This is a genomic window from Legionella sheltonii (assembly GCF_026191355.1).
Lineage (GTDB): Bacteria > Pseudomonadota > Gammaproteobacteria > Legionellales > Legionellaceae > Legionella > Legionella sheltonii.
Genome location: NZ_JAPHOQ010000014.1, coordinates 1 through 57,479 on the forward strand (window position 1 = coordinate 1; position 57,479 = coordinate 57,479).

A 57,479-nucleotide genomic window follows, 5' to 3' on the forward strand; every position below is an offset into this window, starting at 1 on the left:
AATGAAACTGATTCAAAGACGTGCTTACGGGTTTAGAAATTTTGAAAATTACAGGTTAAGGGTTAAAGTTTTGTGTTCTTGATTAGTGCCCCCGGAAATGGGGAAGAGCCTAAAGATAGAGGTGGAGAGGAGGAGTATAGGAATATGAGAATCAATAAAAAGATGGAAAAACTCGAGGGGATTGTAAGTGAACTATCCTCTTCATGTTTAGAAGAGGAAATTCAGTCATTTTATAAGGCGATGCATGAACATAGGCTATTCGGTCTAGAGCAATTTATTATACAAAATATCAAAACAGCCGATAAACCGTTCTTAACACTCCGGTAAATTAACTGCTAAGCCACCCATAGATGTTTCTTTATAAATACTTTGCATGTCCATCCCCGTTTGCTTCATTGTTTTAATCACTTTATCTAAAGAAATTTGATGTTGACCATCACCAATTAGTGCCATTCGTGTTGCATTAACTGCCTTTACTGCACCCATGGCGTTACGTTCTATGCATGGTATTTGTACTAAACCCAAAACAGGATCACAGGTCATTCCTAAATGGTGTTCCATTGCGATTTCTGCTGCGTTTTCAACTTGAGCTACAGTGCCACCAAGAACTGCTGTAAGGCCAGCTGCAGCCATAGACGAGGCAACGCCTACTTCACCTTGGCATCCTACTTCAGCTCCAGAAATAGAAGCACCTTTTTTGTAAAGTATGCCTATCGCAGCCGCAGTGAGAAAATAAGTGTATATGTCCTCATTACTCATTCTATCATGTGCGTGTTGGCAATATTTGAGCACAGCAGGAATAATACCTGCAGCCCCATTAGTGGGTGCTGTAACGATACGTCCACCCGCTGCATTCTCTTCATTGACTGCCATGGCATAAAGATTGAGCCAGTTCATGATATCTGATTGCTCGAAAATGCTTTTTACCCCTTTTTCATTCATGAGCTTTTTATATAAATCAGGGGCACGTCTTTTTAAGTTAAGTCCGCCAGGTAAAATGCCATCATGCTTGCAACCATTACCAATACAATCATCCATAACCTTGGCAATTGCCAAAATTCCATTATGAATTTCTTCTGTACTGCGCCATGTTTTTTCATTAATAAGCATTAATTCCGCAATACTTAAATTATTATTCTGACATAATTCCAAAAGTTGGGCTGCAGTTGAAAATGGATAGGGAGGTGGGTTCGTATCTTCAGTGGTTTTGGAAAAATCTTCTTCAGTAGTAATAAAACCACCGCCAATTGAGTAATAAACTTGAGCAATTAATAAATTATCTTGGTTATCAAAAGCGGAAAAACGCATTCCATTAGAATGTTTTGGCAAGAGTTCTTTTTGTAAAAAAAGAAAATCCGTAGATTCATTAAAGTTAATATTTTTTTTGCCTGCTAAATTGAGAGTATGGGAGCTGAGAATCTCATGCATACGCGGAACCATCGATTCAGGAGCCACAGTCTCAGGTGCTTTGTTCTCTAATCCATTTAAAATGGCTTTATCTGTTCCATGACCTTTGCCTGTTAAAGCAAGTGAACCATAAAGTTCGGTCTTAACACGTTGTACCTGATTCATGAGCTGCATCTCTTCCAGTAATTTTAAAAAAGCATTAGCAGCAAGCATAGGACCAACAGTATGGGAGCTTGAAGGACCAATTCCAATGGAAAATAAATCAAATACACTGATGTTCATGGGGGTTAATCTCTAGTTACAATTAGTGCAAAGTGTAGAGGGATCTGAGTTATTTGTCTATTTTAATTATAGTGAACCTATTGACTTTCGGTGCGTCCCGTCTTCGCTGTTACATAGTGCTGCCAGGGATATGCATTTAAGGATAGTCATGAATCCAATGAACTTTGTAATATAATTACAATTAATCGCATTTAAATACTGGTAATTTCACGTGAATTTAGGCAGAATTATGATGCATTTTAGAATGCAATATCTTCCATAACAAATGGAGAAGATATGCACAACAGAAAGACTAAAAGGGGATTCTTTATGAAGATGAAATTGGTCACTGCGGCCATTATGGGGCTGGCAATGTCTACTGCAATGGCTGCTACTGATGCTACATCGCTTGTTACGGATAAAGATAAATTATCTTATAGTATTGGTGCTGATTTAGGAAAAAACTTCAAAAATCAAGGTATTGATATTAATCCGGACGCATTAGCTAAAGGAATGCAAGATGGAATGTCTGGTGCCCAATTGATTTTGACCGAACAACAAATGAAAGATGTTCTGAATAAATTTCAGAAAGATTTGATGGCAAAGCGCAGCGCCGAGTTCAATAAAAAAGCTGAAGAGAACAAAGCTAAAGGTGAAGCGTTCTTATCAACAAACAAATCAAAATCCGGTGTCGTTGTATTGCCAAGTGGTTTGCAATATAAAATTATTGAAGCGGGTACAGGAGCTAAGCCAGGCAAATCTGATACAGTAACAGTTGAATATACTGGTACTTTAATTGATGGTACTGTATTTGATAGCACTGAAAAAGCAGGTAAGCCAGCGACATTCCAAGTATCACAAGTAATACCTGGTTGGACCGAAGCATTACAATTAATGCCTGCTGGTTCTACTTGGGAAATTTTCGTACCTTCAGAGTTAGCTTATGGCCCACGTAGTGTTGGTGGTCCTATCGGTCCAAATGAAACTTTAATTTTCAAAATTCATTTGATCTCCGTTAAAAAAGCTGCCTAATCAATGAGAAGGGAATTTCCCTCCCTATCGTACCTCACTTCTGAAAGACGGAGTGAGGTTTTCTTTCAAGATCAATTTTTCCGCCTTTGAGAGCTCCGCAAAATGAATAAACGACTATTTATTGTTTTCATTTTAGGTTTTTCTTCTGGCTTGCCTATGGCGTTAATCAGCAGTACCTTACAGGCATGGTTTGCATACAGCGGGATGTCCGTTTTTGCTACCGGAACTTTAAGTTTAATTAGTTTGCCCTATGCTTACCGTATTTTCTGGGGACCTATTTTAGACCGATACTCTCTCTTTAGTATGGGTAAAAGACGAAGTTGGATTTTAAGTATGCAATTTTTATTGCTTCTTGGATTTAACTTAATGGCGTGGTTTACTCCAGAGCAATATCCTAAATTAATGGCTTTTTTGGCTTTGATTTTAGCGTGCTTTTCTGCCACCCAAGATGTAGCTATTGATGCGCATAGAGCAGAATATTTACCAGTCAGCGAACATGCTTTGGGAGCTTCTTTAGCAGTATTAGGCTATCGGATCGCGTTATTGTTGTCAGGTGGTTTGGCTTTAGTTATGGCACAAAAATTCGGTTGGGCTTATACCTACCGTTTTATGGGGCTCATAATGATTGCGGGCATGCTTGCGGTTTTCTTTAGTGAGGAACCCAGTGTTGACATCAAAGAGAAGAGTAATTTTGCCTTATCTTTTCTCGCTCCTGTCAAGGAATTGATATTTCGTCCAGGAGTTATCCCACTATTACTGTTTATTTTTTGTTATAAGTTAGGTGAAGCGTTTACAACGACTACCAGTGGTATTGTTATGCCTTTTTTAATTCAAGGGCTTGGTTTTTCTTTAGAGACCATAGGCTACATTAATAAAATGCTAGGAGTCGGTTCCATTTTACTTGGCGGCTTGTGTGCAGGATTTTTATTGATGCGCTATTCGCTGTATCGCTCGTTACTGATCTTTGGATTATTGCAAGCATTAACCAATGTCCTATTTGTTGCTTTAGCCATGATAGGAAAAAATATTACATTATTGGCAATTGCAGTATTTTTTGATAATTTTGCAGCGGGAATGGGGTCTACAGCGCTTGTTGCTTTATTCATGCGTTTAGTTGACAAACAGTATACTGGAACTCAATTTTCGATGCTTGTTGCTCTTTCTACATTACCTCGTATTCTCTCAGGACCTGTTGCAGCAACGATTCAAATAGCCATAGGCTGGGTAGGTTTGTATCAACTCTCCATTTTATTTGCGCTACTCTTCATTCCTTTTTTAATTATGATTAAAGAGCAAACAAAAGAAAATCGACAAAACGTAAATGCCTTAGAGAAAGAGGGTGAATTGAATCCCATTAGGTAAATGGTCACTCTGCATCAAAGAATGGTGGTACATCTTAAATGAAATCCTTTTGAAAAATACTCACATAGTTCATCTATGCTCCCTTTTTCAAAAAAATTCGTTCAACCTGTACTGAAATTCGATCCTTCTTCAAAGTTTTGATATACATGTTACATATATTTTTTATTTAGTTTGATAATAATGCCACTGACTCCCACTAAGAGTATTCCAATGATAATCAAGGTAATCGGCCACCCTATGGTGTGGGGGAAGTGTTGGCTTGAAAAATACAAAATAAAGCACAGGGTGGCCAAACTTGCGATGAAGAGTAAAACGCGGCTGCTTTCTATAATTGCCATATATATTAATCCACAAGCTAAACCTAAGTAGAGGATTTCATAAGGTTTATCTTTAACGACATCGAATGTTACAGAGAGTAGTACGACCGAGGATATGAAAAAGAGTAATCCAGCAATACTTTGGTATTTTGAATGATTTATAAATGAACTGACTGCTAGTAATGAACTACTGAGTACAAACCATTGTAAACGTTCTGATATCCCCAGTAATTCAAATGTTGCGAGGAAAAAAGAATAGAGGAAAACCAACGTGATAAAAGCAAGTACGGTCAGTCTTGTGCTGATAAATGTAATGCCATATTGTAAAAAGAGTATAAAACTTACAAAGAGTACCCCCCATGTCGGCATCAGCATCGAAGTATATTGTGATACAAGAGTGAGCAAGCCACCAGCTTCAAGAACTGCGGCAACAAGAAACAAAGGAGCGCTCATTTTGGATGATTTGTCTTGATGGTAAAGACCCAGAATAAAAGTTAAAAATCCAAAACCTAGATTTAAAAAAATTCGATTACTCTCTGTTGTACAGGAAAAAAGGATACTTCCAAATACAACCGTAGCGATTGCAAGAATGAATGTCTTATCCCATATAATTGCAAGATGTTGATGGGTGAAGTAGATAATGACTATGATGAATAACCACCCTATTGGCAGAAGCGTAGGATACTCTTGCAATAAGATGACAAGTCCCGTTGGTTCAAGGAATAAGGCGATCAGCAAGAATGGCGTCGCAGCTTTTTGATAATTGGGGTGTTTGAAGCATAAAAATGCCAAAATATAGGACGAGAAGCCAAAACCTAAAGTTAAGGTCACACGTTCGTAGATATTGAATTCTTCCCATTTCATCACAATCAGTGCGCAAATCCCTGCAAAGATTAGGATGCCACCTAGATAACTGTACAGCTTATTTAGCCAGCTGGTTTGATCTGTTGGGCTTGTAGATTGATTCGGTTTCAATGCGATAGCTATTTCTTTAATTTCAATTTGATATTGCTTGGCAAGATCAACGATTTGTTGTAACGCTTGCTCTTTATTCATGGTTTAATCCAGCCAATAAATTGGACATTACTCGAAGTAAAATACCGTCCTAAACTAGGGTTGGATAATTTAAAGCACGTAGCGTCTTTTTTAAGACATATATAATTGTTTTTATAGTTATTACCAATTAGCAGATCAGACAACAATCCAGTATTTAAATTATTATTGTCAGTATACAAAATATAGCCATCAGGAGACTCCAGTGATGTATCCAGTGTAAATTGTTGGGCTGATTGCACCGCTTCTTCTTTGAAACTTGAGTTATCTTTAAAATTAGGGAAATCTAAAGGGAGTTCACGTACTTTTTGTGTTTTTGCATCAAAGAAGTAGAGTTTTTTTATTCCCCAATAATTATTTTGAGTTTTTGAGTATTGAGCCACCAATTTATCATTTTTAACGATTAGATTCACTTGCACCGGAAAGGAACCTGATGAGGAGTCCAAGACAGAAAATAGCAGACCATAATGTGGTGGATCAGTTTTTAAAAAAGAAAGATTTGAAATAACAAATACAAGCATAAGTAGAATGGGTAATGAAAGTCCTGCTATCAAAGTCAGATGACTCTTAATCCACTTAGTCGACATCTTAATTCCTTAAGTTGCGTAAAGCACATGTCATTCTTCTTTATAGTATAGGCTGGTTTTATTTTTTAGTTTAAAAAGATAGTAATATGTAGTTTTGAAGGTTAATTTGGAATTTAGAAGTCTTTAATTATTTTTAAAAATCACGTTGCTTATGGATTTTAAGAAGGGAGGTGAGGTCTAGAAAATAAATAACTTAAAATGGTACCTAGGGTGGGACTCGAACCCACACGGTGTCACCACCACCGGATTTTGAATCCGGCGCGTCTACCAATTCCGCCACCCAGGCATTTGAGCGGCCATTATAACAAAGAAATAAATTCTCACAATGGGTTTTAGTATATTATTATTTAAAAAATAGCTAATTATAAAAGTGGGTGTTATGAGGCAATATCATTTTATTTTTTTTAGTTTTTTTCTTGCGCAATTTGTTGGGGTTGGTTATGCGACGAATTGTCCTGATCCGCAAACGACTTCATTAAAATGGGGCGTGCCCCCAGCTCCGTGGACTGTCAATCCTTATTCACCTAATCCTCCACAAGGAGATGTGAATACCTATTTTGTTCGGGCGAATATTTTAGTTGCTGGTTATGGACAAGGAGTGGTTTGTACTTATAGGAATTCTTTGGGTGAATACTCCATTTGGTGGCAGGCCTTAACTAAAATCCCATCGCGTCAGGATTACAGTTGGATTGAGACATTAAATGGTTTTGTTTGTACTCAGGGATTGGAGCAATGTCAATTCTATACAGCATGATTTAAATTATGGCTATGGTGAGCGGATTATCCATAGAGTTGGTTAATTTATGTACTAAAATAACTATATGTTATGTTTAGTCATCTAAGGAGTCATGATTATGGATTTCAGTACACTTACAAGCCAAAGCCCCAAAGTGATGGCAGTAATGGAAGCGATTAAAAACGATCCTAACTTTTTTAGTGAATTAAAAGATGATCCACAACAAGCATTAAGTAAAATTGGTGTGGAACTCAATGAAGAGGAAATGGGTATCGTTCAAAAACTGGGTGACTTACGAGAGCTCGAAGCAGAGGCTGAAGGCTTTTTTGCCAAGATTAAAGGACTTTTTGGGTTTAAAGAAGGCAATTAAGTTTAAAGCAAATTATGCGTGTAACTTATTTGTGGATATTAGTTTTGTATGTCCATACTCAGGGGTATAAACCCTTGTGTCGTTTTAATAAATATGGTCTATATTATTAATGTCATAGACGAAAATGGAGTTTTCAAATGAAAAATACTAATAGGGCATCCAGATGGGTAAACCAGCTTATTGCTGTTCTTTTTTTAGTGAGTAGTCCGTTAGCGGTATATGCGGCATGTTGTTCAGGGCATGGCGGGGTTGCCTCCTGTAATAAAACGACTGGGTTTCAAATGTGTAAGGATGGTACGGCGTCACCAACGTGTAAGTGTAAGAAAGAAAAGCCTACAACAACGACTAAGCAAAAAACTACCAAAACAACAACTGCTACTCCTCCGACTACTACAAATACTACGACAACTACAACCAAACCTAAAACTCACTGGTGGAGTGGAAAATCGACTACTACTAAACCTACAACCAGTACAACAAGTACTACAACCAACGGTACAAGTAATAAAGGTTGTTGTTCGAAACATGGTGGGGTAGGTCAATGCAATAAATCTACTGGTTATCTAACTTGTAAAGATGGCTCCCAATCACCTAGCTGTGCTTGTCATTAAGGTCACCATGAACTTACTGATAATTTCTACTCAAATATAGCCAAGCGGTTACGCTTGGCTGCACTGTACAGGTTTAGTGAAAGAATTAAATACGATCTTCTGTTATATCTATCATCATTTGTAATGATTTTTTTGCATTATCAATAACCCATTGCTGATCATGTTCCGGTAATCTATATCTGCTTCCAGTGAACTCATTGACCACATCTCCAGCTTTAACCTCATTGTAAGACATGTTTTTTCCCTGTCTTAGTAAATCGACAAGCGCGACTAGATGCGGAGGATCATTGCGTGACATGGTAGCGCAGCCACAGCCTATACCTTTTTCATTTTCCTTTTTAGGTGCTTCAGCCAAATTGACTACTTCTATATTTAAGCTTTTACAATGTTGTTTGAGGTTTTCTACCATATGATTCTCAGTACCAATAGCATAACGCTTTGTCTTGGCGCGATCATGAACCACATAATCCCAGATGAAGGCGGTAGAGCCTGAGTGTTGTGCTACTTTGATCACTGAATTGCGGCATTCAGGATGAACAATCGTAGCAAAGCCTTGATGATGCCAATAATCACACATTTCCGGTTGATAATGCGTATGTACGGCACATTGGCTGGCAAATAGAATGAGTTGAGCGTCATCAAATTGCTTCAGTGTTTTTGCATCTTGCTCAGCAAGTGAATATTGAGCTCCGGCAGATCCGCCTGGCCAATAAGCACGATTTTTTATGCCTAACCAATAGGCGACATTCTCGCCCATATGTTGATCGGGAATAAAGAGAATTTTTTTATTTTGCTTTAATGCCCATTGAAATATTTTTTTTACGTTGGAGCTAGTACATACTGCGCCACCTTGGGCTCCAGTAAGTGCTTTGACTCGGCCTGAAGTATTCATATAGCAAACAGGTAAAATATTCTCGGCACCATAACGTTCATTTAAATCAAGAAAAGCAGGTTCAACCATGAAGTCTTTAGCCAGCATCTCCATAGTGCAACCGGATTTAGGATTAGTAATGTAAACTTGTTGGTCCTTATTCGCTAAAATACTAATTGATTCAGCCATGAAATGCACCGCAGATTCAATAATAACGGATTTTTCAGGATGCTCGGCTGCCATTAAGGCTAATTGATAGGAATCACCAATAAGCCCACCAAATTGCTCGACTAAGCGGACAATATCACCGCCCATATAATAATGGGCCAAGAGTAATAGTCGTTCTCCAAAATGATCCTGTGCTTTTCTGAGATAAGGAGTCATCCATGCTAAAACGGTGGTCAGCTTACGATCTGGCAATGCTTGGTATTCTTGGGCATATGGGATAAAGTCTTCCTGATACCAGTCTATGGGGTAGTCACTTTGACAAATGCTCATATCGTTCCGGATATGCATTAATGTTGTTTCAGGTGTGTAAAGGGTGGGATTCTTAAACATCTATTTTTGCCTCAAATCATTTTAATGTGTCGTTTGGAATATTTAGCCTGGGTGCAATAGAACCTCTTCATCCCTCGCTACGCCCAGGATGAAGGTAGCTGTACCCAACCTACATTAAATCTATTATTCAGGTGAAGTATCCATTAACCCGAGTTTGGCAATACTTTCTTGTGCCTCAGCTTTTTTATTAGGATAATCTTCACGGAAGTGACCACCACGTGATTCTCGCCTTGCTAGAGCAGCTCTTACAATTAATTCGGCATTAAGAATAATGTTTCTCAGCTCAATGAAATCTCGGGTGATGCAATGCCTCCAATAATACTCTTCAATTATTTTTTTTCGTTTCATTATTAATTGTAGTAGATCTTCAAGCCCTGCTTCAGTCCGGACTATCCCAGCATAAGAGGTCATTTCTCCTCTTAATCCCCGCCACTGTGCATTAATCTGGCTGGCACGTCGTGCATTGACTTCACTAGGAGCACTCCAGTTCGGAATATGTTCGGTATATTTCCAAGGGGCAGAAATATCTTTTAAAGTACATCGGGCGGCATTGGAACCCATAACTAAAGCTTCAAGTAACGAGTTACTCGCCAGACGATTGGCACCATGTAAACCAGTAAAGGCAACTTCACCTATGGCATAGAGACGTTTTAAATCAGTGCGACCATCAATATCGGTAAGTATTCCTCCGCACTGATAATGTGCTGCGGGCACAACAGGAATCATATCTTGGCTCATATCAATGCCAATGGATAAAAGAGTTGTATAAATTTGAGGGAAGCGTTTTTTCAAAAAGTCTTTGGATTGATGGGTAATATCGAGATAAACATATCCCATTTGACTGCGCTCAATTTCACTAAAAATGGCACGTGCAACCACATCACGTGTTGCTAACTCCATTTGTTCTGGGGCATACTGTTTCATGAACCGTTCGCCAGTCTCAGCATTTTTAAGTAATGCCCCTTCGCCACGCACCGCTTCCGAAATGAGAAAATTATTCAACGAATGATGATGCAATAGGGTAGGGTGAAACTGGTAAAATTCCATGTTACCCACGCGAGCTCCGGCACGATAAGCCATGGCCACTCCATCTCCTGTGGCGACCATAGGGTTAGTGGTGTATCTGTATGTTTTACCTGCGCCTCCTGTGGCCAGTATCACGCAATTTGCCAAAAAAGTATGAATCCGGTTTGCGGAACAATCTAAAACATAAGCCCCTAAAACTTCCCCTTGAATATCCGTGCGATGGGGATGGTAATGAGTAATGAGGTTTACAGCAACATGATGTTCAAAAAGACAAATTTGTTCACTTTGCAAAGCAAGTTGATTCATTATTTGTGTGATGGATAGACCGGTTTGATCGCCACAATTAAAGATACGCCGGTGAGAGTGTCCACCTTCTTGTGCTAAATTAAAATTGCCTTTGCTGTCTTGTTTAAAATGAACGTTGTATTCGCTCAGTTGTTTTATTGCGTCTGGACCTTGCCGAATAATGAATTCAACAGCTGGCGGATAGCACAGACCATCACCTGCAACCAGAGTATCTGAAATATGTGATTCCAGCGAATCTTCTGCTGAAAAAACAGCAGCGATTCCGCCTTGAGCGTACCGACTATTGCATTCAATAGCCTCTGCCTTGCTAATTAATGCAATCTTTAGACGTGGCTGCAGACTAATGAGCTGCAAACAATATTGCAAACCCGCTAGTCCCGTACCAATAACAAGCACATCAAACTCAAAAGTTTGTCCTTGTTGTGTGAGTGTATCACTCATAAAAAGGCCTTTACTAACTGAGTTGCCAGCCCCGTGTAGTTTTCTGGTGTCAGTTTAAGCAGTTGCGCTTTCGCTTCTTCGGGTATAGAGAGCTCCTTAATAAATGACTTGAGGCTTTGCTCATCTATTCCATGTCCTCGGGTTAATGCTTTTAACTGTTCATATGCATTGGGGACATTATATCGGCGCATGACCGTTTGCACCGCTTCTGCAAGTACTTCCCAGTTTGCTTTTAAATCTTCTTGTAAAGCACGTTTATTGATTTGTAATTTATCATTACCTTTAGTCAAAGAGAGGTAGGCGATTAAGCTGTAAGAAAATCCCATCCCTATATTGCGTAAAACAGTAGAGTCAGATAAATCGCGTTGCAGTCTTGATTGTGTGAGTTTATTAGCAAAATGAATGAATAGAGCGTTGGCTACCCCCAGATTTCCTTCTGCATTTTCAAAATCAATAGGATTTACCTTATGAGGCATGGTGGATGACCCCACTTCTTCAGCTACAGTTTTTTGTTTAAAGTAGCCCAGAGAAATATAACTCCAGATGTCCTGAGTATAATCCAGTAGAATGTTATTAATACGGATCATAATTTGTGATACTTCTGCCAAACCATCATGTGGCTCAATTTGTGTGGTGTAGGCATTAAAAGATAGCCCTAGAGAGGTGACAAAGTTAGAACAGTGTTTACGCCAGTCTACCTCTGGATAGGCCACAACATGGGCATTATAATTGCCAACCGCACCGTTAAATTTACCTGGGATCAAGACTTCACAGAGTTGTTGCTGTGGTCTTTTGAGCCGAGCAACAAAATTGACTAGCTCTTTACCCATTGTTGTAGGCGTTGCGGGCTGTCCATGGGTTCTGGATAACATAGATACATCAGCATGTTGTTTTCCTAGGAGAGTAATGCTGCCCATGATTTCAGCAAGTGTAGGTTGAATGACCTGTGCAATGGCTTGTTTTACCATTAACGCATAAGCTAAATTGTTGATGTCCTCTGACGTACAAGCAAAATGTATAAAAGGAGTAATTGCTTTCAAGCTGTCATTTTGCTGGAATTTATCTTTTAGATAATATTCTATTGCTTTAACATCATGATTTGTTTGCTTTTCAAATTCTTTAATTTTGATCGCCTCAGTTTCATCAAAATTGGCAATCAGATCATTGAGGAAATCTTTAGCCTTTTGATTTAATTGAGGGACCTCCGTAATAGAATTATTCGCGGCTAACGATTCAAGCCAGCGAATTTCTACAGTGAGGCGATAATAAATTAAGGCGAATTCACTAAAATAAGGACTCAAAGCCCGTGTTTTATTGATATAACGTCCATCGATTGGAGAGATCGCATTTAAAGCAGTAAGAGTCATAAGTAGCTAGCCCTAATGATAAAGCACATATAATATTAGATGCGCGACCAGATGTGAATTAAAGTAAGGAATTTTATCTCAAATTTGATATCTTTTTAATATGTTTGTGTATAATGATCTCATATTTAAAAATAAGTCACATCATTTTATGAAAACCATAATCGAATCTTATCAAGCAGGTCTGTTTCACAAAAAATATTGGTTACAAAATATTATCTCAGGAATTATTGTAGGAGTTGTCGCTTTACCTCTTGCGATGGCATTTGCTATTGCTTCGGGTGTGAGGCCGGAACAAGGGATCTATACCGCAATTATCGCTGGGATAATTGTTTCAGTGATGGGTGGAAGTCGTTTACAAATCGCAGGTCCTACAGGCGCATTTATTGTAGTCCTTTCAGGTATTACTGCAAAATACGGGGTTTCTGGTTTGCAAATTTCCACCTTGATCGCGGGGTTCATGTTATTAATTTTTGGCCTGGCTCGTTTAGGCGGCATTATTAAATTTATACCTGCCCCTGTAATTATTGGTTTTACAGCAGGAATCGGTGTCGTGATTTGGGTTGGACAATGGCATTACTTTTTGGGTCTTCCCTCAGGAGGTAGCGGCCATTTTCACGAAAAATTATGGTACTTATTGCATGCCCTTCCCCAACTCAATGTACCTACAACTATTTTGGGCTTTTTCTCGTTATTCTTAGTCATTTTTTCAAACAGAATTCCTGGATTAAAACGTGTCCCAGGCCCACTTGTTGCTTTATTAACCGTTTCCATATTACAGTCTGTCTATCATTTTTCTGGGGTGGCTACCATAGGTTCCTTATTTGGAGGAATACCTCAAGGTTTACCCGAATTTAAACTCCCTGATCTGACAATAGATAGAGTGCTCGAATTGATAGGACCTGCGTTTACTATTGCCATGCTGGGTGCCATAGAGTCTCTTTTATCTGCAGTAGTCGCTGATGGGATGGCGGGCACAAAACATAATTCCAATCAAGAGCTCATTGGTCAAGGAATCGCGAATATTTTTGCACCCTTATTTGGAGGGTTTGCAGCAACAGGGGCGATTGCACGTACTGCAACAAACATTCGCAATGGGGGAAATAGCCCGTTAGCAGGGATAATTCATGCACTCACATTGGTACTCATTATTCTTTTCTTGGCTCCATTGGCAGTAAATATACCTCTTACCGTATTGGCCGCAATTTTATTTGTCGTCGCTTGGAATATGAGTGAAGTAAAACATTTTGTTAAATTAATACAACGTGCCCCCAAAGCTGATGTGGTGATTTTATTAGTCACTTTTTTCCTTACCGTGTTTGTTGATTTGGTGGTTGCAGTAAATATAGGGGTAATTATTGCTGTGTTGCATTTTATACGGCGTATGGCTTCTAGTGTTGAAGTACAGCAAATGTCTCAGGAAGAATTGGCGCATGAATTGGCACGACAAAATATGGACAATTTGCCTGATGGTGTGTTGGTTTATGCCGTCGAAGGCCCTTTTTTCTTCGCTGCCGCTGAAGCATTTCAACATGCTTTAGCAGTAACTCATTCTGATCCCAAGACTTTAATCCTTAGAATGCGTTGGGTTCCCTTTATGGATGTAACCGGTTTGCAAACTTTGGAAGAAGTGATTGAAGATTTACATAAACGAAAAGTGAGAGTGATTTTAAGTGGAGCGAATTCACGGGTAGAGGAAAAACTACGCAAAGGGGGGATCATTGAACTTCTGGGCGCCGCGAATTTCCATAAGGATTTTTCTCAGGCTTTGGCTGCAAGTAACGCATAATCTAGCGAATCCTAGACAGACCCAAGTATAGGTACTCATATCCTGGATCAAGAAAACTATCCGATGAATTTAAGATATGAGTACGAATATTGTCTGACAATAAAGTTTCAATTCCCATAGCCGTACATTTTCAGTAAAATGACAACTTATCATTTTATGGGCTCGGGGTAACTATGACGGTCAAAACACATATTATTGATTTAGCACATCTTGGCATGCACGACCTGGAGCAGGTTGGTGGAAAAAATGCCTCTCTTGGAGAGATGATCAGTCATTTATCCTCAGCAGGAGTTGCTGTTCCTGGTGGTTTTGCGACGACCGCAGACTCATTTCGGGAGTTTTTGTCTCAGGATAATTTAGATAAAAAAATCTACGCAAAATTAGCAATCCTGGATGCAGATAATGTGCAGCAATTAGCTGTGGTAGGGAAAGAGATTAGACAAATGATTGTCAACACGCCATTTACCCCTGAGTTTGAACGTTCAGTGCGAGTTGCTTACGAACAGCTGGCGAAAACGATTGGCCATGATAATTTTAGTGTGGCAGTTCGTTCATCAGCAACAGCAGAAGACTTGCCTGATGCCTCCTTTGCCGGTCAGCAAGAAACTTTTTTAAATGTAAAAGGGATTGATGAGGTTCTACTCTCAATAAAGCATGTTTTTGCATCATTATTCAATGACAGAGCCATTACTTATCGTACACATCATCAGTTTGAACATCATGAGGTCGCTTTATCTGCAGGTATTCAACAGATGATTCGTAGTGATTTGGCTGTAAGTGGCGTGATGTTTACTATGGATACTGAGTCAGGTTTTGATCAGGTAGTATTTATTACTTCATCCTATGGCTTGGGTGAGATGGTTGTTCAGGGAGCCGTAAACCCTGATGAATATTACGTACATAAACCTGGAATAAAAGCAGGTAAACCCGCAGTAATTCGCAGAAATCTAGGTAGTAAAGCGATAAAGATGGTTTATTGTGATGATCCCAGCAAGAAAGAACGTGTTAAAACGGTCGATGTTGATGCGAAAGAGCGATTATTATTTTCTTTAACCCCAGATGAAGTGGAGCGTTTAGCTCATCAAGCCATGATTATTGAGGAGCATTATGGCCGGCCGATGGATATAGAGTGGGCGAAAGATGGCTTGAATGGTCAACTGTACATATTACAAGCTCGTCCTGAAACAGTAAAAAGTCGTGACAATAAACAAATATTGGAACGATATACTCTTAAAAAGAAGGGTGAAGTACTCGCCGAAGGTCGCAGTATCGGACAACGTATAGGCCAAGGTAAAGCACGAATTATTAAAGACGTCAGTGAAATGGACCGAGTCCAACCCGGTGATGTATTGATTTCAGATATGACTGACCCTGATTGGGAACCCGTTATGAAGCGTGCCTCTGCTATTGTGACTAACCGTGGTGGTCGAACATGTCACGCGGCTATTATTGCTCGTGAATTGGGTATTCCTGCTGTGGTCGGATGTGGGGATGCGACAAAAACTATACGTGATGGTAATGAAGTGACTGTTAGCTGCGCTGAAGGCGATAACGGTTATGTTTACGCAGGTATATTGCCTTATGAGCAAGAGCGCCTTGATGTAGAAACCATGCCTGAGTTACCGATGAAAGTCATGTTGAATGTTGGGAATCCTGAAAGAGCCTTTACATTCCAGTCCATTCCCAACGCAGGAGTGGGCTTAGCTCGTTTAGAGTTTTTAATTTCCAATACAATTGGTATTCATCCACGTGCGTTGCTGGATTTTGATAACCTAAAAGATAAAGAATTAAAACAATTTATTATTGAAAAAACAGCGGCTTATGCTTCTCCAGTTGAATATTATATCGAACGATTAAAAGAGGGAATTGCGACAATTGCTGCTGCGTTTTATCCTAAGCCTGTCATTGTGCGATTATCAGATTTCAAATCCAATGAATATGCTAATCTTATTGGCGGTAATTTATATGAGCCACATGAAGAAAATCCGATGTTGGGTTTTAGAGGCGCATCACGTTATGTTTCTGAATCTTTTGCCGAATGCTTTGCCTTGGAGTGTAAAGCAGTACGACGAGTTCGAGAAGAAATGGGCTTAACCAATGTAGAAGTGATGATCCCTTTCGTAAGGACTGTTTCTGAAGCCAGTAATGTGATTCAGGTTTTAAAACAACATGGGCTTGAGCGCGGCAAACATGGACTGCGTGTAATCATGATGTGTGAAGTACCCTCCAATGCATTGTTAGCAGAAAAGTTTTTAGAATATTTTGATGGTTTTTCTATAGGTTCTAATGACTTAACTCAGTTAACCTTAGGTTTAGATAGAGATTCAGGATTGATTGCTGCTCAATTTGATGAGCGTAATGATGCAGTAAAAGCTTTGTTACATATGGCCATTTCTGCATGTAAAAAGGCGAATAAATATATAGGTATTTGTGGCCAAGGACCTTCAGATCACCAGGATTTTGCACAATGGTTAATGAAAGAGGGTATCGAGAGTGTGTCACTTAACCCGGACTCTGTTTTGGAAACCTGTTTATTTTTGGCAAAACAATAATTTATATGAGACTGATGTAACTGTGCAGGCAATATTGTCAGTGTAGTCTGGGTGAACACTAGGAGCGGGCCGAACCCCAGGGTTCACTCCATGTCACTAGGTTATGAGTACATTTACGAAGAGAGTATTTTAGCAAAGTATGGAACTGTAATGCAGCGTTTAAAATGGTGGCTTTTTATTGCAGGAATATGCCCTGCGATGGCTTTTGCCTCGGCTGATCCCGATCATGTTGATCCGGTTGCGTTTGTATTGCTTGGTGTAACTACGATTTTTTTCTTTGCAATTATTGGCCGTTATACAGCAAGACGCTTAAATCAGCCTAGTGTTCTTGGTGAGTTAGTCATCGGAATTCTTGTCGGTAATTTATTTTATTATTATGGATTTCCATTGGCTATTTTATTAAGAGAAGGTTCTTCAATTTTTGATATAGTCAGAGAAATACTCAAAGGAGTTCCGTTAAATCAAGCAGTTACATCAATTATCCCTAACACCAATTATGCACAACAAATTGTTGGCGCTTTAAGCGGACCGCACGGATCCGATTTTCTGAAAATAGCTTATATTGTGGATATTTTTTCACGATATGGGGTTATTTTTCTTCTCTTTATGGTGGGTTTGGAAGGCTCAATAGCAGAAATGAAACAAACAGGCCGTGATTCATTTTTTGTTGCTTTGATTGGGGTGATCGCACCTATGCTCCTAGGGTTTGGTGTCGCTTACCTATTAATGCCTGATGGTTCCTATCAATCTGATTTATTTATCGCTGCTACTCTGAGTGCGACCAGTATAGGTATTACAGCCCGAGTACTGACTGAAATGAAAAAATTACGTACTCGGGAAGCAAAAATCATTTTGGGTGCAGCGATGTTAGATGATGTATTGGGCCTGATCATTTTAGCGGTGGTTAGTTCCTTAGTAATTAGTGGTGTAGTCGATATAATGGTGGTATTACGCATTATGGTGAGTGCCGCATTATTTTTTGCAGGAACTTTGTTCTTAGGCCCAATTGTTTTACGTAAGGCTATTCATTTTTTTCGTTTTCTTGAACCTTGGGAAGCAAAATTATTTATTTCCTTTCTGTTTATTATGATTCTCTCTTGGTTAGCCTCAGTGCTCCAACTTGCCACAATTATTGGTGCGTTTACGGCGGGAATAATTCTTCATGATGACTATTTCGATGGTATCCCTCTGAGCCAACAAGAAAATCGCAGTATTTATCATTTATTATCTCCTTTGGAATCCATATTGGCGCCTATGTTTTTTATCGTAATTGGTATCCAGGTTAAATTGGAAAGTTTTTACCATTGGAATGTTATCATTTTGGCAACTGGTTTAATCGTCGCAGCGGTAGCAGGTAAATTAATCAGTGGCTATGGGGCGCGCCCTTCAGATGATCGTTTGCTCATTGGCATGGGTATGTTACCACGCGGTGAAGTAGGTTTAGTGTTTGCTTCGATTGGTCGAACTCTAGGTGTTATTTCCGATGATTTGTTTTCTGCAATCGTTTTAATGGTTATGATTACCACGTTTATTGCTCCTCTGTTACTCAAAGCACGTTATGCGGCGAAAGATAGGAAAGTAGCACATGAATAACCCCTCTTTAGATATAAAAGCCGATGTATCCCGTGCATTACATGAGGATGTAGGTGATGGTGATGTTACTGCGATTTTGTTGCCTGCTCAGCTTCAGGTTGAGGCTGAAATTATTTCACGGGAGCCTATGGTCGTATGTGGTCAAGCTTGGGTCAAAGAGGTATTTAATCAACTTGATGACCAAGTTAAACTGGAGTGGCATGTTGTTGAAGGAGAATGGTTAGCAGCACCATCTACTCTATGTACTCTATATGGCTCAGGAAGAAGTATTTTAACAGGCGAACGTACTGCATTAAATTTTTTACAAACTCTTTCAGCCACAGCGACGCAAACCTATCGATATGCCCAAAAGCTTCAGGGCACACCGACTCGATTACTGGACACGCGTAAAACGATTCCAGGTTTAAGATCGGCCCAAAAATATGCGGTAACTTGTGGGGGTGGTTTTAATCACCGTATGGGGCTTTACGATGCTGTTTTAATTAAAGAGAATCATATTGCAGCATGTGGCTCCGTAGCTAAAGCGGTTGCTTTGGCAAGACAAAGTCATAAAGAAATGTTAGTTGAGGTAGAAGTGGAAACTCTAGATGAGTTGCGCGAAGCCATTTGTGCTCATCCAGATCGAATTATGTTGGATAATTTTAGTCAGGGTATGCTTGAAAAAGCAGTGAAAATGAATCAACCAAAACATTGCACATTAGAAGTGTCCGGAGGGGTTACTCTGGAAAATATTGCTGCAATAGGGCGGTTAGGTGTTGATTTCATTTCCGTTGGTGCGATTACCAAGTCGATTCAAGCTATAGACTTAAGTTTACTTATTAGGAAGATTTTATGATGCCAATGATTGTTTTTACGGGAGGAGGTACCGCAGGACATGTTGCGCCTAATATGGCATTGATACGTGAATTAAGTCATAAAGGTTGGGAAATTGCCTATATTGGTTCAGCGAATGGTATTGAAAAGCAGATGATAGAACCGCTTAAAATCCCATTTTATGGGATCAGCAGCGGTAAATTACGTCGGTATTTGAGTGTAAAAAACTTATTGGATCCTTTTAAAATTATACTGGGTATCGTGCAATCATTTTTCTTGCTTAATAAGATGAAACCCGATGTGGTTTTTTCCAAGGGAGGGTTTGTCGCATTTCCAGTAGTAGTGGGGGCTTGGTTAAATCGGATTCCTGTTGTTGCTCATGAATCGGATATGAGTCCTGGACTTGCTAATCGACTTTGTTTTCCTTTTGTTAATAAAATTTGCCTGACTTTTGAGGCGGGGAAAAAGCACTTTAAAAAGCAAAATAAAATTGAAGTCACGGGTACGCCTATCCGTGAGCAGTTGTTTGAAGGTAATAGTGACCGCGGTCTTGAGCTCTGTGGATTTAATTCTAAAAAACCTTGTCTTTTAGTGATCGGGGGTAGTTTGGGAGCAGGCTCTATCAATCGCAGTATTCGTGATGCATTAGAGCAATTAACCAAGGAATATCAAATTATTCATATTTGTGGGAAAGGGAAATTAGAACCTTCTTTAATTGATCATGCAGGGTACAAACAATTTGAATACGTTCATGACGAATTAGCGGATTTGTTTGCTGCAGCGTCAATCATTATTTCTCGAGCTGGGGCTAATTCCCTTTATGAAATTTTGGCTCTAGGTAAGCCCCATATTCTAATTCCTTTACCGGCTGAGGTCAGTCGAGGAGATCAAATCCAAAATGCACGATATTTCCAAGGATTGGGAATTAGCCTCGTCATTGAAGATCGCGCTTTAAATACAGACACTTTGCTGCAAAGTTTGCATGAACTGGAGAAAAATAAAAGGGATGTTCATAATAAAATCAATGCACTAAATATTAAGTCGGCTACGGACCAAATTGTAGCTATAATTGAGGAGCAAATTCATGTTCAATCCGCAAGCACTGTATGATTTTGTATGTGGTCAATGGGAAAAGGAAATTATTCCCAGCTTATGCGAATACATAAAAATTCCGAATAAATCACCTCATTTTGATCCAAAATGGCAGGAACATGGATTAATGGAGCAGGCGGTTAGTCATATTGCTAATTGGTGTAAAGCCCATGCACCTAAAGGAATGATGCTGGAAATTATGAGATTGGAAGGGCGTACACCTTTAATTTTTATCGAAGTTCCTGGTCAGATTGACGAAACGGTTTTGTTGTACGGCCACCTCGATAAACAACCTGAAATGTCAGGATGGAACGAGGATTTGCATCCATGGAAACCGGTATTAAAAGATGGGCGCTTATATGGCCGGGGAGCTGCAGATGATGGCTATTCTGCATATGCTTCGTTAACTGCGATTTCTGCTTTACAACAACAAGGTTTAGCTATTCCACGTTGCGTTTTAATTATTGAAGCGTGTGAAGAGAGTGGTAGTTACGATCTGCCTTATTACATTGAATTGCTCAATGCACGGATTGGCAAACCCAACTTGGTTATTTGTCTTGATTCTGGAGCAGGTAATTACGAACAATTATGGATGACTACTTCATTGCGCGGTAATTTGGTAGGTGAACTATCCATTGAACTAATTCGTGAAGGAGTTCATTCCGGTGCGGCAAGTGGTATTGTTGCAGACAGTTTTCGGGTAGCTCGACAATTGATTAGTCGAATAGAAGATGAAGTTTCAGGAGAAGTGAAATTACCTGAATTATATTGTGATATTCCTGAAGAAAGAACGCAACAAGCCGAGAAATGTGCTCAGGTTCTAGGAGATTCGGTTTATGCTGAATTTCCATTATATGCTGGGGTTGAACCAGTCACAAAGGACAGAAAACAATTAATTTTAAATCGAACCTGGAAACCGGCATTAACAGTGACTGGAGCTAACGGATTTCCTGCCATAGCGGACGCAGGAAATGTTTTACGCCCTCAAACGTCATTCAAACTGTCTATGCGTTTGCCACCCCTAGTTGATCCTAAAGTTGCTGCAACCGTAATGCATGATGCCTTAACAACAAATCCTCCTTATCATGCCAAAGTACGTTTTAAGATAGGTGATGGATCACAAGGATGGAATGCACCCAAACTTGCCTCATGGTTAGAAAAAGCTGCTGATGAAGCATCAATGGCTTATTATGGTAAACCAGCTGCTTACTTTGGAGAGGGAGGAACCATACCTTTTATGGGAATGTTAGGAAAGAAATTTCCGGAGGCACAATTTATGATTACCGGAGTGTTAGGACCTCAATCTAATGCGCATGGTCCTAATGAATTTTTGCACTTGGACATGGTGAAAAAATTAACTGCATGTGTTGCTTACGTACTATATAAGACCACAGCCGTTTGACTTCATTTCGCTCCTCCCTTCTCGTCATTCCGAGCCACGATGTCATCCCTCGCTACGCCCGGTATGACGAGGCTTTGAGATGGCAGAAGGGGAAGGATGCATTTGTTAAGAATCGGGACAAATTTTTTGTTACTCATTGAACTTTAAGCAAAAAATTAAAAAAAACACTCGACAGTGCGCCAAAATCTTGGGATACTTCTGCCGGCTCTGGAACGAGCCACTTAGTCCAACAATTAGGAGAAAATTATGAGAGCAAAATTTATTGCTACTGCATTGTCATTATCTGTAATCACTCTTTCTGCTCATGCAGTCATCCCTAAAGAGTCTTCCGTGAAAAAAAAGCCCCCTATAGTCATTCATAAGATTGATCTTAACACCGCAGATTTATCAACACTTACCGGTTCTGTAAAGGGTATAGGCAAAAAACGCGCTGAAGCAATTATTGCCTATCGGAAAAGTCATCATGGATTTAAATCATTGGAAGAACTTGCCGATGTGAAGGGCTTGGGGCAGCGATTTATGACTACAAATCGAGATAAATTAAATCAAGTATTTGTTATTAATAAAATAGAATAAATCATAAACAAGTTATTTTAGGTCGCTGTTGTAAGTGTTATGTCCGACCTATAAAAAATCAAACTATATCCCGGGTTTCGCGGCGTTGCACTTAGACTAATGAGGTTATCAAACTTCAATCAGCTTGGGTGAGGGCAGCCGTAACTCGGGGCTCGTGTTAAAAATTCAAGCGGGTACGGCTAAAAAATAACTAAGCATCGAGCAAAGTAGAGTGTTCTAGGATTCATAAACAGTATTAGAAGCTATTTTTTGCATTCGCGTTTTCCGTTCAAAAACACAAAATCATCTGCATGTATAAAAATTCACTCTTTAATTTAAAATTGTTGTATAAGAACTGTCGATTTTTATCCAAATTTAGGATAAAGTAGCGCACAAAAAAAAGAACAGGATATTGCGGCTTATGTTCAGAAAATTAAGGGGTGTGTTTTCCAATGATTTATCGATCGATTTGGGAACAGCCAATACATTGATTTATGTAAGAGATAAAGGGATTGTTTTAAATGAACCCTCCGTAGTTGCTTTGCGTAATGAATCAGGACAAAAACGAGTTGCAGCTGTTGGTCTTGAAGCGAAGCGAATGCTGGGAAGGACTCCAGGCAACATTAATGCGATTAGACCAATGAAAGATGGTGTGATTGCTGACTTTTTTGTTACTGAGAAAATGTTGCAGCACTTTATACATAAAGTACATGAAAATAAATTCTTAAGACCAAGCCCACGTGTTCTGGTTTGTGTTCCTTGTGGCTCTACGCAAGTTGAACGTCGTGCAATTCGTGAATCCGCAATGGGTGCTGGAGCTCGTGAAGTATTTCTTATTGAAGAACCTATGGCGGCTGCTTTAGGATCTGGAATGCCCGTAGAAGAGGCCAGTGGTTCTATGGTTGTGGATATAGGTGGTGGTACCACTGAAGTAGCTATTATTTCTTTAAGTGGAATTGTGTATCACCAGTCTGTTCGCATAGGTGGCGATAAGTTTGATGATGCTATTGTATCTTATGTTCGTCGTAACTACGGAACACTTATTGGTGAAACTACCGCAGAACGTATTAAACATGAAATTGGCTCAGCGTTCCCAAGTCGTGATTTATTTGAGATAGAGGTTCGTGGAAGAAATCTCGCTGAAGGAGTTCCTCGTAGTTTCATTCTAACCAGTGCAGAAATTTTAGAAGCACTGCAAGAGCCTTTATCTGGCATTGTTGGTGCTGTGAGAGCAGCGTTAGAATTGGCTCCACCTGAATTAGCAGCTGATATTGCTGAACGTGGTATGGTTCTAACTGGAGGCGGAGCTCTGTTGAAAAACATAGATACTCTGCTGATGGAAGAAACTGGCTTACCTGTATTAATTGCTGAAGATCCGCTAACCTGTGTAGCACGTGGTGGTGGTAAAGCTTTAGAAACCATGGACTTGCGTGGCGGTGATTTCCTCTCAACAGAATAATACATATAACAGATTATTTAGCAGGGGCGGGTACAGCTCCATAGGATTTGTACTCGCTCTTGTCTTTTCTGTTTTCTTAATGTTCTCTGATTATCATTATCGTTATTTAGATAGTGTGCGAAGCGGTTTTTCCTTTATTGTTGCCCCCTTACAATATGCAGTAGATTATCCTGTACGCGTAATTGGCTGGGTACAGTCACTTGTCAGTGCGAAAAAAGCATTAATTGCCGAAAATATGCAATTGCGATACCAACAAACTATGTTGGAAGCAGAGTTACAAAAATTAACGGTAATCCAAAAAGAAAATTCGCAACTAAAAGAATTACTCCTTACCTCGTCACAGGCGGATATGCGTGCAATGGCGGCACAAATTCTTGCTGTGGATACCAGCAATTCACGTCAAGTAGTTGTTTTAAATAAAGGAAAGCGTGATGGAGCATATGTAGGGCAACCTGTTTTGGATGCAAAAGGTGTTATGGGGCAAATTGTTGATGTTGGTCCTATAACCAGTACAGTCTTACTTATTTCTGACTCTAAAAGTGCAGTGCCTGTGCGAAACAATCGTACTGGGGAGCGGGCCATTCTTGTTGGAACAAATGATATAGAGAAATTATCCCTAATTAATTTACCAAAAACGTCGTCAATTCATCCTGGCGATGTATTAGTCACCTCCGGTTTGGACAGACATTATCCAGAAGGTTATCCTGTAGGTTTCGTGGAAGAAGTGAACAGTATTCCTGGCGAAGATTTTGTGAAAGTGAAAGTCAAATCCGTCGCGCTGCTCAATCGTAACCGACTTGTATTACTGATCTGGCCTGATGCGGAACAAGAGCTATTGAATGAACAAATTAATGAGCGATTAAATGCCAAGGAGACCATGTGATGAGAAATCTTCGCATACGGTTGTGCTTGGCATTTATTATAGCTCTTCTTTTATCCATATTACCTATGCCGGAATTAATTTCTGCTTTTCGACCTCCTTGGGTTTTGTTGCTTGTACTTTATATAGAATATTTTTTGCCAGGTAATTTTAGACTGACTACATTATTGTTTGTTGGATTGTTATTAGACGTGTTACTTGCCACAGTAATTGGGGAACATTCATTTGCTTTACTTTTAGTCACCTGGATTGCTTCCAGCAAATCGCGGCGGTTTCAGTTTTTTTCAATGATGCAACAAATTTTTTTAATTGGATTCTTTTGTCTTTTATATCAATCTATTATTTCTTTAATCACCGCGCTACTTGGTTTCAATTACAGCTTATTTACACCCGTAGCGAGTGCTTTGGTGGGTATGTTTCTCTGGCCGTGGATTCGCTTACTTGGAGAAGATACTTTGCTGAAGCGATTGGTTTATCGCTGAATCCTCATTCCCGGGCTTAGTGAGGGATTTCGATGCTGTAGCACTGTATTCCGATGGCGCTCACCGCCGCACTCGTGATGAGGGTTGGGTTATTTGAAATGGTGCTGTATTGTTCGGTATTCACCAGGTTGTAAATCCTCTAATTTCCAATTACCAATTTGATGTCGTACTAATCTTAAAGTGGGAAACCCAATTGCTGCGGTCATTTTGCGAACCTGATGATTTTTACCTTCTTTTAAAATGATTTCTAGCCAGCAGGTAGGAATATTCTGTCTGAAGCGAATTGGCGGATTACGAGGCCATAACCGCGGTTCGTCTATAAATTTTACTTCAGCAGGTAAAAATGTAATCTCTTTAAGGACCAAGCCTTTTTTAAGTGGTTCCAAATCTGCTTTAGAGGGTATGCCTTCTACTTGAACCCAATAATATTTTCTTTTTTCAAATTTAGGATGAGTTAATTGGTGTTGCAATGAGCCATCGTTTGTTAATAATAACAATCCTTCACTATTTTTATCTAATCGGCCTGCTGCGTAAAAATGGGGCTTATGAATAAAAGCAGCTAATGTATGTTCTGGATTATCTCCAGAAAATTGGCTGACGATACCATAGGGCTTGTTGAACAATATTATTTCAGGCATTAGATATTATCAAAAAGGTAGAGTGGCCTTATAGTAGGTGTTTTCAATATGGCGAGCAATTCCTTTACCCAATTCATTGTTTTCATAGGTTAATTCTTGTACAATATCCAGCATTGTAAAAATTATGTCTGGGTGTATATCGTAGATGAAATACTCGATACTTGTTTCGCTTTTCTTTTGTCAATTTGCTTATGCGATGAATCATATTGTTATGGTTGGGGATGAGAAAGTAGAAATTAAGCATTTAGTAGGCAAAGGAAAAACTTATATCCATTTGCATCATAACGAACAAACGGCTTTAAAAGCAGCCCAAACTGTGATTCAAAAGGAAGGGGGGAGCCTTATTGCTTTGGTCCATTCTGGAGGTCGTAATATCGTATTTCATTTAAATAACCAACGTTATGAGTTTGATCCCAATCGTATTTTTACAGATAACGGGATTAAGAAAACTTTATCGCAGTTTGGCCAATATAATCCCCAGGCGCATCAGGAAGTAAATAAACTGGCAACTAAAATCAAACAATTGTTGCCAAAAGGCAAAGTAGTTGCTGTTCATAACAATTCAACTTATTCACTTAAGGATTATCTGCCAGGGAAGACATTAGAAAATGATGCGCAGGCAATTCATATGACTCCTGAAAATTACTTTCGTAATTTTTATTTAGTCACCAAAATCAATGATTTTCTTCGTTTAAAAAGCAAAGGGTATAATGGAGTTTTACAAAAACCTGCCGCAACAGATGATGGATCTTTGTCTATATATTTATCAAAAAATGATTATATCAACGTTGAAGCAGGATATGATCAGCTGATCGAGCAAATTAAAATGTTGCATCATGCATAAGCTGGCAGAATTAAATAGCTAGCATTTCTTTTTCATCTTTCAATGTCGCTCAGTCAGAAAAGCTATAGGTAGCTAAGCTAAGTTTACATTTTTCATCATAAATTTTAAATCCGACATCAGATTGGCGCGTAAAATGCTAGGTATTTAATTCAGTCTGCTTAGTAAGCATCCAAGTGAAGTAATTTAATAGAAATGATACTTGGGATTCCAAGTTATCACATGCTATCATTGCCTTTTCTCTAATTTTACGGAGTTGTCAATGACATACGATAAAATCAAAGTGCCTTCACAAGGTGAGGCTATTACTGTTGCTGCGGATCTGTCACTTCGTGTACCTAATAATCCCATTATTCCTTTTATCGAGGGAGATGGTATTGGTGTTGATGTAACACCCCCTATGATTCGAGTCGTTGATGCGGCGGTTGCAAAAGCATACGGCGATAAGAGAAAAATTGCTTGGATGGAAGTTTATGCCGGTGAAAAAGCAACTAAAGTTTACGGTTCCGATCAATGGTTACCTAAAGAAACCTTAGATGCAATGAAAAAATATGTTGTTTCAATTAAAGGCCCATTGACGACTCCAGTTGGTGGTGGAATTCGTTCACTTAACGTGGCAATTCGCCAAGAAATGGACCTCTATACGTGTTTACGACCAATTCGTTATTTCACGGGTGTTCCAAGTCCGCTTAAAGAACCAGAAAAAACAGATATGGTTATTTTTAGGGAAAATTCAGAAGACATTTATGCTGGTATTGAATGGCAAGCGGATACTCCTGAAGCAAAGAAAGTGATTGAATTCTTAATGAAGGATATGGGCGTTAAAAAAATCCGTTTTCCTGAGCACTGCGGTATAGGAATTAAACCCGTTTCTAAGGCTGGGACTACACGGTTAGTAAGAGCCGCAATCCAATATGCGATTGATAATGACCGCCATACGGTAACTTTAGTTCATAAAGGCAATATTATGAAATTTACCGAGGGTGCATTTAAAGATTGGGGTTATCAAGTGGCACGTGATGTTTTTGGTGCTAAAGAATATGAAGGCGGTCCCTGGTTGGAAATCAAGAATCCTAAAACAGGTAAGCAAATCATCATTAATGATGTAATTGCTGATGCGTTCCTGCAACAAATTCTTTTAAGACCAGAAGATTACAGCGTAATAGCGACACTTAATTTGAACGGTGATTATATTTCTGACGCTTTGGCTGCTCAAGTAGGGGGTATAGGTATTGCTCCGGGAGCAAATATCAGTGATGAAGTTGCTGTATTTGAAGCAACTCATGGAACAGCACCCAAATATGCAGGAAAGAATAAAGTAAATCCAGGTTCAATTATTCTTTCTGCTGAAATGATGCTCCGTCATATGGGATGGAATGAAGCTGCTGATTTAATTATCAAAGGCATGCAAGGTGCCATAGCAGCCAAAACTGTAACTTATGACTTTGAGCGTGGTATGATCGGTGCTACTTTAGTTAGTAGTTCTGGTTTTGGAGATGAGATAATTAAGCATATGTAAATTGAATGGATATCCAATAGCCGAGGTGAATTGCAGAGTAATTTAAGGGAGGACGAAGAGGGGCTCCTAAGATTCACTTTGCTTTACCTAGGCTACAATGTATATCTTTTTCAGTTTATAGCATTAATGAATGCTATCTAACCAATATGTTTTTGATTATTCCAAAGACTAATTTTTTCGTTAAAAATAACTGATTTTACTGGCCAAAAGTGCATAGTGAGTCTATAAAAATAATATAGAGGTTGTATATTATGACTGGGCAAAATCTAGAGGAAATTGTAAGGCATAAAGTCGCTGAGCCGGAACAGAGCACAGAGATTAGAGTGCCTAGAAAGTACAAAGTGGTGTTGCTCAATGATGATTATACACCTATGGATTTTGTAGTTGATGTACTGAAGCATTTTTTTCATCTTAATGAAGAAATTGCAGTTCAGGTGATGTTACAGGTTCATATCCAAGGAAAAGGCGTGTGTGGGGTATTTACACGAGATATAGCAGAAACAAAAGTAGCTCTGGTAAATGAGTACGCCAGAATGAATCAGCACCCATTGCTATCGAGCATGGAACCCGAGTAAATTGCTGTGGGCTGAAGAGGAGCAACGACAATGTTAAATAAAGAACTTGAATTCACCTTGAATTTAGCTTTCAAGGAAGCAAAAGAGAAACGTCATGAATTTATGACCGTTGAGCATTTGTTGTTGTCATTGCTTGATAACCCAGCGGCAGGAAGTGTATTGCAAGCATGTGATGCAAATATTGAAGCCCTACGCCGTGATTTAATTGAATTCATTGATGAAACTACTCCTAGGATCCCTGAGGATGAATTAGATAGGGAAACTCAGCCTACTTTAGGTTTTCAACGTGTATTGCAACGCGCAGTATTTCATGTTCAATCTGCAGGAAAAACTGAGGTAACAGGGGCTAACGTTTTAGCAGCAATTTTTAGTGAACAAGAAAGTCAGGCAGTTTATTTTTTACGCCGTGAGAATATCACACGACTTGATGTGATTAACTATATTTCTCATGGTGTTTCTAAGTATCAAAACAATGATATGCATGAGAACATGAACTCTATGGAAGATGATATGAGTTCATCAGAAGGCAATGAATCACCTTTAGAAAGTTATTGTACAAACCTGAATAGACGTGCGAAGCAAGGAAAAATTGACCCTTTGATCGGACGTCATGAAGAAATACAACGTACCATTCAGGTATTGTGTCGTCGCAGAAAAAATAATCCTTTGCTCGTTGGTGAAGCAGGGGTGGGTAAAACCGCAATTGCGGAGGGATTGGCACGTCGTATCGTGGATGGTGAAATACCTGATGCGATCCGTGATTGTATTGTCTATTCACTTGATCTGGGTGCGTTACTTGCAGGTACTAAGTATCGTGGGGATTTTGAAAAGCGATTAAAAGCAGTGTTAAAGCAATTAGGACAACAGGAAGGGGCTGTTCTATTTATTGATGAAATTCATACTATAATTGGTGCTGGTGCAGCATCAGGTGGTGTCATGGATGCATCAAACCTTATTAAACCCTTACTGGCAAATGGCGAGCTAAAATGCATTGGTTCAACAACTTATCAGGAATACCGAGGTATCTTTGAAAAAGACAGAGCCTTAGCAAGACGTTTCCAAAAAATAGATATTCCTGAGCCTACAGTAGACGAAACTTTTGAAATATTGAAAGGATTAAAAGGGCGCTTGGAAGAGCATCATGGTGTGAAATTCACTATTCCTGCCTTGAAAGCTGCTGCTGAACTGTCTGCAAAATACATTAATGACCGATTTTTGCCTGATAAAGCGATTGATGTTGTTGATGAGGCTGGTGCTTATCAAAATTTATTAACAGCAAGCAAACGTAAAAAAATAATTAGTGTTACCGAAATTGAAAGTGTTGTTGCAAAAATTGCACGTATTCCTATTAAGAAAGTTTCTGCTCGTGATAAAGATACTTTGCGTAATTTGGAACGTGATTTGAAGCTTCTCGTATATGGACAAGATCAAGCAATTACTGCATTAGCCTCTGCGATTAAATTAGGTCGTTCAGGCCTGAGAGATCCACAAAAACCAGTAGGTTGTTTCTTATTCGCTGGACCAACAGGTGTTGGGAAAACAGAGGTAACGCGACAATTGGCTAATGTTTTAGGCATCGAATTACTTCGTTTTGATATGTCTGAATACATGGAAAAACATACTGTTTCACGTTTAATTGGTGCTCCTCCAGGATATGTTGGTTATGATCAAGGGGGGTTGTTGACAGAAGCCGTGACTAAAAATCCTCATGCGGTACTGTTGCTTGATGAAATCGAAAAGGCCCATCCAGATGTATTTAACTTGCTGTTACAAATTATGGACCATGGCACTTTAACCGATACTAATGGTCGTCAAGCCGATTTTAGGCATATCATTTTGGTAATGACCTCAAATGCTGGCGCCGGAGAATTAGTACGAAATTCTATCGGTTTTTCACAACAAGACAACAGCAATGATGGCCTAGAAGTGATTAAAAAACAATTTAGTCCTGAATTCAGAAACAGACTTGATGCCATCATTAATTTTGCTCCATTGGATGCAATCACGATTGGTCTTGTAGTTGATAAATTTATTATGGAGTTGGATGAACAGTTAAGTCATAAAGGGGTTACCTTTAACGTCGATAAAATGGCTCGTGAATGGCTTATTGAACATGGCTATGACAAAGTCATGGGCGCTCGTCCAATGGCCAGATTGATTCAAGAAAATGTTAAAAAACCTCTGGCTGATGAGCTTTTATTCGGTAAGTTGATGCACGGTGGTCATGTAACCTTAAAAGTTAAAGATGGTAAATTACATTTTGATAGTCATGATCATAGAGAGGGCGTTTTTTAAATGACGTTGACTGTAACAATAATAACCAAAAATGAAGAGAGGAATATCAGAAGGTGTCTCGAATCCGTTCGATTTGCTGATGAAATAATTGTCCTGGATTCGGGAAGCACCGATAAAACAGTAGCCATTGCCAAAGAATATACGGAACATGTTTTCTCTACTGACTGGCCTGGTTATGGTGCTCAAAAACAGAGAGCCTTATCAAAAGCTCGGAGTGACTGGGTATTGAATCTTGATGCTGATGAATCAGTCAGCGAGGAATTGCAACGAGAAATCATGAAATCTATGGCGTCTAATTCAGCAGATGCTTTTAGAATAGCAATTCAAATGCATTTTTATAATAAACCCCTAAAGTATTCTTCTAGCCCTAAGCGTCATATTCGTCTTTTTAAACGAGCGAATGCACATTTTAGTGATGATATTGTCCATGAAAAAATAGTACTTCCAGAGGGTGCACGAATAGGTAAAATTAAAAGCCCCATTAAGCACCACTCCTTTAAAGACGTCAGTCATGTTTTATATAAGATGAATAAATATTCATCTTATAGTGCAAAAACATATATTCAAAAGAAAAGAACCCCCAGTTTTATAAAAACGATGGCCAGCACTTCATGGATGTTCCTCCGGTGTTATATCTTGCAATGTGGTTTTTTGGATGGCAGAATAGGTTTTTTATTTGCAGTATTTAATGCACAAGGAACATTTTATCGTGGCATTAAGCAATTGTATCAAGATATTGATATGGAACAGTTGCCTTCTTTGGCAAAAAGTACAGAGGAATTAATTTGATACGAAGCTTCCTAGAAGGAAAAGTTAATTTAATTGCACCAACCTTTCTTGTTTTCTTGGTCTTTTTTATTCCTATAAGCACCAGCATTAAATCAATTTTATTGATATTAAGCTTGCTTGCTTTGCTATTAACACCTTATTACAGACAATTTTTACCTTACGCATTTAATACATTATGGGCACGTTCCGCACTTGTTTTGTTTTTGTTTGTCCTTATTGCTTGTTTCTGGTCTCAAGCTCCATTTTCCTTACAATATAATGTTATTGATAAATATTCTAAACTCATTTTCTTACCCATTCTTGCAGTGGGGTTTGTTAAACCAAAGACAAGGCTATGGGTTTTGAATTCATATATATTGGTGATGTTACTCACCAGCATTCTTTCATGCCTTAAGGAGATACAACTTTTTGCGATCAACACAGAAGATCCGGGATATATTTTTTACAATCATATCGTTACGGGTTTTATGATTGCTTTAGGAGTTTATTTTGCCCTAATTTTAGTATTGCAGAATAATAAAAGCGGTTGGATGCGGTTTTTCTACTTACCTATGATTGTAGTGGGAAGTTATCAAATATTATTTATTAATACTGGAAGAACAGGCTATGTTACATATGGAATTTTAATGTCACTGGTTATCTTACAAAAATTTACACCCAAAAAAGCACTATTAGGGATGGTGATATTTCTTGGGGCAATTTGTTTGGTTTATGTTCTAAGTCCCGTAATGCAAGATAGAACTCTTTCAATGATTAATGAAATCAAGCTCTTGCAAAACAATCAGGCGAACACCTCCTTAGGTTTTAGAATTCAGTTTCATCAATATGCCCAATCTTTATTTGAAAAGCATCCAATTTTAGGAGTGGGCACTGGAGGATTTCAGTATAACTTTGTTAAAGACCAACCGATTCCTGCTTGGGGGCATAAGCTTAATGAGCCCCATAGTCAATATTGGCTGACTCTTTCCGAACTTGGTTTGGTAGGGATGGTTCTTTTCCTGATTTTTATAGGCACATTGTTTACGACTATGTTGCAGTTAAATGAAATGAAACCATTTCTTTTAGGTCTGCTGGTTTCTTTTTGTATCTTATCTTTTTCAGACACTGTATTTTGCTATTCAACAATAGGCTACCTATTAATACTTTTCAGCGCTTTGAGTTTTGGCGAATTAATTGAAAAAAATGAAAAAGGTGCAGTTCACACCATGTTACCATTCGAGATCGCTCCTTGTACTCGGGATGACGTGGGTTCGTTGTCCTAATCTTGGCTACACATCAAAGCTATGTTCCTAAATATCTTCTAACTGTACCGGCCAAAGATGATAAAAATGATGTACTGGACCATTTCCAAGGCCAACACTTTTCTCTTTTGCTGCGTTTATGGCATGGAATAAATAATTCTTTGCAATGCGACATGATGCAATTAAATCTATGTTTTGAGCAAGACAGGCCGTTATTGCAGCGGAAAGGGTACAGCCAGTTCCATGAGTGTTTTTGGAATGAATCCTTGGGCTTCTAAACCAATGAACGTCTCCATTTGCTCCTATTAATAAATCATTCGACTCCTGAGATGACAGATGTCCCCCTTTGAGTAAAACATATTTAGGACCAAAATCGAGTAATTTTTTTCCAACATTCAACATTTCTTCTTCATTGTTTGCGTGCAGCCCTGTAAATGTAGCTGCTTCCGGAAGATTCGGTGTAATTAACGTAGCAAGTGGCATCAGTTGATTTATTAATGAACTTACGGCTTCAGGTAATAATAAGGGATCACCACTTTTAGCAACAGTTACAGGATCAATAACAATAGGAATATCTATTGCTCTTTTTTTAAGGAATGAAGAGACCAACTCGATGATTTCGCTGTTAAAGAGCATACCAATTTTTATGCTGTCGGGTTTAATGTCATCAAATAGAGCATGAAGTTGATCGTCTATGGCTTGTAATGGAATACTGTAGCAGCGTCTAACACCATGAGTGTTTTGTACTGGTAATGCAGTAAGAACAGTCATCCCATAACATCCAAATGCCGAAAAGGTTTTTAGATCTGCTTGAATTCCTGCGCCACCAGAACCATCAAATCCTGCTATAGATAAAGCTTTATAGTGCATCTTGCGATACTCTCTCAATTGTTTGTGACATTAATGACCAGTCAGGATGAAATAAATTATCGATAAATACCTGTTTGAATGCGGCAGGCCCTTTTACTTGTTCATGAGCCAATTGTCCGCATAAACTAAAATATGCAGTTGCTTGCAGTGCTGCTTGAAAATAATCGGAATGACAGGCAATGAATGCGCTAAGAACGGCAGTCATCGTACAACCCATTCCAGTAATCAGTGGCATAAAGCTAGAACCAAATTGCAGTATTTTGTGATCCACTCCATTGGTTATAAAGTCTTCGGGGCCGCTAATCACAACTGTTTTTTGTGACTGCGCCAGCACTTGAGCACTTTGGATTGCGCCAGTCACAGGATCAGCGCTTTCAACCCCTTTTGTCGCCCCATTTGAACCCGCTAATGAGATGATTTCACTGGCATTTCCTCTAACGACTTGAGCAAAAGGAAGTAATCTCATTGCCGAAGAAGTACGGAGCTTACTTGCACCAGCACCCACAGGATCTAGAATTAATGGTTTACCTATAGCGTGTGCAACTTGAGCTGCAAATAAGGCTCGCTCCATAAAGGCATCATCTAGAGTACCTATGTTGACATATACAGCTTGACTAAGATTGGCTAATTCTTCAATTTCGGCTTCAGACTCAGACATAAGAGGAGCAGCGCCTAAAGCCAAAAGACTATTCGCCATAAAATCCATGGTGACGTAATTGGTTAGGCAAAGTATTAATGGTTTTTGCTTCTTTAATAAAGTGATAGTAGATTGTATCTGATCGAGCATGTAAGTTCCTGATGGCTATACTTCACGGAATAATAGAAGCCGCGAAGTATATATCGGAAGCTTACCAAGCTGCAATTTTCTCTTCTGGCCTCAATGAGCATTCTTCTGATATAGAGCCGTCATTACATACAACAAGCCCTGTTATGCTATAAGTAGTTACAGGACCGCCTTTCCATAAGCAGCAACCCCGAAAGAGTTGTAAATCCATTACAGCATGTGGTGTGCAATAACATGTAGAGTAAAAACCATTTTTACAAACAAGCCGTCCAGCTGAAGAGTCACAATAACTAATTCCGCCCATATTACTGCAACAGCCATCTATATAAAATTTAGTTCCTTGGGCCGCATTTGCGGGTGAGATCAGAATACATAATATACTTGCATAGAAAAAAGCTTTAAGTGAGTGCATCTTGATTTCTCGAGTTATTTTTCTTTTTATCACTTTAGAATAACATAGGGCCTGTTTACATTTCTACTATCTTGTCCAACCTGGGTCTGAAATGACTTGAAAATAATTGGGGTAAAGTCCAAATAGGTAGCTGACTGCTAAACCGGCGAGAAGACCAAACAAATGGGATTCCCAAGAGATGCCTTTTTCTTTGGGGAAAATACCAAAAAAAATACCAGCAAAATAGTAGATACTGATGATTCCCAAGATTATGGTCGTTAAAGTACCCTTTTGATAGATATTACTCACTAAAAAACCCCAATAACCGGTAATAAGGCCACTGGCCCCTACATGTAAGCCAGGTTTGGCAAAGCACCAAATAGCAATCCCACTTAAAATGGTAATCATTACCGTAACCACTAGAAAATAGTTAAGTCCGTTGATCAAAATGAAATTGCTTAAAACCACTAAAGGAATTGAATTAAAAAAAATGTGATTGAAATTTGCATGCAGGAGTGGGGCAAATAGGATACCAGGCACGCCGCGGATATGTCTTGGGATGATACCTAGAAATAATATTTTTCTATAGACTAGGCTTACCAAAAAGAAAAGCCAGGGTATTAACAAAATAATTTCCAATATAGGGATGTTATTTTTTGTTTGGCTTATAATGAAATCCAGACTATTGTTTAATTCTTCAAGCATTTTTACGTATCCGTTTACGCCCATGTACCGAAAGGCAGTATTTGGCATGGCGCGAAAAGAAGCATCAGAAGCCCCACATATGGATGTATGTTAGGTTTCCTCAGTATCGTTTACGCGCAACCAGGGTTCAAATCCAACCTTTCACCAAAATTCAAGAATCCCTCCTGGGCAGATACTTTTTACTCGTTAATTTGAGTGATTTCGCAAGTTAAATTACCTTGTGCCAAGAGTATCTCGATTGAGTCGCCAATAGTTACTTGCTGACTGGAAAACAAAACCTTATTTTCTTTCGTTGCAATTGCATATCCTCTATCCAGTGTAGCCAAGGGGCTGACTGCATGCAAGGTAGACAGTTGAGTTCTTAATTGATATTTAAGTTGATTTATTTTATTTTGCATGTGTTGGATTAACTGCAAAGTAATTTTTTGTAACAGCATCTGGGTTTGTTTGATTTGTGTTTTGGGGTTTTTAGCATTCAGATGATTGATGCACAGTTGCAATTGATGTGTTTTTCGTTTGATAAGATACACCATATGAGCAATTAATTGCCGCTCCAGATAATCGGAAGTTTGCCAGTAACTCGCAATTGCTTTTTGTGGTGATGATATCTTGTCGATTAAATGCTGGAGTTTAATTTGGTATTTTTGCAAAAAACGATGCGTTGCTTCATGCATTCGTGAGATAGAGTGATTTAATAATTTAACCAATTCATTACAATCAGGGGTTACCGCTGTAGCGGCAGCGGTAGGTGTTTCTGCCCTGTAATCCGATACAAAGTCAGCAATTGTAAAATCTGTTTCATGCCCTATCCCAGATACGACAGGGATTGAGCTCCTTGCAATATGGCGCGCTAATTGCTCGTCATTAAACGCCCAAAGATCTTCAATACTTCCTCCCCCACGAGCAAGAAGAAGTACATCACATCGATGTTCCTTATTCGCCAGTTCTAATGCATTAATCAATTGTTGTGCCGCACCAGCACCTTGCACTTCACTGGGATAGATTATGACCTTAGCTAAGGGGAATCGGCGAGCAAGAGTGGATAGTATATCGCGAATTGCAGCCCCAGTTGTTGAAGTGATTACTCCGATGATACGAGGCATGACCGGAATGGGTCTCTTTTTTGTGGTGTCAAATAAACCTTCTAAGGCGAGTTTATTTTTTAACGCTTCAAAACGTTGATAGAGTGCACCAAGACCTGCTTCGGTAATTTGTTCCACGATCAATTGATAATCGCCACGTGCTTCATAAAGGCTCAATCTTCCACTGGCAACTATATGCTGGCCATCGGTAAGTTTATGCGCACTGACATGGCGGTTTTTAAAGTAAACACAACGGATTTGGGCGTTGCTGTCTTTTAAGGTAAAATAAAAATGTCCTGAGGAGGGTTTACTCAAATTAGAAACTTCTCCTTCAACGTCAACTATTCCCAGTTCATTTTCAAGATAGCTTTTAACTTGTCGGTTGAGCTGAGTTACTGTAAGAATTTTGTTTTGTTTTTCCATGATAAGTTAAAATTATCCCATAAAAAATGACAAAGAAATAGAAAACAATCCTTTTGGTTTAAATTTTAAACATAACAAAAGTATTCCATCTTTAAGATGCAGAGTAACAAAATTCATTGTAGACTTACAGCACAAAGAGTGAACTTCATGCATAAGCCATCTTGGCAAACCTTCTAAGAATAGGCTATGATCTTTTCTCTAAAAAATAAGAATAAAAATAAAATGAACTCTTTCTTCAAAAATAGAAAATTAGGTATTTTCTGCTCATTTTTGTTTTTCCTCATCACCATGAGTATGACGGGTTGTGTTGACTTATCAGGCGGCAGGGCTTCTGAGAAAAAACCAATACCAAAGATCGCTCAATCTGTGGTCCATCAACCTACATCTCCGAAATCAACGAAACAAGTGAAAACAGTAAAGGCGAGTAAAACCCAATCCTATCGGGGTGAAGTACATACGATGTTAGGTGGCCTTGGACTTTTTAGTACGGGTATGCGAACACTCAGTGGTACTGTTGTTGAGGAATGTAATATACCAGCACCCAGTAATATGTGGTACAACGCTGGTAATGTAACGCGTTCTATTGTTTCTTATTATCAAAAACATAAGATGCATCGACCTATTATTCTAGTAGGGCATTCTTTGGGTGCTAATGAGCAAATTAAAGTAGCACGTAATCTTGATAAAGCAGGCATTCCAGTGGATTTACTCGTTACTGTAGATGCAGTGTCTCAAACAATTGTACCTCCAAATGTGAAGCATGCGATGAATTTTTACAAACCTGGTTTTGTTCCCATGTTTAGTGGTTTAAAACTCAGGGCAGTAAATCCAGAAAAAACCCGTATTGACAATATCAATGTCGCTACGATAAAAGGAATTCAAGTGAATCATTTCACGATTGATAAAGATCCTGTGGTTCAAGCAATGATAATGGATGAAGTGAAAAAGGTGTTGAGTAATGCAAATAAAGCAAAAGGGTAAAAAAGATTGTCCTCGTGTCTGCGTTATTGGAGCAGGTCCAAGTGGACTTGCTGCAATTAAAAATTTGCAAGAACAGGGAATAACTGATATCACCGTCTTCGAAAAAAATAATCAGATCGGTGGTAACTGGATCTATGATGAAGATAATAATCATTCCAGTGTTTATGAAACCACACATATTATCAGTTCTAAGCGGTGGTCGGAGTTTGAAGATTTTCCTATGCCGGCGCACTTTCCTGATTATCCAGCACATGCCTTGGTTTTAGATTATTTCAAAAGTTATGCTGAACATTTTGATTTGATTAAGTACATCCGTTTTAATACCAATGTTGTAAAGGTACAACATACCGATCATCATCAATGGAACGTTCTTTTTGAAAACGATCAAGGTACTCATGAAGAGTGTTTCGATTATTTGTTGGTTGCTAATGGCCATCATTGGGACCCTTTCATGCCAGAATATCCAGGTACATTTTCTGGACAATTACTCCATTCGCATCAATATAAAAAAGCCTCAGTATTTAAAGATCAACGTGTTTTGGTAGTTGGAGGGGGAAATTCTGCTTGTGATATAGCCGTAGAGATAGCGCGTATTTCACCTAAAACCTGTATTAGTATGCGTAGAGGCTATAATATTTTTCCTAAATTTGTATTTGGTAAGCCGACTGATGATGCTGTGGCTAAAATCAGATGGATGCCTTCATGGTTAAGACAGAAAGTTTTGAGCTTTTTTATTCGTATTCTTCAAGGTCGATATGCCAAGTATAAATTAATGAAGCCTGATTGTGGTCCTTTAGAAATTCACCCAACCATTAATTCAGAATTGCTCTATTTTATTAGGCATGGAGAAATTTTTCCTCGCCCCGGAATTACTCATTTTGAAGGAAATCGAGTTTATTTTACTCATGGCAATTATGAAGAGTTTGATACAGTAATTTTTGCCACAGGGTACAAAATCAGTTTCCCATTTCTTGATAAAGAAATTGCAGACTTTAGTAACTCAACCAAAATACCCCTTTATAGAAAAATGATGCATCCAGACTATGATAATTTATATTTTATTGGTTTGTGTCAGCCTCAAGGGTGTATTTGGCCTCTTGCGGATTACCAATCAAAAATAGTTGCACGTATTATTATGGGTACTTTAAATCGACCTGATAAATTGCACGAAAAAATTATTCAAGAAATGGATAAACCCCATTATCGATTTAAATCGCATATACGACATGCCGTAGAAGTGGATTATCATAAATTCCGCCAAGAGTTATTGGATATGCTGGAAGCTTAAGTGGGGTTTTTGTAGCCTGGCTGTAGTGCACGCTCTGCTATCCCGAGCATAGCGAGGCATGTCCATGTTTGTAGCACAGCACGCAGGTTGGGCTTTGGTCCATCAAAACAGCCATCATACGACTTGATGTGTTGGGCCAAGGTCCAACACAACTGTTCAAACCTATTTGTCAATAGAGGCTAATAAAACCAAGTTACTTTTCACCACCATGGATATTGGCGCCCATGCGCTGCACCCAGGTTACATTTTAGGGCCGAGACTCTTGCCGCTTAATGAGAGCACACATTAGTTTTTCAATATTAGTAACATGTGGCTTTTCTTGAAGTATCATTGCCTGAGTCCGTTCTTCACAATATCCTTTTACTTCTTTATCTGGAAAAATATAGAACTTTTTTTGCTCCACTTCATGAACGATGTGTTCTGCTATATCAACTGCAGATCGAGAATGCGATAAAAGTGACTTTAATGCTTCATGAAAAGAGGAGTTTGTATTGGTTGTATGAGATAAAAGTGCTGTATCTGTAAAAGATGGAAAAACCACTGAGACATCCACTGGCTTGTTCAGACGTACTAAATCAAAATACAAAGACTCAGATAAAGCAAGTACCGCATGTTTTGACATCGCATAAGAAGCTGTTTGTGATCCAGTACACAAAGCATATAAACTCGCTACGTTAATGATATGTGAATGAACCGTTTGACGAAATAAGAAAGGAGTAAATGCCTGAATGATATGAATCATCCCATATAGATTAACCTCCATAACCTTTTGGATATGTTCAGGACATAAGTCCCAAAGAGGTGCTAATTGTCCTATAATACCCGCGTTATTATAGATCCAATCAACACGTTCCAACTGCTCCTCAATCTGCTTTACCAACTGCGCTACTTCATTCTGTTGAGTCACATCACAAGGAATTTCCAGAATTTTTTCTGGGAATTGGGATAATAGTCGCTCAGCCTCTTGTTTGAGTTTAATGCCGTCTTTATCCACCATAACTACAGTGTTGCCTCGTTGTAAATTGACTTCGCTTAACGCTAAGCCAATTCCATTTGCAGCTCCGGTGATTACAGCTACTTTCATTTTCTTTCCTTTTGCTATAATGTTTTATAAATAATACAAACATAAGGATGCTATTTTGAAAAACGGTGACGAAATACCAGAACCTTATGAGTATCCTGATGAGCCTAATGAGTATCCATCAGAACCAGAGCCCTATGAGCCAGATACTCCTGGAACTCCTGAGCCCGAGCCTTCACAGCCTTCTGAGCCAAATTGGGAGTAGCTTTTGTATCCTGCCCCATCTACCGAAAGGCTGTATTTGACTCAATTCCAACCTTTCACCAAGATTCAGGGCATATACTCCCTGAGCGTAAACATTGTGTAGCCTGGGTGCAGCGATAGCGAAAACCAGGATACGGTGCTTACGCCTCTAGCGATTGCCATTTAGTTAAGTGAAGCTCCCTTCTCCCCGTGGGGAGAAGGTGCCCATTAGGGCGGATGAAGGTAATTGATTCGGTTAATGGACCCTCAGCCCGACCCCTTTCCCACAAGGGGGAGAAGGGATATTTCCTCGTCTTCATCCAGACATAGCGCCCTATACTCAATTACTTCCCCTTTATAAGCTGATCTAAGGCTTTCCCTATGTCTTTAGCCCTCATTAAACTTTCTCCAATAAGAAATGTATTAATTCCGTGAGACTGCATCAAATTGATATCTGTATGTGTATTAATGCCACTTTCAGTAATCGTTATTCTGTCTTGAGGAATGTATTGTTTTAACTGGATGCTGAGTTGAATGTCTGTCTTAAACGTATGAAGGCTACGATTATTAATGCCTATTAAAGGCGTAGGCAAACGCAGTGCGCGTTCCAGTTCTTCTTTGCTATGACTTTCTACCAGTACTGCCATTTGCAGTTCATGCGCTAATTGGCAAAAATCAGCGAGTTGGGCATCATCAAGTAAGGCAACAATCAGTAAGATACAATCGGCGCCTAATGCAAGGCTTTCATAAATTTGATAGGGATCGATGATAAAGTCTTTACGGAGTATCGGTAATTTGCAATGATTTTTTGCTTGAGCTAAATAATCGGGGTGACCCTGAAAAAAATCAACGTCAGTAAGAACAGAAAGGCAACGTGCACCATGTTGTGCATAGATTGTTGCAATTTCTTCGACATTAAAATCTTCTCTGATTAACCCTTTGCTAGGGGAGGCGCGTTTAATTTCTGCAATAATTGCCGGGGCTTGATCTACGGTCAGCGCAGCAACGAAATCACGTCGATCCATAATGGGTTGTTGTCCTAATGAATTTAACGGCTTGTTTTTTTGAGCCAGAGCAACTTCTTCCTGCTTACGTTCAGCAATACGTTGTAATACACTATTCATAATGCGATTCTTTATTTAAAGTTTGAGTTAGTTGACTAAGTTGAGTAAAACATTGATTGGCTTTGCCGCTATCTATTGCGATCTTAGCTTGCTCTAATGCCTCTGCAAAAGACGTATTTTCGTCAGCACAGTAAATCGCTGCAGCGGAATTTAATAAAACCATATCACGTGCTGCTCCTTGTTTTCCAGAAAATACATCTTGAATAAATTCTAAACTTTGACGTGGTGAATCAACAATCACCTCATCTAAAGAATGGCGCTCTATGCCATAGTTTTCTGGACTAATTATCCAATGATTAAAAGTTCCTTCCCGATATTCAATTACATCTGTAGGTGCTGCAATACTGATTTCATCTAATCCATCTTGAGAGCTGACTACTAAAGCGCGTTCACTTCCCAAATGAGCAAGAACTGCAGCTAAAGGTTTTTGCCATGCTGTTGAAAATACACCTACGACTTGTTTCTTTACACGAGCTGGGTTAATTAAGGGGCCTAGTAAATTGAACAAAGTTCGAATACCCAAGTGTTGTCGTGCAGTTCGTGCGTATTGCATGGCAGGGTGGTAGTGGGGTGCAAATAAAAATGCCAAACCGCATTGTTGGATACAAGTTTGTACTTGATTATCGGTAAGAGTCAAACTGAAACCTGCCTGTTCTAATAGGTCGGCACTACCACTACGACTCGAAACAGAGCGATTTCCATGTTTTGCGACGGGAAAACCTGCTGCTGCCACTACAAAGCTGCAGGCCGTAGATACATTAAATGTATTTTTCCCATCACCACCTGTGCCAACTATATCAATCAGATTCGAACCGAGGTCTATAGGATGAGCCAATTGCTGCATGACCTCCGCTGCAGCGATTAATTCCTCTGTAGTTTCACCCTTCATCCGCATGAGCGCCAAAAAAGTTGCGATTTGTGCATCATTATATTCACCTGACATACACGCATGAATGACTGTATGCATTTGTTCTGGGCTTAAGTTTTTTTTAGCGATCAGGTGTTCAAACAGGAGATTGGGTTTCATATTGTAAAAAATTCTCTAATAATTGCAGGCCATACTGGCTTAATATTGCTTCTGGATGGAATTGTAGACCAAAAACAGGGTATTGACGATGTGAAATCGCCATAATTGTATCATTAGCCCAGGCATCGATAGAGAGGCATTCTGGGAGACTGCCTTTTTCTACTGCTAATGAATGATAGCGGGTTGCTTTGAAGTGATTTGGAATATTTTTAAAAATTCCACTCTGGTTATGTTCTATGGTTGATGTTCTTCCATGCATTATTTCTGGTGCAGGTATTATTTGACCCCCAAAAACTTGAGCAATACTTTGGTGTCCAAGGCAAATACCTAATACAGGGATAGTTTGATAAAATGTGCGAATAGCTTCCATTGAAATCCCTGCATCATTTGGCGCTTTGGGACCTGGTGAGATAACCAAATGGTCCGGTGCAAGCTCCTTTATTTGGCTTATATTTATTTGATCATGCGTATAAACTAACACTTCCTGGTCAAGACATTGAAAATATTGTACCAGGTTGTAGGTAAATGAGTCATAATTGTCGATAATGAGCAGCATATTAAATCAAAATGTTAGTCAATTATGTAGACCGCTGAAGTGGCAGCGGAATTCGGTTTTGTTTGGTCATCCCGGGTATATGAAGGGATGACGGGTTCCAAGTTACAATGTAAATTCTTCGCCTAAATATACAGCTCTGACTTGTTGATTGGCCAGTATAATCTCCGGGTTTCCTTCACACAAGATTTTTCCTTGGCTGACAATATAGGCTCGCTCGCATATATCTAGGGTTTCTCTTACATTGTGATCAGTGATTAAAACGCCTATGCCTTTATTACACAAATGTTGAATGATTTTTTTAATATCAAGAACGGAAATAGGATCGACTCCGGCAAAAGGTTCATCAAGAAGGATGAAGGAAGGTTCTATAGCAAGAGCTCTTGCAATTTCAACACGTCGTCTTTCTCCTCCAGATAAAGCCATACCTAGGCTTTTTTCTAAATGCGTAATGTGAAATTCTTGAAGTAATAAATCCAGCTTTTCTTCCCGAGCTTGTTCGTTTAAATCCGCTCTAAGCTCCAAAATAGCCATGATATTCTCCGCAACGGTAAGTTTACGGAAAACAGACGCTTCTTGAGGAAGATAACTGATACCTAAACGTGCTCTTTGATGCATGGCACTTGCAGTGATGTCTTTATCAGATAAGAAAATTTGTCCTTCATCGCATGATTGCAAGCCAACGATCATATAAAAACAGGTTGTTTTTCCGGCGCCATTAGGACCGAGTAAGCCAACACACTCACCTTGTTTAATATGGATGCTAATGCCATTAACCACAGTTCGCGATTTAAAAGATTTTTTTAGATTGCGCGCTTCAAGGATGTTCATGATGGTTTCTTTTCTGGATGATAAATAATAGTTATTCTTTTGTTTTTGTTACCCTGAGACAAAACGTGTTGTTTTTCAGTATCATAACTTATTTTTGCAGCAGAAAAAGAGTTTTCTCCTTGTTCTACTCGAGCATTTCCTATTAACTCAATTAAATGACGTAAGGGATAATATCGAATAGTATCTGCATAGGCATGCACCGGTGGCTTCTTGGGATCTGTTGTGGTCCAATAATGGGCTTGTTTTCCGCTAATTCCGCTAGCTATAGCCACAACGAGTTGATTTTTTTCATTTCCTAGGGTCACTGCTTTGGCTGCATGCAGATTTGTTGTTCCTTGTACTAATTCAACATTGCCAGTATAAATCCCTTTATGCTCTTGTTGACTGAGATCCGCTGTATCAGCCATGACATGCATTATTTTCTCTTTATCCTCTGTCAGAGCATGGACGATAGAAGACAGAAGCATTAAAAGAAGGATTAGACTGTAGTTAACCGTTCGCTGGAACATAACTGCCTCTTGCCTGGTGAAGTAATTCTACTCTTTTTTCATCAAGATAAGCATTCATTCCAGTCGATTGAATGATGTTCCCTGGTTGTTCATAGGTCACGAGCACATCGGAACTGGCCTTCTTTTCTTTAGGGAAATAAGTTACTTCTTCTGTTTTTAGAGTACTTTCTTGTGAATTATTTCCTTTTTGCTGACGTACTATAACATTACCTGTAAAAGTAATTCGTTTGCCACCTTCAAATGATTTAGCTTTTTTTGAACTAATATCCCAAGGGGCTTGATCTTCCTGACTTACTATAATATGTGGTGTTTGAAATAAATAAATATTGCCATTTTGAATATGCTGCATGAGGGGGGCTGTGAGTATGTTGGCCAGCATGCCTTGTTGATTAAACTGACGCACTGTAACATTAGAAATAGTCGTATCTACCGAATTCGCTAAAGTATCTCTATCCAGACGAATCATTGTCGTTGAGCGGCCGCCATAATACCATCCTGAGCAGGCTAGGAGAATCAAAGTAAAAAAAAGCCACATGAGTTGTTTTGCTGCATTCATTTTTTTAGATAACCTGCTATAGCCAAGTCCATTTTATTCTGTGCTTTGAGAATAAGGTCGCATAATTCGCGCACTGCCCCACGGCCTCCCGTTAGCGTTGTCTGCCACATGGCAATTTCTTTAATTTGATGTACTGCATTAGCAACTGCGACACTAAAACCGACTTGTTGCATAATTGGTGCATCAGGAAGATCATCGCCAATATAAGCAAAATGTTCATCTTGAAGATTTAACTTCTCTTTTAGTTGCTTGTATGTCTCTTGTTTATCGAACTGATCTTTATAATAGTGCACAATACCTAGTTGCTGCATTCTATGATCTACAACTGCATTGCGCGATCCCGTAATAACCGCTACTTCGATTCCAGCAGTCATGAGTAATTTTAAGCCCACTCCATCATGAATGTGGAATGTTTTTAGTTCATTAAAGTGGTTATCGATATATAAGAGACCATCAGTAAGAACGCCATCCAAATCACAAATAAGGCATTTAATGTTTTTGGCTCGTTCAATTAATTTATTCATTTAAAAAACACCTGCTTTTAATAAATCATGGAGATGAAGAACGGCTGTTGGTCGCTTTTCGTCATCAATGACAATTAGTGAAGTAATACAGTGTTTTTGCATAATTGCCAAAGCTTCTGCAGCAAGCATTCCCTTAGGAATTGTCCGTGCATTACGAGTCATGACCTCTTTAATTGGCGTAGTATTGATATCATATTGACGAGTTAAAGTCCTCCGAACGTCTCCATCGGTGTAGACTCCAACTAGATAGCCTTTATTATCAATAATACACGTCATACCCAATTTTTTATCGGTTACTTCAATTAAGGCTTCACTTACCGTTGCATTTTCATGAACAAGTGGGAGTTGGTCTCCATGATGGCAGAGTTCATCAATACGCAATAAAAGTCGTTTGCCTAGAGAACCTCCGGGGTGTGATAATGCAAAATCTTCTTCACTAAATCCTCTGGCCTGTAGAAGAGCAATCGCCAATGCATCACCCATAACTAAAGCAACAGTAGTGCTGGTTGTAGGCGCAAGGCCAAGTGGGCATGCCTCCTGCTTAATACTGACATCTAAATTCACATCCGCTGCTTTTGCCAAGGTAGATTCAGAATTCCCGGTCAAAGTAATTAATGGAACTTCCATGCGCTTTAATAAAGGAAGCAGGGTGACCAGTTCTAATGTATTGCCTGAATGAGAAATGGCGATCACGGTATCTTGTCGAGTAATCATGCCGAGATCTCCATGGCTTGCTTCGCCAGGGTGCATGAAAAAAGAAGGGCTTCCGGTACTGGATAACGTGGCAGCGATTTTATTCGCGATATGACCTGATTTTCCCATACCAGTTACTACAATCCGTCCCTTGCAAGCAAGCAATAGTTCGCACGCTTTTTCAAATCGGTTATCAATTCTTTGGGATAATTCAAAGACAGCTTGTGCTTCGGTCTCAATAACAGCAAGTCCAAGTGTACAAAAATTCATAGGTCATTCGATGTTTTTTGTTTATTTTTCATTCTAACAAAAAAACATTTGAATAAATAGGATTAGATACTTCATTTTTTTTCGATAGGGTATGTATATCCAAGATATTTTAAAATGCTATTTTTAGCTTAGCATTTTTATGTATCTTGGGTATACTTCTACTTTTGGCTATAACCGGAAAAGTGAGAATGCCTGAAAATTGGGTCGAAATCAAAAATCTTAGCTTCACACGCGAGAGTCGTTGCATTTTCAATGGAATTGATATGGTGGTCAAGCGAGGTAAGATTACTGCAATCATGGGGCCTAGTGGTTCTGGAAAAACCACTTTATTACAGTTAATTGGAGCCCAGCTAAAACCTGATAGTGGTTTGATTCATGTCAATGGTCAAAATGTGCACCAATTGTCTCGTAAGGCTTTGTATGACGCAAGGCGTAACATGGGCTTACTTTTTCAAAGTTCTGCTTTATTCACTGATCTTTCTGTATTTGATAATGTAGCCTTCCCATTGCGTGAGCATACATTATTAAATGAATCCATGTTACGAGACATCGTATTGATGAAATTAGAAGCGGTGGGACTGCGGGGTGCTTCAAATCTGATGCCTGATCAATTGTCAGGAGGAATGGCCCGACGAGTTGCTTTAGCGCGTACTATTGCTCTGGATCCCGAACTGATGATGTATGATGAGCCGTTTACTGGCCAGGATCCGATTTCTCTTGGTGTTTTAGTCCGTTTGATCAAACGGTTAAATGAATTACTGCATACTACAACAATTATCGTGTCGCATGATGTTGAAGAAACCTGTTCTATAGCAGATTATATTTATCTTATTTCTGGTGGAAAAATCATAGGACAAGGCACTCCCGAGGAACTTATACAATCATCAGAGCCTCAAATTAAACAATTCATGCATGGTGAAGCGGATGGAGTGGTTCCTTTTCACTATCCTGCCAGATCCTATTTAGAGGAGCTATTAGATGCTTGAGTTCATCACGCGTATCGGTAATCGTAGTTCACGGATTATGCAAGACCTGGGAACTTCCGGCTTATTTCTGTTTTTAATGTTGTTCAGACGACCTGGTATTGCAAGACTCTGGCCCTTGCTACGCTATCAAATTTATTTCGTGGGCGTTTTGTCGTGTTTGATTATTGTTGTTTCTGCATTATTTATTGGGATGGTTGTCGGTTTACAAGGTTATAATACGTTGCAAAAATTTGGTGCTTCAAGCCAATTAGGGCAATTATTGGCCTTAAGTATCTCAAGAGAGCTTGGACCGGTAATTAGTGCTTTGTTGTTTGCAGGGCGTGCCGGTTCCGCTTTAACTGCTGAGATTGGTTTGATGAAAGCAACAGAACAATTATCCAGTATGGATATGATGGGTGTTGACCCTTTGGGTAGGGTTATTTATCCTCGTTTTATTGCAGGCTTTATTACCTTGCCGCTTTTAGCCGTAATTTTTTCAGCTGTAGCGATTTTTGGTGGTTATTTTATTGGGGTGCACTGGTTAGGTGTCGATGCAGGAAGTTTTTGGTCCAACATGCAAGCAGCTGTGGATTTCCGTATTGATGTACTCAGTGGTATCATTAAAAGTTTAGTTTTTGCTTTTGTTGTAACCTGGATTTCTGTATTCCAGGGTTTTGAATGTGTTCCTACTGCAGAAGGTATTAGTCAGGCGACGACTAAAACAGTTGTTTATTCATCGCTTGCTGTATTAGGGCTTGATTTTTTGTTGACCGCAATGATGATTGGAGATTGGTAAATGAGTAAGCAACGTTATGTAGATTTTAGTGTTGGGCTATTTATGTTGCTTGGTATATTGGCTTTATTGGTCATGACAATGAAGGTGAGCAATCTTTCTAGTTTTATGGCTCATGACAGTTATGATGTAACAGCTGATTTTACCGATATTGGTGGTTTAAAAGTACGTGCGCCTGTAACTGTAGCAGGAGTTAAAATTGGAGAGGTAACTCATATTGAGTTACAACCCGGGGAACTCAATGCCAAGGTCACTATGCGCTTACGTAGCGATAAAAAAATCCCTTACGACGATGCTTCGGCACGAATTTTGACCGAGGGTTTGCTTGGTTCCAATTATATTAGTATCGTTCCTGGTTTTGAGGATGAGGACAATAAAGATCATCCTTATTTGCAAAATGGAGATGTGATTGGAAAAACACAAGAAGCGATTATTCTTGAAAATTTAATTGGTCAACTACTCTTTAACATTAAAAAATAAGGTCAGAGACATGAGAATAATAAAAATAATTTTATTAGTTGTCAGCGTCATTTTATCCCCTGTAATGCATGCGTCGCAAAACTCTCCCATACCTATGCTGGAGCAAACTGCGAATAACATCATCGCTACACTTAAAGAAAATAAGTCTAGTTTGAAAAATAATCCTGATGTCATTTATAAGGCGGTAGAAACGAACTTGCTCCCTATTGTTGATGTAACGGGGATGTCACGCTCGGTTTTGGGAAGACAAGCATGGAGTAAGGCAACAGATACGCAAAGAACGCAATTTTCAAAAGCGTTCACGCGTCTCGTAATTCGTACGTATTCTAGTCCTTTAGCACAGTATAGCGATGAAAGCGTACAATTTTTGCCTTTAAGAGGGTCATTGAACTCTCGTTTTTTGCGGGTTAATAGCATTATTGTACGTGCTGAAGGTCAAAATATACCTTTGTCTTATAGCCTTGTTGCAAAAAATGGTCAGTGGAAGATTTATGATATTAGCGTTGAAGGGGTAAGCTTACTGCAAAGTTTCCGATCACAGTTTGCAGCAGCATTACAAAACTCCAGTATTGATGAAGTCATCAAGCTAATGGAAAAAAAGCAACTTAAAAGGGCGTCATAATTGTGAGTACTGTGTATTTTAAACCCGGCGTCGATCTTTCATTTAAGTCTGTTGTTGCAGTGCGAGCAAAGATCTATCACGCTTTGATGGAAGATAAAAGTGGCAAATTTGGCTTAGATTTAAGTGATGTGAAGCATTGTGATAGTGCTGGTTTAGCTTTACTTATCGAGGCCAGGAAATTATGTAAAAAAAATAATAAGGTATTTGAAATTATTGGAATTCCTGCTGAAACTCAATCCTTAGCTGAATTTTGTGGTGTGAAAGGTATTTTGGAGGCCGTATAAATTTTGATGATTCAGTAGTAATACTCAATTTTTTGGAAAATGGTTACTTTTTGAGAATTATAAATTGTAGCCTGGGTGATGCTTAGCGTAACCCGGGTTTTCTTTTTTTATTTTGGACGATAAAGCATTGCAGAAAGCATATGCCGTCCTCGACAAATTTGTTACCAAAAGTTGTATTTATTTCTATTTGTGGGCTAATTTTAATGATAAGTAATGAAGAAATTGAACAAAAATTTAAAGCCATTGATGATGTTTCCTACATCAAAGTGGAGGGGGATGGTTATCAATATCAGATAACTGTAGTAAGTGACGTCTTTTTAAATAAATCCAAAGTAGCAAGACAGCAGTGGGTCTATGCCCAGCTGAAAGAGTTAATTACTTCTGGCAAGCTGCACGCGATTAGCATGAAGACGTGGACCAAAGAAGAATGGGGGAAGCAACATGGATAAATTATTAATTAACGGTGGTAAGGCACTGAATGGTGAAGTTGTCATTTCAGGAGCAAAAAATGCAGCTTTACCTATTATGGCGGCAAGCTTGCTTGCTCGAGATCATGTGACCATTTCCAATGTTCCTCATCTCAAAGACATAACGACAATGATGGAGTTATTAGGTCAACTAGGGGCTCATTTAATCGTTGATGAAAAGATGAATGTGCAGGTTGATGCCAGCCAAGTCAATGAATTTGTTGCCCCCTATGATTTAGTCAAAACAATGCGCGCTTCAATTTTAGTATTGGGCCCCTTGCTCGCTCGATTTGGTAAAGCGGATGTCTCTTTACCGGGAGGATGCGCTATTGGGACAAGACCTGTTGATTTGCATTTAAAAGCCTTAAAAACTATGGGCGCTGATATCACAGTAAAAAATGGTTATATTAATGCCCGTTGTAGACGTGGTCGTTTGCAAGGGAAGCGTTTAATGTTTGATACCGTTACGGTGACTGGTACTGAAAACGTACTCATGGCCGCTACCTTGGCTGAAGGGACCACCATAATCAAGAATGCGGCACGTGAGCCTGAAGTGGTTGATCTTGCTAATTTTCTAATTCAAATGGGTGCAAAAATTTCTGGGGCCGGAACTTCAATCATTGAAGTTGAAGGAGTGGAATCTCTTTCAGGAGGCACTTATTCAGTAATGTCTGATCGGATTGAAGCGGGTACTTATTTGGCAGCTGGTGCTCTAACCCGAGGTCATGTGACTGTAAAACGCGTACGCCCTGACACCTTATTATCGCAATTGTGTAAGTTTGAAGAGGCCGGCGCTGAGTTAACCATAGGGGAGGATTGGGTAAGTCTTAATATGCACAATCAACGTCCCCAGGCAGTAAATATTTCTACTGCACCTTATCCTGCGTTTGCAACAGACATGCAGGCTCAATTTATGGCGATGAATTCCGTAGCGGCTGGTACTTCAACGATTGTTGAAACGATATTTGAAAATCGTTTTATGCATGTACAAGAACTACAACGCATGGGAGCACAGATTCAACTCAATGGAAACACCGCAATAATTAATGGGGTTGAAAAATTAACCGGCGCACCTGTGATGGCAACGGATCTACGTGCTTCAGCCAGTTTGATTTTGGCTGGATTAGTTGCGGAAGGGGAAACCTCGGTTGAGCGTATTTATCATGTGGATAGAGGTTATGAGCGTATCGAAGAAAAATTATCTTTATTAGGTGCTGACATCAAGCGAGTTTCTGACCGGTGATTACTAAAGAAGAACTATCGCTATACCTGCATCAATTCTTAGAGTGTGGCCGATATAATGATTATGCTCCAAACGGAATGCAGGTTGAAGGCAAAGAACATATTAAACGAATTTGTACTGCGGTGACGGCTTCTGAAGATGCAATTTCTGAGGCAATTGCGTGGAGTGCGGATGCATTGTTGGTTCACCATGGCTACTTTTGGCGTGGTGAAGCGTCAATGATTATTGGAATGAAACGCCAACGAATTTATAAATTATTGTGCAATGAATTAAATTTATTTGCATACCATCTTCCTTTAGATTGTCATCCTGAGCTTGGAAATAATGCGTGTTTGGCTAAATTATTTGAAGTGGATCTAGTGCATACGCATCGTGCAGGAAATACGGATAATCTACTATGGTCTGGAAAGTTAAATCAAACTATGAAACCGACAGAATTTACTGAGTATTTGGCAAAAAAATTACAACGCGATCCTTTATTGATCTGTGGTGGAGAAAAGCCAATTACTCACATTGCCTGGTGTAGTGGGGGAGCACAAGATTTTATTGAGGATGCCTATCGTTTAGGTGTTGATGCGTATATTAGTGGAGAAATATCGGAGCGGACGTATTATCAAGCAAAGGAATTAGGCATTCATTACTATTCTTGTGGGCATCATGCAACAGAACGTTACGGGATTCAGGCCTTAGGGAATCATCTCTCCTCACAATTTGAGTTAGAACATCTATTCATTGATAGTGATAATCCTGTTTAAATACTAATAATACTGAAAAAATAGTCTGGCGGCAGACAGCCTACCAATAATTTCTAGATAAATGTCCAGTGAGGTTTTAAATCACCCAATGCCTTGGGCACATGCTCACGGATCTGAACGCTCGCTCGACTGCGATTGAGATCTATGCTTGCTTATTGTGTGTGACAATCTCATAATGAGTATTGGAAAGAATAGGAAATAAGCCTTCATGCCCATAATTTTATCAGCTTAACTAGTTATTAAAAAAAAGCATTATTGAAAAACGAGTGAAATGAAATGTGCTACATTTAATAAATCAATAGTGATTTACCCTCATGCAGCTCTTGTACCAGTAGGCTTCATAAGCTAACATGATTTAATAATCGCTAAAGGATTGTTTTAATGATCAATTTTCGTTACGTTATGTTTTTAGTTTTTTTATTTTGCTCCTTTTCGAGCCATTCAAATACCAATGGAAAGCATAATAAAGCTTTTCGAAATTTTTGGCATCCAACTTTTCTTGGAGAGCGTCTGGATTATTGTACTGTAGATGGCAAAGAGTGCGGCAAAATTGTAGCAGATCGTTATTGCCAAATGCTGGGCTATGATTATTCCAGTGATAATGAAATCGCCTACAATATAGGGCTAACACATTACCTATCAACTGGCGAGAGTTGTAAAGGTTGGCGGTGTAATGGGTTTATGACCATCGCTTGCGTTACGAACTTATCACATACCCCTCCCAAACCTTATCATTATCGAGAGAAACAGTTTGCTGTTCCTCGTTTTAATGATTATCGTGTGGATTGGTGTTATGACCAAAAACAAGGCTGTGGTTCGCGAGCGGCTGATTCTTTTTGCAGTCGTATGGGGTTCCTACAAGCCAAATATTTTGTGAAAGAAACCCAAGTAAGCGCTACTAAAACAATTGGAAGTCAAGAGTTGTGTTTTGGTAACCAGTGTAATGCGTTTAAATTGATTGTGTGCTACCGATAGTTAACTATTGAAAATCTTTTCTCGCTTTATGGGAGAAAGAATGATGGTGCAAGTATAAAAAACTTAAGGATAAGTTTATGAGTATTAATGACAAGGTTTTTATCATCGATAATAATGCAAGTCGTAGTGACAAGGTACGTACGATACTTGATTTTATTGGTGAATCGACTGAAGTCAGTAAATATGGCACGTGGCAAATTGCCGATATAAATCCTGATGTGATTCTTTTGGGTGCAAGTGAATCGATTCAGGAGACTTTAAATGAACTGGATTTATTGGTAAATAAATTTGTCAAAGTACCGGTTATTGTGGTGGGGCAAAAATTAAATAATACTCAATGCCTATTGCGTAATGTAGTTGCTTGTCAGCCTTTCCCCTTTACCTATGCGCAAATCATGGAATCTTTGCACCAATGCCAAATCGCGAAAGAGGCAGTCAATTCCATTATTATCAGCAATCAAAAAAATCCTTTATTACGCAGTCTAGTGGGAAATAGTACTGGGATTCGCACTGTTCGCAGACTTATAGAGCAAGTATCTGATACTGAAGCCAGTGTTTTAATTCTTGGAGAATCTGGAACAGGTAAAGAAGTAGTTGCTCGTAATATTCACAGTCTATCATCAAGAGCCAGTAAGCCATTTATTCCTATTAACTGTGGGGCTATTCCTGCAGAATTACTCGAAAGCGAATTATTTGGCCATGAAAAAGGGGCATTTACCGGTGCAATTACTTCGCGACAAGGTCGATTTGAATTAGCAAATGGAGGTACTCTTTTTCTGGATGAGATAGGTGATATGCCCTTACCTATGCAAGTAAAATTATTGCGAATATTACAGGAACGTTGTTTCGAGCGAGTAGGTTCCAATAAAAGTATCGATGTAAATGTTAGAATTATTGCAGCAACTCATAGAAACTTAGAGGAAGCCATTAAAGAGGGGAAATTCAGAGAGGATTTATTTTATAGACTTAATGTATTCCCCATAGAAATGCCTCCATTAAGAGAACGCGCAGAGGATATCCCACTGTTATTTAATGAGTTGATTTCACGTATTGAGAATGAAAACCGGCCTAGTGTACGTTTAATGCCAGATGCTATGGTTGCATTAAGTGAGTACAGTTGGCCGGGTAATATTAGGGAATTGGCCAATTTAGTAGAGCGTTTAACTATTTTGTATCCCAAAGGAATCTTAAGTAAAGAAGATTTACCCCAAAAAGTACGAGGTGAATATAAAGCTCCCTATACAGAATCTGACACGTCGAATTCTGAACGAGAAGCTTTATTAGAGGGGATGAGTCAAGAGCAGACCGCCGTTACAGAGGGCATCGATTTAAAAGAGCACTTGGTAAAAACTGAGCTAGCTCTGATTAGTCAAGCTTTAAATGAGGCCGATTGGGTAGTCGCTCATGCTGCAAGTTATTTGAATATGCGACGTACTACTTTAGTTGAAAAAATGCGTAAATATGGACTTACTCGTCCTGAGCGGGTATGAATTTAAGCAATAGTATTCTCTACAGACGTCTCTCATACCGAAGGAAGTGAGGGATCCCCCTGTTGAGGACTATGTCCTAATGGGGAGAAGCCTCATGATACTTGGGATGACGGCAATAAATTGGGTGGGGGCTGCGCTGCACTCAGACTTCAATACGAATCAGTGTAAACCATTATTGTTTGGTGTCATCAGGTTTTGATTCTTCAACAGGAGTAGGTTCTACAACAGGCGCATCAGCTTTTTGGGGTTTTGTTTCTTTAACGGGCTCTGCTTGTGATTGTTCTGCCTTTTCTGCTTCTTGCGCTCTATTTTCTTTATAATTCTGAACGATTTCACCTACGCTCTTTTTGATGTCAGTATATAATTTGCCTGTCATTGAAGCTAACTCTTTAAGATCAGGTAGTTTTGATTTAAAGTCACTCATAGCTCACTCCATTATGTAATCTAAATTAATTATATACCATTATCTCGAATTCGGTAGTTTATTTAGCATATTGAATATTAAAGCTTTTTATGGGCTATTTACAATTCTACTGTCTTGGGCCCAAAAGATGTGATTTTATGCGATCAGATACTCACATACTTTATGTATGCTGCGTTTGCTGCTCTAAAATCATGTCTTTTGGGCTCAATCTAGGAAATTATAGAACTTTGTACTCATCATGAGATTCAACTGCTCATTTTGATTTGCTGTTTCCTTAGCCCCAGGGATGCATCAATCGCATTGCTGGCTTAAGTAATTTGTTAGCCAGGGACGCTTTGGGAGGAACAATGAGTTTGAATGCTTTGTAATTATTAATCCTTTCTAGGAGATAATCATCGCTAGTGCATAACTTATCTACAAGTTTGAGATCAAAGGCATCTTTGGCTAACCAATGTTCTCCTGTAGAAACTTCATCTATATTTAATTGTTCGCGATTAGCTGCTACATAATTTCTAAAAGCAGCATGTATCTTCTCCAGGTCATCCTGAGCTTTTTTCCTGCCCTTTTCAGTATTCTCACCAAACAGGGTTAGCGTTCGTTTGTATTCGCCGGCAGTTAACAACTCCACATCAATCTCGTGTTTTTTAAGCCAACGATGGAAGTTAGGTATTTGCGCTACTACACCAATAGATCCAATGATTGCAAAAGGGGCTGCAATGATTTTATCGGCAACACAGGCCATCAAATAACCGCCACTGGCAGCCATTTTATCGATGCTCACAGTTAAAGGAATCTTTTTATCGCGAATGCGTTGCAGTTGTGACGCTGCTAAACCATAGGTGTTGACTATACCACCAGGGCTGTCCAGGCGAACCAAAACTTCATCTTCAGGTTTGGCAGTACAAAGAACTGCAGTGATTTCCTCTCTGAGTTGTTCTACCTGGGAGGCTTTTATGTCACCATGAAAATCAATCACATAAAGGGTTGGCTTTTTGTCTTTATTTTTTTTCTTCTTAGGAGGCTTTTCTCCCAAAACTTTTTTATTCATTGTGGATATGATATGATCATAATGATCATTTAATGAGATTACTTCCAGTTTAGGCTTCGGCTTGCGACTCATAGAAAAAAAACCGGCAAATACAATCAGACAGGCAATAACTACAGTGACTGATTTCAAAAGGAATAGACCGTATTGAGTTAAAAATTCCATTGTTGACCTTTAAAAAAATAAAAACAAATTATGGCGATCAATAGGGTAGTTAGCAAGGGGCTATTAAGTAGATTTAATAAGTTGTGAAGAAGGGGCTACTTGAGAAAGCGACTTCAGAAAATTTTGATCAAGTAGTCGATGAATTAAAAGTAAAACCTGAATAAGAAAAAATACTTGCTGTATGCCAAGGATTGGTCACTTGGTTTTTCAGGCTCGATACCTCCTCAGTGAAAGCGTTTAGAGAAATGGTTGTGGGGAAAAGAGATCTGGAGCTTGAAAAGTCTTTGAAAATGAACATATAAAATAAAACTTGTTTTGTTTTCTAGTTCGAGTACTATTTCTTCATACAGTGTGGCCTGGGGGAAGCGCGGCGGAACATGGGGATTATAACTTTTTCCCTGCACCTCCCTAGCTACATGAATATCCAGAAACTCAACCTACAGTATATCATTGACCTATGCTTGATGTGATTAACCTTGATTTTGATTATCAGGATCAGCCTTTATTAAATAATGTAGCTTTTCATTTGCCTGTAGGAGGTTTGCTTCATTTGCGTGGTAGAAATGGTGCAGGCAAGACAACCTTATTGAAATTAATAGCAGGTTTATTTCATCCACATCAAGGTGAAGTGCATTTTTTTGGCCAGAATATAGCTAAAAACTATTCCGCTTATCAACGCCAGTTGTGTTTTGTGGGCCACAAAGCCGGTATTAACCCTAATTTAACATTAAGAGAGAATTGTTATTTTGACCTACATTACGGCTCCTCATCAGCGGCGAGTTTAAAAAAAGATCAATCTAATACAATTGAGGAACTCGCTACGATATTTAATCTCGAACATCACCTTGATATGGCGTGCGGCTTGTTGTCTTCCGGACAGCGAAGGCAAGCTGGATTGTTGCGTTTATGGTTCTCTTGCGCCAAATTATGGCTTCTTGATGAGCCTTTAGTTGCTTTAGATGACCGCGCCATCGTAACGGTCATGGATAAAATAGCCAGTCATCGAAAACAGGGCGGGGCTGTTTTATTAACATCGCATCAGCAATTACCACTGAATGCATCTGCTTATGAGGAGTATT

Annotated in this window: 59 protein-coding genes and 1 tRNA gene (1 of these 60 running past the window's edge); 36 read left to right on the plus strand and 24 right to left on the minus strand. The window is 39.1% G+C overall.

Annotation, left to right across the window (positions count from 1 at the left end; all coding sequences use genetic code 11):
- On the plus strand, positions 1–82 hold an 82-nt coding region (locus OQJ26_RS15200), incomplete at its 5' end, for a transposase (RefSeq protein ID WP_072356411.1).
- Between the two features lie 230 nt (positions 83–312).
- Here OQJ26_RS15200 and OQJ26_RS15205 read toward each other — a convergent pair.
- On the minus strand, positions 313–1,689 hold the full coding sequence (locus OQJ26_RS15205; protein ID WP_265704579.1) for an L-serine ammonia-lyase: 1,377 nt from the start codon (positions 1,687–1,689) through the stop codon (positions 313–315).
- Positions 1,690–1,998: 309 nt separating this feature from the next.
- Here OQJ26_RS15205 and OQJ26_RS15210 point away from each other — a divergent pair, with 309 nt between their 5' ends.
- Positions 1,999–2,700 carry an FKBP-type peptidyl-prolyl cis-trans isomerase N-terminal domain-containing protein gene (locus OQJ26_RS15210; protein ID WP_265704580.1) on the plus strand — a complete coding sequence of 234 codons (702 nt, stop codon included), beginning with the start codon at positions 1,999–2,001 and terminating at the stop codon, positions 2,698–2,700.
- A gap of 102 nt (positions 2,701–2,802) precedes the next feature.
- Positions 2,803–4,062: an AmpG family muropeptide MFS transporter gene (locus tag OQJ26_RS15215; protein ID WP_265704581.1), complete on the plus strand. Its 1,260-nt coding sequence runs from the start codon at positions 2,803–2,805 to the stop codon at positions 4,060–4,062.
- A gap of 149 nt (positions 4,063–4,211) precedes the next feature.
- Here OQJ26_RS15215 and OQJ26_RS15220 read toward each other — a convergent pair whose 3' ends face one another.
- The 3 genes from OQJ26_RS15220 to OQJ26_RS15230 form a co-directional block, all read right to left on the minus strand.
- Entirely contained in the window at positions 4,212–5,435 is a 1,224-nt protein-coding gene (locus OQJ26_RS15220; RefSeq protein ID WP_265704582.1) for a hypothetical protein, read from the minus strand.
- Entirely contained in the window at positions 5,432–6,019 is a 588-nt protein-coding gene (locus OQJ26_RS15225) for a hypothetical protein (RefSeq protein WP_265704583.1), read from the minus strand. The genes OQJ26_RS15220 and OQJ26_RS15225 overlap by 4 nt, the downstream gene beginning before the upstream one ends.
- A 199-nt stretch (positions 6,020–6,218) precedes the next feature.
- A tRNA-Leu gene (locus OQJ26_RS15230) sits at positions 6,219–6,305 on the minus strand.
- Positions 6,306–6,398: 93 nt separating this feature from the next.
- On the opposite strand from OQJ26_RS15230, the gene OQJ26_RS15235 reads away from it, so the two are divergent.
- The 3 genes from OQJ26_RS15235 to OQJ26_RS15245 all read left to right on the plus strand — a co-directional run bounded on the left by OQJ26_RS15235 (position 6,399) and on the right by OQJ26_RS15245 (position 7,736).
- Positions 6,399–6,773 carry a DUF3757 domain-containing protein gene (locus OQJ26_RS15235; RefSeq protein ID WP_265704584.1) on the plus strand — a complete coding sequence of 125 codons (375 nt, stop codon included), beginning with the start codon at positions 6,399–6,401 and terminating at the stop codon, positions 6,771–6,773.
- Between the two features lie 100 nt (positions 6,774–6,873).
- Complete coding sequence (locus OQJ26_RS15240; protein WP_058387854.1) at positions 6,874–7,125, plus strand: hypothetical protein; 252 nt, start codon at positions 6,874–6,876, stop codon at positions 7,123–7,125.
- A 137-nt stretch (positions 7,126–7,262) separates the two neighbouring features.
- A complete protein-coding gene (locus tag OQJ26_RS15245) occupies positions 7,263–7,736 on the plus strand; it encodes a hypothetical protein (RefSeq protein WP_265704585.1) in 474 nt (157 codons plus the stop codon).
- A gap of 85 nt (positions 7,737–7,821) precedes the next feature.
- On the opposite strand, the gene nadA is transcribed toward OQJ26_RS15245, so the two are convergent.
- The 3 genes from nadA to purB form a co-directional block, all read right to left on the minus strand.
- A complete protein-coding gene (nadA, locus tag OQJ26_RS15250; protein ID WP_265704586.1) occupies positions 7,822–9,165 on the minus strand; it encodes a quinolinate synthase NadA in 1,344 nt (447 codons plus the stop codon).
- 123 nt (positions 9,166–9,288) lie between these two features.
- On the minus strand, positions 9,289–10,938 hold the full coding sequence (nadB, locus tag OQJ26_RS15255; RefSeq protein ID WP_265704587.1) for an L-aspartate oxidase: 1,650 nt from the start codon (positions 10,936–10,938) through the stop codon (positions 9,289–9,291).
- Positions 10,935–12,305, minus strand: coding sequence for an adenylosuccinate lyase (gene purB, locus OQJ26_RS15260; protein WP_265704588.1), 1,371 nt, complete (start codon positions 12,303–12,305; stop codon positions 10,935–10,937). Before purB ends, nadB begins: the two co-directional genes overlap by 4 nt.
- Positions 12,306–12,453: 148 nt before the next feature.
- On the opposite strand from purB, the gene OQJ26_RS15265 reads away from it, so the two are divergent.
- The 10 genes from OQJ26_RS15265 to mreD all read left to right on the plus strand — a co-directional run bounded on the left by OQJ26_RS15265 (position 12,454) and on the right by mreD (position 24,919).
- The gene (locus OQJ26_RS15265) at positions 12,454–14,091 is read left to right on the plus strand and encodes a SulP family inorganic anion transporter (RefSeq protein WP_265704589.1); all 1,638 of its coding nucleotides are present in this window, start codon (positions 12,454–12,456) and stop codon (positions 14,089–14,091) included.
- A 173-nt stretch (positions 14,092–14,264) separates the two neighbouring features.
- Positions 14,265–16,643: a phosphoenolpyruvate synthase gene (ppsA, locus tag OQJ26_RS15270; RefSeq protein ID WP_265704590.1), complete on the plus strand. Its 2,379-nt coding sequence runs from the start codon at positions 14,265–14,267 to the stop codon at positions 16,641–16,643.
- 150 nt (positions 16,644–16,793) lie between these two features.
- The gene (locus OQJ26_RS15275; RefSeq protein ID WP_322783973.1) at positions 16,794–18,236 is read left to right on the plus strand and encodes a cation:proton antiporter; all 1,443 of its coding nucleotides are present in this window, start codon (positions 16,794–16,796) and stop codon (positions 18,234–18,236) included.
- On the plus strand, positions 18,229–19,071 hold the full coding sequence (nadC, locus tag OQJ26_RS15280; RefSeq protein WP_265704592.1) for a carboxylating nicotinate-nucleotide diphosphorylase: 843 nt from the start codon (positions 18,229–18,231) through the stop codon (positions 19,069–19,071). The genes OQJ26_RS15275 and nadC overlap by 8 nt, the downstream gene beginning before the upstream one ends.
- Entirely contained in the window at positions 19,068–20,159 is a 1,092-nt protein-coding gene (locus tag OQJ26_RS15285; protein ID WP_265704593.1) for an undecaprenyldiphospho-muramoylpentapeptide beta-N-acetylglucosaminyltransferase, read from the plus strand. The genes nadC and OQJ26_RS15285 overlap by 4 nt, the downstream gene beginning before the upstream one ends.
- The gene (locus tag OQJ26_RS15290) at positions 20,134–21,543 is read left to right on the plus strand and encodes a M20 family metallopeptidase (RefSeq protein WP_265704594.1); all 1,410 of its coding nucleotides are present in this window, start codon (positions 20,134–20,136) and stop codon (positions 21,541–21,543) included. The genes OQJ26_RS15285 and OQJ26_RS15290 overlap by 26 nt, the downstream gene beginning before the upstream one ends.
- Positions 21,544–21,789: 246 nt before the next feature.
- On the plus strand, positions 21,790–22,119 hold the full coding sequence (locus OQJ26_RS15295; protein ID WP_265704595.1) for a ComEA family DNA-binding protein: 330 nt from the start codon (positions 21,790–21,792) through the stop codon (positions 22,117–22,119).
- A gap of 400 nt (positions 22,120–22,519) precedes the next feature.
- On the plus strand, positions 22,520–23,557 hold the full coding sequence (locus OQJ26_RS15300; protein ID WP_003636696.1) for a rod shape-determining protein: 1,038 nt from the start codon (positions 22,520–22,522) through the stop codon (positions 23,555–23,557).
- Entirely contained in the window at positions 23,535–24,440 is a 906-nt protein-coding gene (gene mreC / locus OQJ26_RS15305; RefSeq protein WP_265704690.1) for a rod shape-determining protein MreC, read from the plus strand. The genes OQJ26_RS15300 and mreC overlap by 23 nt, the downstream gene beginning before the upstream one ends.
- A complete protein-coding gene (gene mreD / locus OQJ26_RS15310) occupies positions 24,440–24,919 on the plus strand; it encodes a rod shape-determining protein MreD (protein WP_265704691.1) in 480 nt (159 codons plus the stop codon). The genes mreC and mreD overlap by 1 nt, the downstream gene beginning before the upstream one ends.
- 89 nt (positions 24,920–25,008) lie before the next feature.
- Here mreD and OQJ26_RS15315 read toward each other — a convergent pair whose 3' ends face one another.
- Positions 25,009–25,557 carry a pseudouridine synthase gene (locus OQJ26_RS15315; RefSeq protein WP_265704596.1) on the minus strand — a complete coding sequence of 183 codons (549 nt, stop codon included), beginning with the start codon at positions 25,555–25,557 and terminating at the stop codon, positions 25,009–25,011.
- Positions 25,558–25,702: 145 nt separating this feature from the next.
- On the opposite strand from OQJ26_RS15315, the gene OQJ26_RS15320 reads away from it, so the two are divergent.
- The 6 genes from OQJ26_RS15320 (at position 25,703) to OQJ26_RS15345 (ending at position 32,838) form a co-directional block, all read left to right on the plus strand.
- Positions 25,703–26,401, plus strand: coding sequence for a protein tyrosine phosphatase (locus OQJ26_RS15320; RefSeq protein ID WP_265704597.1), 699 nt, complete (start codon positions 25,703–25,705; stop codon positions 26,399–26,401).
- 259 nt (positions 26,402–26,660) lie between these two features.
- On the plus strand, positions 26,661–27,917 hold the full coding sequence (gene icd, locus OQJ26_RS15325) for an NADP-dependent isocitrate dehydrogenase (protein WP_265704598.1): 1,257 nt from the start codon (positions 26,661–26,663) through the stop codon (positions 27,915–27,917).
- Between the two features lie 251 nt (positions 27,918–28,168).
- Positions 28,169–28,492 carry an ATP-dependent Clp protease adapter ClpS gene (gene clpS, locus OQJ26_RS15330; protein WP_265704599.1) on the plus strand — a complete coding sequence of 108 codons (324 nt, stop codon included), beginning with the start codon at positions 28,169–28,171 and terminating at the stop codon, positions 28,490–28,492.
- A 30-nt stretch (positions 28,493–28,522) separates the two neighbouring features.
- Complete coding sequence (clpA, locus tag OQJ26_RS15335; RefSeq protein ID WP_265704600.1) at positions 28,523–30,787, plus strand: ATP-dependent Clp protease ATP-binding subunit ClpA; 2,265 nt, start codon at positions 28,523–28,525, stop codon at positions 30,785–30,787.
- Positions 30,788–31,576 (plus strand): glycosyltransferase family 2 protein, encoded by a 789-nt coding sequence (locus OQJ26_RS15340; protein ID WP_265704601.1) that lies wholly within the window; start codon positions 30,788–30,790, stop codon positions 31,574–31,576.
- Complete coding sequence (locus OQJ26_RS15345) at positions 31,573–32,838, plus strand: O-antigen ligase family protein (protein ID WP_265704602.1); 1,266 nt, start codon at positions 31,573–31,575, stop codon at positions 32,836–32,838. The genes OQJ26_RS15340 and OQJ26_RS15345 overlap by 4 nt, the downstream gene beginning before the upstream one ends.
- 27 nt (positions 32,839–32,865) lie before the next feature.
- Here the strand turns inward: OQJ26_RS15345 and thiD are convergent, their stop codons facing one another.
- The 5 genes from thiD to xseA all read right to left on the minus strand — a co-directional run bounded on the left by thiD (position 32,866) and on the right by xseA (position 37,072).
- Entirely contained in the window at positions 32,866–33,687 is an 822-nt protein-coding gene (gene thiD, locus OQJ26_RS15350; protein ID WP_265704603.1) for a bifunctional hydroxymethylpyrimidine kinase/phosphomethylpyrimidine kinase, read from the minus strand.
- Positions 33,677–34,474 carry a hydroxyethylthiazole kinase gene (gene thiM, locus OQJ26_RS15355; protein WP_265704604.1) on the minus strand — a complete coding sequence of 266 codons (798 nt, stop codon included), beginning with the start codon at positions 34,472–34,474 and terminating at the stop codon, positions 33,677–33,679. Before thiM ends, thiD begins: the two co-directional genes overlap by 11 nt.
- A 61-nt stretch (positions 34,475–34,535) precedes the next feature.
- Positions 34,536–34,883 carry a neurogenic locus notch gene (locus OQJ26_RS19410; protein ID WP_322783974.1) on the minus strand — a complete coding sequence of 116 codons (348 nt, stop codon included), beginning with the start codon at positions 34,881–34,883 and terminating at the stop codon, positions 34,536–34,538.
- Positions 34,884–34,949: 66 nt separating this feature from the next.
- Positions 34,950–35,567: a rhomboid family intramembrane serine protease gene (locus tag OQJ26_RS15360; RefSeq protein ID WP_265704605.1), complete on the minus strand. Its 618-nt coding sequence runs from the start codon at positions 35,565–35,567 to the stop codon at positions 34,950–34,952.
- A gap of 179 nt (positions 35,568–35,746) precedes the next feature.
- Positions 35,747–37,072: an exodeoxyribonuclease VII large subunit gene (xseA, locus tag OQJ26_RS15365; protein ID WP_265704606.1), complete on the minus strand. Its 1,326-nt coding sequence runs from the start codon at positions 37,070–37,072 to the stop codon at positions 35,747–35,749.
- 222 nt (positions 37,073–37,294) lie between these two features.
- Here xseA and OQJ26_RS15370 point away from each other — a divergent pair, with 222 nt between their 5' ends.
- Both OQJ26_RS15370 and OQJ26_RS15375 read left to right on the plus strand, forming a co-directional pair.
- Positions 37,295–38,053: a hypothetical protein gene (locus tag OQJ26_RS15370; protein WP_265704607.1), complete on the plus strand. Its 759-nt coding sequence runs from the start codon at positions 37,295–37,297 to the stop codon at positions 38,051–38,053.
- The gene (locus tag OQJ26_RS15375) at positions 38,031–39,341 is read left to right on the plus strand and encodes a flavin-containing monooxygenase (RefSeq protein WP_265704608.1); all 1,311 of its coding nucleotides are present in this window, start codon (positions 38,031–38,033) and stop codon (positions 39,339–39,341) included. Before OQJ26_RS15370 ends, OQJ26_RS15375 begins: the two co-directional genes overlap by 23 nt.
- 247 nt (positions 39,342–39,588) lie before the next feature.
- Here the strand turns inward: OQJ26_RS15375 and OQJ26_RS15380 are convergent, their stop codons facing one another.
- Positions 39,589–40,425 carry an SDR family NAD(P)-dependent oxidoreductase gene (locus tag OQJ26_RS15380; protein WP_265704609.1) on the minus strand — a complete coding sequence of 279 codons (837 nt, stop codon included), beginning with the start codon at positions 40,423–40,425 and terminating at the stop codon, positions 39,589–39,591.
- Between the two features lie 55 nt (positions 40,426–40,480).
- Here OQJ26_RS15380 and OQJ26_RS15385 point away from each other — a divergent pair, with 55 nt between their 5' ends.
- Positions 40,481–40,627 carry a hypothetical protein gene (locus OQJ26_RS15385; protein ID WP_265704610.1) on the plus strand — a complete coding sequence of 49 codons (147 nt, stop codon included), beginning with the start codon at positions 40,481–40,483 and terminating at the stop codon, positions 40,625–40,627.
- A gap of 322 nt (positions 40,628–40,949) precedes the next feature.
- Here OQJ26_RS15385 and trpC read toward each other — a convergent pair whose 3' ends face one another.
- The 8 genes from trpC to OQJ26_RS15425 form a co-directional block, all read right to left on the minus strand.
- Positions 40,950–41,729, minus strand: a complete 780-nt coding sequence (trpC, locus tag OQJ26_RS15390; protein WP_265704611.1) for an indole-3-glycerol phosphate synthase TrpC — start codon at positions 41,727–41,729, stop codon at positions 40,950–40,952.
- The gene (gene trpD, locus OQJ26_RS15395; protein WP_265704612.1) at positions 41,722–42,756 is read right to left on the minus strand and encodes an anthranilate phosphoribosyltransferase; all 1,035 of its coding nucleotides are present in this window, start codon (positions 42,754–42,756) and stop codon (positions 41,722–41,724) included. Before trpD ends, trpC begins: the two co-directional genes overlap by 8 nt.
- Complete coding sequence (locus tag OQJ26_RS15400) at positions 42,734–43,312, minus strand: anthranilate synthase component II (RefSeq protein ID WP_265704613.1); 579 nt, start codon at positions 43,310–43,312, stop codon at positions 42,734–42,736. The genes trpD and OQJ26_RS15400 overlap by 23 nt, the downstream gene beginning before the upstream one ends.
- Positions 43,313–43,414: 102 nt before the next feature.
- Complete coding sequence (gene lptB, locus OQJ26_RS15405) at positions 43,415–44,140, minus strand: LPS export ABC transporter ATP-binding protein (RefSeq protein WP_265704614.1); 726 nt, start codon at positions 44,138–44,140, stop codon at positions 43,415–43,417.
- Positions 44,137–44,649, minus strand: a complete 513-nt coding sequence (gene lptA, locus OQJ26_RS15410) for a lipopolysaccharide transport periplasmic protein LptA (protein ID WP_265704615.1) — start codon at positions 44,647–44,649, stop codon at positions 44,137–44,139. Before lptA ends, lptB begins: the two co-directional genes overlap by 4 nt.
- Positions 44,630–45,205 carry an LPS export ABC transporter periplasmic protein LptC gene (lptC, locus tag OQJ26_RS15415; protein ID WP_265704616.1) on the minus strand — a complete coding sequence of 192 codons (576 nt, stop codon included), beginning with the start codon at positions 45,203–45,205 and terminating at the stop codon, positions 44,630–44,632. The genes lptA and lptC overlap by 20 nt, the downstream gene beginning before the upstream one ends.
- Positions 45,202–45,729 carry a 3-deoxy-manno-octulosonate-8-phosphatase KdsC gene (gene kdsC, locus OQJ26_RS15420; RefSeq protein ID WP_265704617.1) on the minus strand — a complete coding sequence of 176 codons (528 nt, stop codon included), beginning with the start codon at positions 45,727–45,729 and terminating at the stop codon, positions 45,202–45,204. The genes lptC and kdsC overlap by 4 nt, the downstream gene beginning before the upstream one ends.
- Positions 45,730–46,692 (minus strand): KpsF/GutQ family sugar-phosphate isomerase, encoded by a 963-nt coding sequence (locus OQJ26_RS15425; protein WP_265704618.1) that lies wholly within the window; start codon positions 46,690–46,692, stop codon positions 45,730–45,732.
- A gap of 188 nt (positions 46,693–46,880) precedes the next feature.
- Between OQJ26_RS15425 and OQJ26_RS15430 the strand changes: the two genes are divergently transcribed.
- From OQJ26_RS15430 to OQJ26_RS15475, 10 genes are all read left to right on the plus strand, one after another.
- Positions 46,881–47,678 (plus strand): ATP-binding cassette domain-containing protein, encoded by a 798-nt coding sequence (locus OQJ26_RS15430; RefSeq protein WP_265704619.1) that lies wholly within the window; start codon positions 46,881–46,883, stop codon positions 47,676–47,678.
- Positions 47,671–48,453, plus strand: a complete 783-nt coding sequence (gene mlaE / locus OQJ26_RS15435; protein WP_265704620.1) for a lipid asymmetry maintenance ABC transporter permease subunit MlaE — start codon at positions 47,671–47,673, stop codon at positions 48,451–48,453. Before OQJ26_RS15430 ends, mlaE begins: the two co-directional genes overlap by 8 nt.
- On the plus strand, positions 48,454–48,930 hold the full coding sequence (gene mlaD / locus OQJ26_RS15440) for an outer membrane lipid asymmetry maintenance protein MlaD (protein WP_265704621.1): 477 nt from the start codon (positions 48,454–48,456) through the stop codon (positions 48,928–48,930). It begins immediately after the preceding gene.
- Positions 48,931–48,940: 10 nt separating this feature from the next.
- Complete coding sequence (locus OQJ26_RS15445) at positions 48,941–49,552, plus strand: MlaC/ttg2D family ABC transporter substrate-binding protein (RefSeq protein WP_265704622.1); 612 nt, start codon at positions 48,941–48,943, stop codon at positions 49,550–49,552.
- 2 nt (positions 49,553–49,554) lie between these two features.
- On the plus strand, positions 49,555–49,836 hold the full coding sequence (locus OQJ26_RS15450) for an STAS domain-containing protein (protein WP_265704623.1): 282 nt from the start codon (positions 49,555–49,557) through the stop codon (positions 49,834–49,836).
- 203 nt (positions 49,837–50,039) lie between these two features.
- Positions 50,040–50,285 (plus strand): BolA family protein, encoded by a 246-nt coding sequence (locus OQJ26_RS15455; RefSeq protein WP_028380130.1) that lies wholly within the window; start codon positions 50,040–50,042, stop codon positions 50,283–50,285.
- The gene (gene murA, locus OQJ26_RS15460) at positions 50,278–51,546 is read left to right on the plus strand and encodes a UDP-N-acetylglucosamine 1-carboxyvinyltransferase (RefSeq protein ID WP_265704624.1); all 1,269 of its coding nucleotides are present in this window, start codon (positions 50,278–50,280) and stop codon (positions 51,544–51,546) included. Before OQJ26_RS15455 ends, murA begins: the two co-directional genes overlap by 8 nt.
- Positions 51,543–52,301, plus strand: coding sequence for a Nif3-like dinuclear metal center hexameric protein (locus tag OQJ26_RS15465; RefSeq protein WP_265704625.1), 759 nt, complete (start codon positions 51,543–51,545; stop codon positions 52,299–52,301). Before murA ends, OQJ26_RS15465 begins: the two co-directional genes overlap by 4 nt.
- Before the next feature lie 381 nt (positions 52,302–52,682).
- Positions 52,683–53,276: a hypothetical protein gene (locus OQJ26_RS15470; RefSeq protein WP_265704626.1), complete on the plus strand. Its 594-nt coding sequence runs from the start codon at positions 52,683–52,685 to the stop codon at positions 53,274–53,276.
- A 77-nt stretch (positions 53,277–53,353) separates the two neighbouring features.
- Complete coding sequence (locus tag OQJ26_RS15475) at positions 53,354–54,766, plus strand: sigma-54 dependent transcriptional regulator (protein WP_265704627.1); 1,413 nt, start codon at positions 53,354–53,356, stop codon at positions 54,764–54,766.
- 172 nt (positions 54,767–54,938) lie between these two features.
- On the opposite strand, the gene OQJ26_RS15480 is transcribed toward OQJ26_RS15475, so the two are convergent.
- Complete coding sequence (locus tag OQJ26_RS15480; RefSeq protein ID WP_265704628.1) at positions 54,939–55,190, minus strand: hypothetical protein; 252 nt, start codon at positions 55,188–55,190, stop codon at positions 54,939–54,941.
- 274 nt (positions 55,191–55,464) lie between these two features.
- Positions 55,465–56,400, minus strand: a complete 936-nt coding sequence (sohB, locus tag OQJ26_RS15485) for a protease SohB (protein WP_265704629.1) — start codon at positions 56,398–56,400, stop codon at positions 55,465–55,467.
- A 457-nt stretch (positions 56,401–56,857) separates the two neighbouring features.
- Between sohB and ccmA the strand changes: the two genes are divergently transcribed.
- On the plus strand, positions 56,858–57,479 hold the 5' portion of the coding sequence (gene ccmA, locus OQJ26_RS15490) for a heme ABC exporter ATP-binding protein CcmA (protein ID WP_265704630.1). The gene runs 8 nt beyond the window's last position; the window shows 622 of its 630 coding nt (coding positions 1–622); its start codon is at positions 56,858–56,860; the stop codon falls past the right edge of the window.

Bases quoted from the DNA above. Each gene is read 5' to 3' on its own strand.
- OQJ26_RS15400 (WP_265704613.1), bottom strand. From the start codon at position 43,312: ATGCTGCTCATTATCGACAATTATGACTCATTTACCTACAACCTGGTA.
- trpD (WP_265704612.1), bottom strand. From the start codon at position 42,756: ATGAAACCCAATCTCCTGTTTGAACACCTGATCGCTAAAAAAAACTTA.
- OQJ26_RS15205 (WP_265704579.1), bottom strand. From the start codon at position 1,689: ATGAACATCAGTGTATTTGATTTATTTTCCATTGGAATTGGTCCTTCA.
- nadB (WP_265704587.1), bottom strand. From the start codon at position 10,938: ATGAGTGATACACTCACACAACAAGGACAAACTTTTGAGTTTGATGTG.
- kdsC (WP_265704617.1), bottom strand. From the start codon at position 45,729: ATGAATAAATTAATTGAACGAGCCAAAAACATTAAATGCCTTATTTGT.
- OQJ26_RS15475 (WP_265704627.1), top strand. From the start codon at position 53,354: ATGAGTATTAATGACAAGGTTTTTATCATCGATAATAATGCAAGTCGT.
- OQJ26_RS15235 (WP_265704584.1), top strand. From the start codon at position 6,399: ATGAGGCAATATCATTTTATTTTTTTTAGTTTTTTTCTTGCGCAATTT.
- purB (WP_265704588.1), bottom strand. From the start codon at position 12,305: ATGACTCTTACTGCTTTAAATGCGATCTCTCCAATCGATGGACGTTAT.
- OQJ26_RS19410 (WP_322783974.1), bottom strand. From the start codon at position 34,883: ATGCACTCACTTAAAGCTTTTTTCTATGCAAGTATATTATGTATTCTG.
- OQJ26_RS15290 (WP_265704594.1), top strand. From the start codon at position 20,134: ATGTTCAATCCGCAAGCACTGTATGATTTTGTATGTGGTCAATGGGAA.
- OQJ26_RS15380 (WP_265704609.1), bottom strand. From the start codon at position 40,425: ATGAAAGTAGCTGTAATCACCGGAGCTGCAAATGGAATTGGCTTAGCG.
- OQJ26_RS15375 (WP_265704608.1), top strand. From the start codon at position 38,031: ATGCAAATAAAGCAAAAGGGTAAAAAAGATTGTCCTCGTGTCTGCGTT.
- ppsA (WP_265704590.1), top strand. From the start codon at position 14,265: ATGACGGTCAAAACACATATTATTGATTTAGCACATCTTGGCATGCAC.
- lptB (WP_265704614.1), bottom strand. From the start codon at position 44,140: ATGAACATCCTTGAAGCGCGCAATCTAAAAAAATCTTTTAAATCGCGA.
- clpA (WP_265704600.1), top strand. From the start codon at position 28,523: ATGTTAAATAAAGAACTTGAATTCACCTTGAATTTAGCTTTCAAGGAA.
- OQJ26_RS15370 (WP_265704607.1), top strand. From the start codon at position 37,295: ATGAACTCTTTCTTCAAAAATAGAAAATTAGGTATTTTCTGCTCATTT.
- OQJ26_RS15470 (WP_265704626.1), top strand. From the start codon at position 52,683: ATGATCAATTTTCGTTACGTTATGTTTTTAGTTTTTTTATTTTGCTCC.
- OQJ26_RS15225 (WP_265704583.1), bottom strand. From the start codon at position 6,019: ATGTCGACTAAGTGGATTAAGAGTCATCTGACTTTGATAGCAGGACTT.
- trpC (WP_265704611.1), bottom strand. From the start codon at position 41,729: ATGAATAGTGTATTACAACGTATTGCTGAACGTAAGCAGGAAGAAGTT.
- mreD (WP_265704691.1), top strand. From the start codon at position 24,440: ATGAGAAATCTTCGCATACGGTTGTGCTTGGCATTTATTATAGCTCTT.
- clpS (WP_265704599.1), top strand. From the start codon at position 28,169: ATGACTGGGCAAAATCTAGAGGAAATTGTAAGGCATAAAGTCGCTGAG.
- thiD (WP_265704603.1), bottom strand. From the start codon at position 33,687: ATGCACTATAAAGCTTTATCTATAGCAGGATTTGATGGTTCTGGTGGC.
- OQJ26_RS15220 (WP_265704582.1), bottom strand. From the start codon at position 5,435: ATGAATAAAGAGCAAGCGTTACAACAAATCGTTGATCTTGCCAAGCAA.
- OQJ26_RS15340 (WP_265704601.1), top strand. From the start codon at position 30,788: ATGACGTTGACTGTAACAATAATAACCAAAAATGAAGAGAGGAATATC.
- icd (WP_265704598.1), top strand. From the start codon at position 26,661: ATGACATACGATAAAATCAAAGTGCCTTCACAAGGTGAGGCTATTACT.
- OQJ26_RS15360 (WP_265704605.1), bottom strand. From the start codon at position 35,567: ATGCTTGAAGAATTAAACAATAGTCTGGATTTCATTATAAGCCAAACA.
- OQJ26_RS15320 (WP_265704597.1), top strand. From the start codon at position 25,703: ATGAAATACTCGATACTTGTTTCGCTTTTCTTTTGTCAATTTGCTTAT.
- nadA (WP_265704586.1), bottom strand. From the start codon at position 9,165: ATGTTTAAGAATCCCACCCTTTACACACCTGAAACAACATTAATGCAT.
- OQJ26_RS15240 (WP_058387854.1), top strand. From the start codon at position 6,874: ATGGATTTCAGTACACTTACAAGCCAAAGCCCCAAAGTGATGGCAGTA.
- xseA (WP_265704606.1), bottom strand. From the start codon at position 37,072: ATGGAAAAACAAAACAAAATTCTTACAGTAACTCAGCTCAACCGACAA.
- thiM (WP_265704604.1), bottom strand. From the start codon at position 34,474: ATGCTCGATCAGATACAATCTACTATCACTTTATTAAAGAAGCAAAAA.
- mlaD (WP_265704621.1), top strand. From the start codon at position 48,454: ATGAGTAAGCAACGTTATGTAGATTTTAGTGTTGGGCTATTTATGTTG.
- OQJ26_RS15315 (WP_265704596.1), bottom strand. From the start codon at position 25,557: ATGCCTGAAATAATATTGTTCAACAAGCCCTATGGTATCGTCAGCCAA.
- lptA (WP_265704615.1), bottom strand. From the start codon at position 44,649: ATGTTCCAGCGAACGGTTAACTACAGTCTAATCCTTCTTTTAATGCTT.
- OQJ26_RS15425 (WP_265704618.1), bottom strand. From the start codon at position 46,692: ATGAATTTTTGTACACTTGGACTTGCTGTTATTGAGACCGAAGCACAA.
- mlaE (WP_265704620.1), top strand. From the start codon at position 47,671: ATGCTTGAGTTCATCACGCGTATCGGTAATCGTAGTTCACGGATTATG.
- OQJ26_RS15265 (WP_265704589.1), top strand. From the start codon at position 12,454: ATGAAAACCATAATCGAATCTTATCAAGCAGGTCTGTTTCACAAAAAA.
- OQJ26_RS15430 (WP_265704619.1), top strand. From the start codon at position 46,881: ATGCCTGAAAATTGGGTCGAAATCAAAAATCTTAGCTTCACACGCGAG.
- OQJ26_RS15480 (WP_265704628.1), bottom strand. From the start codon at position 55,190: ATGAGTGACTTTAAATCAAAACTACCTGATCTTAAAGAGTTAGCTTCA.
- OQJ26_RS15285 (WP_265704593.1), top strand. From the start codon at position 19,068: ATGATGCCAATGATTGTTTTTACGGGAGGAGGTACCGCAGGACATGTT.
- OQJ26_RS15245 (WP_265704585.1), top strand. From the start codon at position 7,263: ATGAAAAATACTAATAGGGCATCCAGATGGGTAAACCAGCTTATTGCT.
- OQJ26_RS15300 (WP_003636696.1), top strand. From the start codon at position 22,520: ATGTTCAGAAAATTAAGGGGTGTGTTTTCCAATGATTTATCGATCGAT.
- sohB (WP_265704629.1), bottom strand. From the start codon at position 56,400: ATGGAATTTTTAACTCAATACGGTCTATTCCTTTTGAAATCAGTCACT.
- OQJ26_RS15455 (WP_028380130.1), top strand. From the start codon at position 50,040: ATGATAAGTAATGAAGAAATTGAACAAAAATTTAAAGCCATTGATGAT.
- OQJ26_RS15275 (WP_322783973.1), top strand. From the start codon at position 16,794: ATGCAGCGTTTAAAATGGTGGCTTTTTATTGCAGGAATATGCCCTGCG.
- nadC (WP_265704592.1), top strand. From the start codon at position 18,229: ATGAATAACCCCTCTTTAGATATAAAAGCCGATGTATCCCGTGCATTA.
- OQJ26_RS15445 (WP_265704622.1), top strand. From the start codon at position 48,941: ATGAGAATAATAAAAATAATTTTATTAGTTGTCAGCGTCATTTTATCC.
- OQJ26_RS15210 (WP_265704580.1), top strand. From the start codon at position 1,999: ATGAAGATGAAATTGGTCACTGCGGCCATTATGGGGCTGGCAATGTCT.
- lptC (WP_265704616.1), bottom strand. From the start codon at position 45,205: ATGAATGCAGCAAAACAACTCATGTGGCTTTTTTTTACTTTGATTCTC.
- OQJ26_RS15215 (WP_265704581.1), top strand. From the start codon at position 2,803: ATGAATAAACGACTATTTATTGTTTTCATTTTAGGTTTTTCTTCTGGC.
- OQJ26_RS15295 (WP_265704595.1), top strand. From the start codon at position 21,790: ATGAGAGCAAAATTTATTGCTACTGCATTGTCATTATCTGTAATCACT.
- murA (WP_265704624.1), top strand. From the start codon at position 50,278: ATGGATAAATTATTAATTAACGGTGGTAAGGCACTGAATGGTGAAGTT.